Here is a 42,587-nt window from a genome sequence, read left to right as displayed (position 1 = left end):
GAGCGGCCGCGGGCGCAGCAGCTGGGGCAGGGGCTGCCGCCGGAGCAGGAGCCTCGGCGGCCGGGGCGGGCGCTGCGGCGGGAGCTGGCGTCTCGACGGGCGCAGGAGCAGCCGGTGCACCCGAACCGATGCGGGCGAGCACGGCGCCGACGGCGACGGTCTCGTCTTCACCGACGACGATCTCTTGCAGGGTGCCGGCGACGGGCGAGGGGATCTCGGTGTCGACCTTGTCGGTCGAGATCTCGAGAAGCGGCTCGTCGACGGCGACGTCGTCGCCGACCTGCTTGAGCCAGCGGGTCACGGTGCCTTCGGTGACGCTCTCGCCGAGCTCGGGCAGCACGACGTCCTTCGCGTCGCCCGAGGCGGCGGCGGGGGCATCGGCGGCCTGTGCAGGCGCGGTCTCGGCCTGGGCGGGCTCGCTGGCCGGCGCGGGCGCCTCAGCGGCGGGCGCGGGCTCGGGCTGCGGCTCTTCGGCGGCGGGCGCGTCGCCCGAGGGGGCACCCGATCCATCACCGATCTTCGCGAGGATCGCGCCGACCTCGACGGTCTCGTCTTCACTCACGAGGATCTCCTCGATCACGCCGCTCACCGGAGACGGGATCTCGGTGTCGACCTTGTCGGTCGAGATCTCGAGCAGGCCCTCATCGGCCTCAACCGTGTCACCGACGTTCTTGAGCCAACGGGTGACCGTACCCTCGGTGACGCTCTCGCCGAGCGCGGGGAGGACCACGGATGTGCTCATGACTGTGTCTCCTTCAAAAAGTCCGATGTCGTTCTAGCTTAGTGACCCGCGCACGGGGCGGGTGTCAGAGGGCGTGCAGGGGCTTGCCGGCGAGGGCGAGGAAGGCTTCTCCGAGCGCCTCGCTCTGCGTCGGGTGCGCGTGGATGAGCGGCGCGAGGTCTTCGGGGTGCGCCTCCCATCCCACCGCGAGCTGCCCCTCGGTGATGAGTTCGCCGACGCGGTCGCCGATGAGGTGCACGCCCACGACGGGTCCGTTCTCGACGCGCACCACCTTCACGAGCCCCGCCGTGCCGAGGATCTCGCTCTTGCCGTTCCCGGCGAGGTTGTAGTCGTAGGCGACCACGCGGTCGCCGTGCACCTCGCGTGCCTGCGCTTCGGTGAGGCCCACCGAGGCGACCTCGGGGCTCGAGTAGGTGACGCGGGGAATGGATGCCTCGGGCACTGCCACCGGCGAGAGGCCGGCGATCTGCTCGGCCACGAAGATGCCCTGCTGGAAGCTGCGGTGTGCGAGCTGCAGGCCCGGCACGATGTCGCCGACGGCCCACACGTGGGCGGCCGTGGTCTGCAGTCGGTCGTCGACCGTCACGAAGCCGCGATCGATCGTGACACCGGCCTCGGCGCAGCCGAGTCCGTCGGTCGCGGGGCCGCGCCCGACCGCGACGAGCAGGTAGTCGGCCTCGAGCACGGTGCCGTCTTCGAGAGTGAGTGCGACACCGGCATCCGTCTGCGCGACGCTCTGGTAGCGCACGCCGAGCTTCTGCACGATGCCGCGCTTGCGGAAGGCGCGCTCGAGCCCCTTGCTGAGGGCGATGTCTTCGTTCGGAACGAGGTGATCGAGGGCTTCGACGATCGTGACGTCGGCGCCGAACGAGCACCAGACGCTCGCGAACTCGACGCCGATCACCCCGCCGCCCAGCACGATCACCCGCTCCGGCACGACGTCGAGCGCGAGGGCGCCTTCGCTCGTGAGCACGCGGCCGCCGATGTCGAGGCCCGGCAGGCTGCGGCTGTACGAACCCGTCGCGAGCACCACATCGGCGCTGCGGTACACGTCGTCGCCGACGGCGACGCCGTGATCGGGCAGCAGACGGCCTTCGCCGTTGATGACCGTGATCCCGCGCGCTTTCAGAAGCCCCTGCAGTCCCGCGTACTTCTTCGCGACGATGCCCTCGCGGTAGGCGGTGACGGCGGCGGGGTCGATGCCCTCGAACGTCGCCGTCACACCGACACCGCCGGCGCTGCGCACGTGATCGGCCACCTCGGCGGCGTGCAGGAGCGCCTTGGTCGGAATGCACCCGCGGTGCAGGCACGTGCCGCCTACCTTGTCTTTCTCGATCAGCGCGACGGTTTTGCCGAGTTCCGAGGCGCGGATCGCCGCGGCGTATCCGCCGCTGCCGCCGCCGAGCACCACCACATCGAACGTGTGCTCGGTCATCGCGCCGCCTCCTCGAGAAGGGCGACGAGCGATCGCACGGTCGCCGCCGTCGGGCCCTTGTCGGTCGCGCCGAACGGCGCCTTCGCGGTGCCGCTGCCGGCGATGTCGAGGTGCACCCACGGGATGCGCGGTGCGTCGGGGTCGTCTGAGACCTGGCCGACGAAGCGCTGCAGGAACAGCCCGGCGAACAGCGACCCGCCCGACGTGTCGCCGATCTTGGCGTTCTGCAGGTCGGCGATGGGGGAGTCGAGCTCGTCCTCCATGTGCGCGGGGAGAGGCAGATGCCATGCAAGTTCGTCGGCGCGGTCGGCGGCGGCGAGGTAGCGGGCGACGGCCTCGTCGTCACCCATGACGCCGGTGTGCCGGTGGCCGAGGGCGACGATGATCGCACCCGTCAGGGTCGCGACGTCGACGATGAGATCGGGGTGCGTGCGGCTCGCCGCCACGAGGCCGTCGGCGAGCACGACGCGCCCCTCGGCATCCGTGTTGAGCACTTCGACGCTCTGACCGTCGGCGATGCGCACGACGTCGCCCGGGCGGAGGGCCCGGCCCGAGGGCATGTTGTCGGCGACGCACAGCCAGCCCGACACGCGGACGGGCAGGGCGAGCTCCGCGGCGGCGCGCACCACGGCGAGCACGGTCGCGGCCCCCGCCATGTCGAACTTCATGCCGACCATTCCCGCCGGCGGCTTCAGCGACAGCCCGCCGGTGTCGAACGTGATGCCCTTGCCTACGAGCGCGATGTGCTGCGTGGCGCCCGCCGGGTGGTAGTCGAGATGGATGAGGCGCGGCGGCCGATCCGAGCCCTGACCGATGCCGAGGATGCCGCCGTAGCCCTGCGCTTCGAGTTCGGTCTCGTCGAGCACCGTCACCTCGACGGGCAGGTCGGCGATCGCCTCGACCGCGGCATCGGCGAGATCCTGCGGACCGAGCCACTGCGCGGGGGTGTTCACGAGATCTTTCACGAGCGCCGCGGCGGATGCCACGGAGCGGGCGCGCGCGATCGAGGCATCCGTCGACGACGGCGCACCGTGCAGGGTCACCTGCTCGGCACGGGCGGGCGAGGAGGCCTTCTTGTAGTCGTCGAACCGGTAGCCGCCGAGCAGCACGCCCTCGGCCGCGGCGGGCCACAGCGCCTCGTCGAGGCCGGGGGCGCCGATAGCGAGCCGGGCGAAACCGGTCGTGGCGCGCAGTACCGCGCCGACGGCATCACGCACGCCGGCGGCGGTGGGCGTCGTGCCGGTGCCGACGACGATCACGGGGAGCGCCGTGACCTCGGGCACGCCGACGCGCGTCGTGCCACCGGGTGCCCCGGTGAAGCCGGTGCCGGCGAGTGCCGCGGCCAGTCCCGGCCAGTCGGCGAGCAGTTCGTCGTGCTCGTCGAGCGGCGGCAACGCCAGCACGACGGCATCGGCATCTGCGCCGGAAAGCGGGGTGGAAGAAGTGGACAGCTCAGGGAACGCCATGCTCCCATCCTAGGTTTGCGCCTCAGACGGCCGCCCGAGCACCCGCAGCCGCGTCGGCCCGTGTTCGCTGTCAGCGGGACAGCGCCGCACCCGGTGCGACGGCTCGTACAGTGGAAGCATGCCTCTGAGTGGTCCCCTCTATGAGCGTGTCGCGTCGGCGCCTCCCGTGCCGGCGGGCCTTCCGATGGTCATCGCGCTGACCGGGTTCACCGATGCCGGGAGCGCCGTGACCCGCATGATCGAGCTGTTCCGCGACGATCTCGAGCCCTCGCCGGTCGTCGCCTTCTCCGCCGACGTGCTCCTCGACTACCGCGCGCGCCGCCCGATCATCACTTTCGACGGCGACCACTTGTCCGACTACCGCCCGCCGCGGCTCGAGCTCTCACTCGCGCACGACGCGCTCGGGCAGCCGTTCGTGCTGCTCGCCGGCTACGAGCCCGATTTCGCGTGGGACGCCTTCGCCGAGACCGTCGTCGGCCTCGCCGAGGGTCTGCAGGTGTCGGGCATCACGTGGGTCCACGCCATCCCCATGCCCGTCCCGCACACGCGGCCGATCGGGACGACGGTCAGCGGCACCCGCACCGACCTGACGCAGGCGCACTCGGTCTGGAAACCGCACACCCAGGTGCCGGCGACGATGGGCCACCTGCTCGAACTGCGGCTCGCCGAGGCCGGTCAGCCGGTCGCCGGGTTCGTACTGCTCGTGCCGCACTACCTCGCCGACACCGAGTACCCCGCCGCGGCGATCGCGGGCCTCGACACGCTCTCGGTCGCGACGGGTCTCGTCTTCGACGCCGACGAGATCCGCGACGAGAATCGCGACTACCTCGCGAAGGTCGACGATCAGGTCGAGGGGAACCCCGAGCTGACGACGATGCTGCACAGCCTCGAAGAACGCTACGACTCCTATATGGCGGGGTCGACCCTCGCGCAGCCGATCATCCACACGGGCGACCTGCCGAGTGCCGACGAGCTCGCGGCCGAGCTGGAGCGCTTCCTCGCCGATCGCCGAGAAGGCGACGACAAGCGCGGACGTCGCTGACACGGCGCGGAATGCGTGGACGCTCCGCGGCGTTGCAGAGAGGGAAGGCGGCATCCCCCATTCATCCGTTGCGCAAGTTCGCCGTCTGGGGTATGCGACAATAGGACCAGCGACCCGTTGTCTCGACGGCGTGAACTCCCTGACGGGGTGACGCGCCGGACTTGACAAGGGTCTTACTAGTGTCCGAAACCCCCGGCGCAACCGTCGGTGAAAGGCGAGACGTGACTTCCGGCACGAAGACCACCCGTACACGCAAGGCAGACGACACCGAGGCGACCGAGCAGGTCGCCGAGAGCACAGCGGCGAAGGCCCCGGCAGCGAAGGCGGCCGCAGCGAAGAAGCCGGCGGCGGCGAAGCCCGCAGCGGCGAAGAAGCCCGCGGCCAAGAAACCGGTCGCGAAGAAGGCCGCCACCAAGGCATCCGCCGACGAGCCCGACGACGACGTCGAGATCGACGACGAAGAGATCGAGGTCGACGCGGAAGACACCGCCGACGACTCCGACGACGCGGCGCCCGGGAAAGACAAGAAGGATGCCTCGGACGACGACTCCGACGACGACGAAGAGGGTACGACCAAGCCCGCCTTCACCGAGCCGCTGCCCACCGGCGCCATCGTCATCTCGTCGAGCGACGACGACGAGGTGCCCGTCTACTCGACGCAGATCACCGGCGCGACCGCCGACCCCGTCAAGGACTACCTGAAGCAGATCGGCAAGGTGCCGCTGCTGAACGCGGCCGAAGAGGTCGAGCTCGCGATGCGCATCGAGGCGGGTCTGTTCGCCGAAGAGAAGCTGTCGCACATGACCGCCGCCGAGAAGTCGAACCAGCTGGGTCTCGACCTGCAGTGGGTCGCCCGCGACGGTCAGCGCGCCAAGAGCCACCTGCTCGGCGCCAACCTCCGCCTCGTGGTCTCGCTCGCCAAGCGTTACACCGGCCGCGGCATGCAGTTCCTCGACCTCATTCAGGAGGGGAACCTGGGCCTCATCCGTGCCGTCGAGAAGTTCGACTACACGAAGGGCTTCAAGTTCTCGACCTACGCGACGTGGTGGATCCGCCAGGCGATCACCCGTGCCATGGCCGACCAGGCGCGCACCATCCGCATTCCGGTGCACATGGTCGAGGTCATCAACAAGCTCGCCCGTGTGCAGCGGCAGATGCTGCAGGACCTCGGTCGCGAACCCACTCCCGAGGAGCTCTCGCGCGAGCTCGACATGACCCCCGAGAAGGTCATCGAGGTGCAGAAGTACGGCCGTGAGCCGATCTCGCTGCACACCCCGCTCGGCGAAGACGGCGACAGCGAGTTCGGTGACCTCATCGAAGACACCGAAGCGGTCGTGCCGGCCGACGCGGTGGGCTTCACGATGCTGCAGCGTCAGCTCGAGTCGCTGCTCGACTCGCTCTCGGAGCGCGAGGCGGGCGTGATCCGCATGCGCTTCGGCCTCGGCGACGGCCAGCCGAAGACCCTCGACCAGATCGGCGACACGTTCGGGGTGACGCGCGAGCGCATCCGTCAGATCGAGTCGAAGACGATGGCCAAGCTCCGGCACCCGTCGCGGTCGCAGTCGGTGCGGGACTACCTCGAATGAACGAGGCCCCCAACGACGGCAAGGTGCTGTCGGTCACGACCGACGCGGGCACGTTCAAGCGCATCCCGATCCGCACGCGGGTCGTCATGCCGGGCGACGATCTCGACGCGTTCGTGACCGAATACGCTGGGGGCGTCGTGCAGCCCGGTGACACCCTGTTCGTGACCGAGAAGATCGTCGCGATCACGCAGGGGCGCTCGTATGCGCTCGACGAGATCGAGCCGCGGGCGCTGGCGCGGCTGCTCTCGAAGTACGTCGTCAAGACGCCGTACGGCATCGGTCTCGGCATGCCCGAGACGATGGAGATGGCCCTCCGCGAATGCGGCACGCCTCGCATCCTCTTCGCCGCCGCCGTGAGCGCGGTCACGAAGCTGTTCGGGCGCCGCGGCGATTTCTATCGCATCGCCGGTGACAAGGCGCGCTCGATCGACGGGCCGACCGACGGAACCATCCCGCCCTATGACCGTGCCGTCGTGCTCGGGCCCACCGAACCCGATGCGGTCGCGGCGCGCCTGAAGGCGCTCCTCGGTACCCCCGATGCGGTCGCGGTCGTCGACATCAACGACATCGGCGGCAACATCCTCGGCTCGACGCTCGACCGGGCGGGGGAGCAGCAGCTCGTGCGCATCCTCTCCGACAACCCGCTCGGTCAGGGTCGTCAGGCGACGCCGATGGGCATCATCCGCCGCGCCTGAGCCTGCGCGCGGCGCGCCGTCACCGGTTCGCCGTCACCAGCCCATCGCGGCGCGGTAACGGGGCAGGTGTCCGTGGCGGATGCCGCTCGCGGTCGGCTTGTTCTCGAACACGCCCGCGCCCCAGTTGCCTTCGACCAGCACGGGGCCGGTGGGCGTGACCACGATGTCCCAGCCGACGTAGCGCACCTCGGGAATGACGAGGGCGACCTCGGTGATGAGCGAGCGCACGGCATCCATCATCGGCAGGCGGTACTCGGCGATGGGGTAGCCGGTCTCGGGGTGTGTCTCGAAGAGGGCACCCGAGGTGTTGTAGCCCATACCCATCGCGCGTCCGTCTTCGTGTAGCGCGGTATAGAAGCCGCCGAACGACGCCTGGTCGCTGACCTGCCCGCGCCCGAACTTCTGGGCCATGTTGATGATCGCCACGGTACCGTCGTCACGGACGAAGGTGGTGACGCGCGTCGTGTTCGCCGTGCCCGGGGCGATCGCCTCGAGATCGGCGTGCTGCACGATGCGCTCTTCGATGAGCACCTCGCCCTTCGCCAGCAGCTCGGCGTGGAACGCAGACCAGTCGGTGACGTCGGACGCGTCGTGGCGGCGCACGCCGGCGCCCGACTTGCTGACCGGCACCTTGGCGATGAACACCGGATGCCGCTGCGCGAAGGCCTCGAGCTCACCGGCGTTGCCCGCCTCGAGCGCGAGCCACTCGCGACCGAGAAAGCGGTCGAAGTCGCGGTTGAAGTCGATCTTGTCGTGGAACCGGTGCACCTGCGCCGGATCGTCGTACCGGTTCGAGAATTCGAGAGCGAGCGGGCTCGTCACCCACGTGGCGCGCTCCGCGCGAGTGAGGATCGCGAAGTCGAACTCGATGTAGTCGTTGAACCCGACGCGGTGGCGGGCAGCCGACCACAGCATGTCGGCGAGCACCAGCGGATAGCTCTTGCCGTGCGTGTGAGCGGTGGCGCGCGCGCGCTCCGTCACCGACGCGTAGTCGAATCCGCGCGCGCGTTCGAACAGCACACTGATCCGATGCAGGGGCGACAGACCGCGCGAAGCCATGACGAAATCCTCCGAAGGGCGGATGGGGAACTGCGTCAGTCTACGCGGCCGTCCATGCCGACCTGCGGCGGACGGTGCGCGTCGCGGTCAGCGCGCGTCGGCGAGACGCGCGGTCTCGTCGTGCCACGACGTGGCGATCGCGCGCAGCTTCTCTTCGTACTTGCGGCCGTGGTGGGCACAGAAGAGCAGTTCGCTGCCGTTGACCTCGGCTGCGATGTAGGCCTGCGCTCCGCAGGCGTCGCATCGGTCGGTCGCGGTCAGGCGGTACTCGAGGACGGCGGGCTCGGCGGTCGTGGACATGCTCATTTCGGTTCCTCCTCGAGACATGTGGGCGGTGCGGTGTCATGACATACAACCACGTGGTGGCTGGGCCCATGCCGCGATCCGGTCACATTTCGCTGTGCGCGTACCGTGCCCGCGCCCGGGAATACACCGGTCGGGTGACGGTCGCGTGTCCGGCGCCGCGGGGTCGGATGCCCGGCATACGCTTGGAGATTGTGACCGCTGAGTATTCCGCCCATCACCTCCAGGTGCTCGAAGGGCTCGAGGCCGTCCGCAAGCGCCCGGGCATGTACATCGGCTCCACCGATTCGCGCGGCCTCATGCACTGCGTGTGGGAGATCATCGACAACGCCGTCGACGAGGCGCTCGGCGGCTACGGGTCGCGCATCGAGGTGATCCTGCACGCCGACGGCAGCGTCGAGGTGCGCGACCGCGCCCGTGGCATCCCCGTCGACGTCGAACCGCGCACGGGTCTCACGGGCGTCGAGGTCGTGTTCACGAAGCTGCACGCGGGTGGCAAGTTCGGTGGCGGTTCGTACGCGGCCTCGGGCGGCCTGCACGGCGTCGGCGCCTCGGTCGTCAACGCACTGAGCGAGCGCCTCGACGTCGAGGTCGACCGCGGCGGCAAAACGTACGCGATGTCGTTCCATCGCGGTGAGCCGGGCCTGTTCGCCGGGCCGGGCGCCGACGCGCCGTTCACCCCGTTCGAGCGCGCTTCTGAGCTGCGCGTCGTCGGCAAGGCCGCGAGAGGCGTCACCGGCACGCGCATCCGGTACTGGGCAGACCGGCAGATCTTCACGAAAGACGCCACGTTCAACCTCGGCGAGCTCGAACAGCGCGCGCGCCAGACGGCCTTCCTCGTGCCGGGCTTGCAGATCGACATCGTCGACGAGCGCCCTTCCGCGGTCGCGGAGGCTGACGCGGAGTCCGGCGCGGAGGCGGGCACCGAGCCGGGCGCCGGCCCTCGGATCACCACGTTCCGGTACGACGGCGGCATCTCCGAATTCGTCGAATTCCTGGCCCCCGACGCGCCCATCACCGACACCTGGCGGCTCACCGGCTCGGGCACCTTCACCGAGACGGTCCCGGTGCTCCAGCCCGGCGGCGCCATGGTGCCCACCGACGTGGAGCGCACGTGCGAGGTCGACGTCGCGGTGCGCTGGGGTACAGGGTACGAGACTGTGATGCGGTCGTTCGTCAACATCATCGCGACCCCGAAGGGCGGCACGCACCAGGCCGGCTTCGAACAGGGTCTGATGAAGGTCATCCGCAGTCAGGTCGAGCAGAACGCGCGCCGCCTGAAGGTGGGCAACGACAAGCTCGAGAAGGACGACATCCTCGCGGGCCTCACCGCCGTGCTGACGGTGCGTCTTCCCGAACCGCAGTTCGAGGGGCAGACGAAGGAGATCCTTGGCACGCCCGCCGTGCGCGCCATTGTCGCGAACGTCGTCGCGAAGGAACTCACCGAGCGGTTCGCGTCGACCAAGCGCGACGACAAGGCCCAGACGGCGCTCGTGCTCGACAAGGTCGTGTCGGAGATGAAGGCGCGCATCTCGGCGCGCACCCACAAAGAGACCCAGCGACGCAAGAACGCGCTCGAGTCGTCGTCGCTGCCGGCCAAGCTCGCCGATTGCCGCACGAGCGACGTCTCGCAGTCCGAACTGTTCATCGTCGAGGGCGATTCGGCCCTCGGCACGGCCAAGCACGCCCGCAACAGCGAGTACCAGGCGCTGCTGCCCATCCGCGGCAAGATCCTCAACGTGCAGAAGGCGTCGATCAGCGACATGCTCGGCAACGCCGAGTGCGCCGCCATCATCCAGACGATCGGCGCGGGTTCCGGCCGCTCGTTCGATCTCGACGCCGCCCGCTACGGCAAGATCATCCTGATGAGTGACGCCGACGTCGACGGCGCGCACATCCGCACGCTGCTGCTGACGCTGTTCTTCCGCTACATGCGTCCGCTCATCGAGGCGGGCCGCGTCTATGCCGCAGTCCCGCCGCTGCACCGCGTGATCATCGTCAACCCCGGCTCGAAGCCGAACGAGACGGTCTACACCTACTCCGAGCAGGAACTGCACGTGTTGCTCGCGAAGGTGCAGAAGAGCGGGCGGCGCTGGCAGGAGCCGGTGCAGCGCTACAAGGGGCTCGGCGAGATGGATGCCGACCAGTTGGCGACCACGACGATGGACCGTGCCGGGCGCACCCTCCGCCGCGTGACCGTGAGGGATGCCGAGGCGGTGTCGGGCGTGTTCGAACTGCTCATGGGCAGCGACGTCGCTCCTCGCCGCGACTTCATCGTGTCGTCGAGTGATCGCCTCGATCGTGAGGCGATCGACGCCTGAGACGCGCGGGGCCCGAAACCGAGCTGGGGGGATCGGTTTCGGGCCATCGCCGCGGCATCCGCGCGTCAGTCGTGATGACGATGGCGGCAAAGCCGGCCCTCGTCCCCGAAATCACAGACGACACAGCAGACACTCAGTGAGAAACCGACTGGGGACCGGTCTCTCGGCACTTACAAGGGTATGGGCGCGCGAAAGGTCGACGGCGCAACGAAAGGCTAGATCGTTTGCGACTTTCGTCTACTCTCTGTGTGCTGCGTGATCCGCTTTCAGGACTCCAGGGGGAGTGAGGCCGAGACGACCCAGCCCCGCGGCTCACGTTCGGCCGAGAACGAGCCGCCGAAGACGCGGAAGCGCTCCTGCAGTCGCATGATGCCGTAGCCCGAGGTCGGGAGGCCCGCGGTGCGAGCCGGCGGGGAGTCGTCGGAGAATTCGAGATGTGCCCATCCGCGTTCCACGGTGAGCGAGATGTGCACGTTGCGGGCGCCGGTGGCGTGCTTGAGCACGTTGGTGGCACTCTCGCGCATGACGCGCGTCAGTGCCACGAGCGACGTGCTCGGCAGGCGCAGGTCTGTCGCGACATCCGATGTGACGGTGATGCCGGCGTCGTTCAGTTCCCGGGTGACCGCCGCCAGGGTGCCGGGGATCCCGTCAGGAGAGGGAATGCGTTCGGGCGAGAGAGCCTCTTCGCCGCGCACCATTCCGAGCACGCGGCGGATGTCGGTGAGGGCCTGCACCGCGGCCTCTCTGATCGCCGTCTGCGACTTCGAGCGGGTCTGCGTGTCGTCGGTGCGCTCGAGCACCGCCGCATGCAGTGCGACGATCGTGATCTCGTGCGCCACGATGTCGTGCAGCTCGTCGGCGATGAGGTCGCGCTCGTGCCGAAGTTGCTCGGCGACCTCGCGTTCCGTCGCCTCGAGCTGGGTGGTCAACATCTGTGCCTTCGTGTACTGATTCCTGATGGCGAGCCCGATCAACAGGCTGGCCACGCCGAGGAACGCGATGATCACCGCGCCCAACGGTTGAACTCCGGAGCCGGGTCTGAGGACGATGGCGATGAGCCAGGTCGTCCACGAGATCGCGTATACCGCGGTGAGCGCTGCGCTGCAGGTGAATGCGGCAAGACCGAGGATCGCCGCGCCCAGAAGCACGGAATCGACGACTCCGGTGATGCCCGCCGCGATGGCGGCGACACTCAGCACGATCGTGGCGACCGGGGGCCGCCACGCGAACAGCGCGATCGACACCGTGATCGAGGTGGTGACGATCGCCGATTCGACTCCCGTCGTACCGTCGTTGGTCGCTCGCACGATCGAGTCGAGCAACAGCGCAACGGCGACGAACGCGATCAGCAATCCACGAGTCATGGACGGCAGCGGATAGTACGCCCAGAAGGGCATCCGCAGGTATTCGAGCGCACGCGCTCGGAGAACAGTCACCCCGCGATTATCTCGCGGCTCATCAGAGTCACTTCCAAAGTCCCATGAAGCGTCCAAGCCAATCCCACATTTCCATCACCTCCACAAGGTCTCGAATCGATTCTTCAAACAGACGTCACCGCGCACGAGAGACCATTGGCTACACCGTTTGCGACTTTCGTCTAGGCCTGTCCGGCGGGATCTCCCCGCCGGCGCAAGGGGCGAGGGTCGTGCTCCGTAAGATGGCGATGTGACTGAAGCCATCCGGGTGATCATCGTGGACGACGAGTCGCTGGTGCGCGCCGCACTGCGCGTGTTCCTGGAGTCTTCGGACGGATTCGAACTCGTCGGCGAGGCCGACAACGGCGCCGATGCGATCACGCTCGTGCGCGCGACGCAGCCCGACGTCGTCCTGATGGACGTGCAGATGCCGATCATGGACGGCATCGAGGCGACGCAGCGCCTCACCCGGGAGTTCCCCGGACTGAAGATCGTGGCGCTGACCACGTTCTCGACGGAGCGGGTCATCGTCCCGATGCTGAGCGCAGGGGCATCCGGCTTCCTCGTCAAAGACACCTCGCCGGACCGCATTCTCGACGCCGCGCGGCTCGCTCACGAGGGCGGCTACGTGCTGTCGCCGCGCGTCGCGAAAGAACTCGTCACCTCGGTGCAGTCCGGGGCCGCGTCGGCGACGCGCGAACTCGGGCGCGACGAAGAACTCACCGAGCGTGAGCTCGAGGTGGTGACCCTGCTCGCCCAGGGCATGTCGAACGCCGAGATCGCGGCGGCGATGTTCGTCTCAGAGGCGACCGTCAAGTCGCACCTCGGCCGCATCACGGCCAAGTGGGGCGTGCGCGACCGCATCCAGGTGCTCATCCGCGCCACCCAGCTGGGGCTCGTGACGCTCGTCTGACGCGCAGATCGGCCCGGTGGGGGCCAGGGAGGCCACAAGGCCCCGGTCGGACCCCGTCAGTCGACGACCGTGCCCACGGCGGCCACAACGGCCTCCAGGGGCTGTCCAGAGGCATCCCGCTTCGCGCCCGGCGCAGGCAGCTGCCGTACCGCGCCGTCGGCGGCGAGAGCGCGCGGTTCGACGCCCACCCACGCGAGGGTGAGCGTGTCTTCGCCCTTGACGAAGCGCTGCGCCCGCACGCCGCCCGTGGCGCGCCCCTTCGCGGGGAACTCGTCGAACGACGAGACCTTGGCGCTGCCGGCGTCGGTGCCGGCGATGGCCTGCGACGAGCCCGCGACGGTCACGACGACCGTGCGCTCGTCGCCCGCGACGGGGGCGAATGCGATGACCTCGGCGCCGGGCGACAGTCGGATGCCGGCCATGCCGCCCGCGGCGCGTCCCTGCGGGCGCACGGCGTCGGCGCCGAAACGCAGCAGCTGCGCATCGGAGGTGACGAAGACGAGCTCGACGTCGTCGGGGGCAAGCCCCGCACCGATGACACGGTCGCCGGGCTTGAGCGCGATGATCTCGGCCTCGTGCTTGCCGGGGGCGAGCTCAGACGTCGCGACGCGCTTGACGGTGCCCTGCGCGGTGCCGAGCGCGATGATCTCGCCCGTCACAGGAACGATGGCGACGACGTGCTCGCCGGACGCGAGACCGAGGTACTGGTCGGCGCGGGTGCCCGCCGCCGGCTGCACCGCGTTCGCCGGCACGGAGGGCAGATCGACGGGGGAGAAGCGCACGAGCCGCCCGGCCGTGGTCACCGCGCCCAGGTCGCCGCGGGTCGTCGCGTCGACGGCGGAGCGGATGCCGTCGTGCTTCGAGCGGCGTGTGGGGGTGACCACTCCCGTGGCCTCGCCCTCGCCCTGCGGTGCCAGCTCGGCCCGAACGAGGCGGCCGGTCGCCGAGAGGAACACCCGGCAGGGGGCGTCGGCGATCTGCAGATCGGCGGGGGCTGCGGCGCGCGAGCGCGGCGTGACGGGTCCGCCGTTCAGCAGCAGTGTGCGTCGCGGGGTGCCGAACGTGTCGGCGGCGGCGTCGAGCTCGCGGGCGACCTGCGCGCGCAGCATGGTGTCGCTGCCGAGGAGAGCCTCGAGGTCGGCGATCTCTTTCTTCAGGGTGTCACGCTCCGACTCGAGCTCGATGCGCGAGAACCGCGTGAGGCGGCGCAGACGCAGTTCGAGGATGTACTCCGCCTGCGGCTGCGACAGGTCGAAGACGCTCATCAGCTTCGTGCGGGCCTCGTCGCCGTCGTCGGAGGCGCGGATGACCTGAATGACCTCGTCGATGTCGAGGATCGCGATGAGAAGGCCCTCGACGAGGTGCAGGCGCTCCTGCTTGCGGGCGAGGCGATAGCGGCTGCGCCGCGTCACGACCTGGATGCGGTGATCGAGGTAGACCTGCAGCAGCGGCTTGAGCCCGAGGGTCTGCGGCTGGCCGCCGACCAGGGCGACGTTGTTGATGCCGAAGGAGTCTTCGAGGGGTGTGAGCCGGTAGAGCTGCTCCAGCACGGCGTTCGGGTCGAAGCCCGTCTTGATGCCGATGACGAGGCGCAGCCCGTGGTTGCGGTCGGTCAGGTCGTTGAGGTCGGCGATGCCGGTGAGCTTCTTCGCATTCACGGCATCCTTGATCTTCTCGATCACCCGCTCGGCACCCACCATGTAGGGAAGCTCGGTCACGACGAGTCCGGTGCGGCGCGGCCCGAGCGACTCGACCGACACCTTCGCCCGGGTGCGGAACGTGCCACGGCCCGTCTCGTAGGCCTCGCGGATGCCGTCGAGGCCGACGATGATGCCGCCGCCGGGCAGGTCGGGCCCGGGCACGAACTGCATGAGGTCTGCCGTGGTCGCCTCGGGGTTGTCGAGGAGGTGGATCGCCGCGGCCACCACCTCGATGAGGTTGTGCGGCGCCATGTTCGTCGCCATGCCCACCGCGATGCCGGTCGTGCCGTTGACGAGCAGGTTCGGGAAGGCGGCCGGCAGCACCTCGGGCTGCTGGAACTGACCGTCGTAGTTCGGGATGAAATCGACGACGTCTTCGTCGAGGTTCTCGGTGAGCGCGAGCGCCGCGGGCGCGAGGCGGGCTTCGGTGTACCGCGCGGCGGCAGGCCCGTCGTCGAGCGAGCCGAAGTTACCGTGCCCGTCGACGAGCGGCACGCGCAGCGCGAAGGGCTGGGCCAGCCGCACGAGGGCGTCGTAGATCGCCGAGTCACCGTGCGGGTGCAGCTTTCCCATGACTTCGCCGACGACGCGGGCGCTCTTGACGTGCCCGCGGTCGGGCCGGAGCCCCATGTCGGCCATCTGGTACAGGATGCGCCGCTGCACCGGCTTCAGCCCGTCGCGCGCGTCGGGCAGCGCCCGCGAGTAGATCACCGAGTACGCGTATTCGAGGAAGGAGTCCTGCATCTCCGCCGAGACGTCGACGTCTTCGATGCGGCCGTGACCTTCGGGAACGGACTCGGTGCGCGCAGCTGCCATGGAGATTCGGGTGCCCTCGCTGGTGGAGATCGGACGGGACGAGGCCGTGTGCGCCGTGTGCGAGACTGGCCCCGATGCCTCTCAGCCTACCCGTCGACCCGCCGACGGCCCGGCGCCTCACCGGCGTCGTGCCGCAGATCATGCGCTCGCTCGAAGGCGACCCGGGGTGGTTCCCCGCGGCGCGTTCGGCGATCGTCGTGGTGGTCGACGGCCTTGGCCGCGGAAACCTCACCGCGCGCTCCGGGCACGCGCGGTTCCTCACCGCGCACCTGGGCAAGAAGGATGCCGCGCGCACCGTCTTCCCGGCGACGACGGCCACCGCTCTGACGAGCCTGCTCACCGGCGTCGACGCGGGGGAGCACGGCATCGTCGGGTACCGGGGCCGCGTTCCGGGTACGCTCCGGGCCCCGAACCAGCTGAAGGGCTGGGAGACCGACGGTCTCGACCCGCTCACCTGGCAGCGGGCCGTGCCGCTCTTCGAGCGGCGGGCCGAAGCCGGCCGGCCCTCGTTCGTGGTCTCGAAGGGCGCCTATCGCGACACCGGCTTCACCCGCGCGATCCAGCGCGGTGCGACCTTCGCCGCGGCGGCGAGCCCCGAAGAGAGGATCGACGTCGCGGCATCCCTCGCCGCCGACCACGCCGGGGCGCTCGTGTACGTGTACCTGCCGGAGCTCGACACGATCGGCCACGCCCAGGGGTGGGAGAGCGACGCGTGGATCGCGGGCCTCGAACGGGTGGATGCCTCGGTGCGCCGCCTCGCGGAGCGCTCCGATCCCGGCACCGGGATCGTCGTGACGGCCGACCACGGCATGGTCGACGTGCCGGCCCACCGTCAGGTGCTGCTCGGCGACGGCGACGCGCTGCTCGACGAGGTCGATCTCGTCGCCGGCGAGCCGCGGCTGCTGCAGCTCTACACGGATCGTGGCGAGGCCGCGGCCCTCCGCATCGCCGAGCGCTGGCGCGCTGCTGAGGGGGAGCGGTCGTGGGTGATAACGCGAGGCGAAGCGGTCTCCGCGGGACTGTACGGGCCGCGGGTGGATGCCGACGTGCTGCCCCGGATCGGCGACCTGCTGGTCGCGGCGCGCGCCGCGATCGCCTATTACGACGATCGCCTCGCCGACAAGAAGGCGCAGCGGATGGTCGGCCAGCACGGCTCGCTCACCGATCAGGAGCGGATCGTGCCGCTCATCCGGCTCGGCGCCTTCGCGTCGACGTCTGCAGGCTGAGCCGGTCAGGAACCGTCTTCGGTGCGTGCGCCGAAGACGATCTCGTCCCACGAGGGCATCGAGGTGCGACCCTTGCGGCGTGACGCCTCGGAGATCACGGTGTCTTCGAGGTTCTCGTCGTCGTCGGCCGGCGCGCTGTCGTCGTAGCCGGGCTCGAGCGCGTCGAAGAGCGCCGCGGCTCCCGTCGGTGCCGTCGCCACCGGAGCGGTCGGCTGGTCGGTCGGCATCGGCTCGCGCAGCCCGCGGCGGCGTCGCAGCGCCTCGAGCAGGTCGGCGGTCTCGGCCGAGGTGACCGACTGGTCGGGCGCGCGCTTGATCGCCGCCTCCTGCACGGCGGCGGTCACCGTCGGACGGATGTCGCGGCTCACGATCTCGGCGTCGGGCTCGAGACGCCGCGGCCCGAACGCGCCGGAGTCGAAGCGCGACGAGTCTTTGAGCGGGTTGGCGTCGAGAGCGCGAAGACGCGGGATGAGGCCCTCGGGGAGCGATCCCTGGCGCGAAAGCTGCGTGGCATCCGTGTTCTGCGGCGCCAGCGTCGAACGCCGCGGGTCGAAGCTCCACCGCGCGTCGTGATCGACCTCGCCGGCCGTGAACTCGAGCTTGACGATCCAGCCCGATTCTTCGCGCCAGCTCGTCCAGCGCTCGCCCGTCGCTCCCGCGTCGGCGAGCTTGGCGCGGACCGCCGCGCCGAACGTGGGCTGGGCGTCGTCACCGAGTTCACCGGCGATGAGCACCGGCACCGACAGGGCCTGGTCGACGATGTGCTCGCGCTCGGCGAGCACGGGACGCTCGTAGCGCTGCACGTCTTCGAGGCGCGCGCCGAGGAGTTCCGCGACCTCGGCGGCGGAGAGCCCCGAGCGGATGTGCGCCTGGATGTCGCGCGGGCTCGGCCGCGGTGCGCGCGGCTCGGCGTCGCGCTGCACACGACGCAGTTGCGAGCGGAGGGTCTCATCGACCTCCAGGGCGAATCGTTCGCCCGTCTCGGTCGCGACGACGAGAACGCCCTCTTCGATTCCGATGACTTTGAGCTGCTCCATGCGAGACGCGCCTCCAGATCCCTGCGAAGGCACCGCACTGCGGCGCCGCGACCATGCTGACACGGCGGTGCGCCCAGGTCGGGAATATCGCGGGCGCGCCGCGAGTTCCTCTCGTCGCACCCGCCGGAAGACGGGCTACGGATGACCGGCATTTGCGAAAAGCGAGCGGGTCATGCAAACTATCGCCGCCCCGGGCCATGCGGCCCATGCCCACGAGGTGGGGCGTGCCCGTCAGATCCTGGAAGTGAGAGCATGGCGACCGATTACGACGCCCCCCGCAAGACCGACGACGACAGCGAGTCGATCGAGGCCCTGAAGGAGCGCGTGCCCGACAAGCTCTCCGGTGCGGTCGGCGACGAAGACGCCGACAACCCTTCCGGGTTCGAACTGCCCGGTGCCGACCTCTCCGACCTCGAGCTCGACGTCGTCGTGCTGCCCCCGCAGGAAGACGAGTTCACCTGCGTCGAGTGCTTCCTCGTCAAGCACCGCACCCAGATCGACCACGAGACCTCGATCGGCGCCATCTGCGTCGAGTGCGCGGCCTGACAGCCCTCTTGGCGGCGCGCGGCGGGCTCAGGCCCGCTGCGACCGCCTGATCGCCGCGATCACGCGGTCGGGAGTGCGGGTCGAGAAGATCCACTCGTCGACCGGGTCGCGCTGGTCGATCACGCGCACCCGCACGATGCCGTCGATGCCGGGGCGCAGCAGGTGCCACGCCGTGCGCGGCAGACCGGGGCCGCGCACTTCGCGCGCCTCGTCGCCGACCGCGCCCGAGGCCTCGCCGAGCATGCGCACCGGAATGTGCGCGCGCCCGACGCGCAGCTCGCCGCCCCGGACCTCGATGACCGGGGCCGCGAGCACGAGCGAGCCGACGAGGGCCGCCCCGACGGCGAGCCCGGCGAGGAGCGCCACCGTGGAATCGAGGGGCACGAACACGAGCGACACCATGGGGGCGGCCACCGCCGCGCTCAGCAGCGTCCACAACGACGGGCTGAGGCGCTCGCGATACACCGCCGCGGCGGCGCTGCGACCTGTCGCGGTCTGCGGGCGGGCGGGGTCTGCGTTCATCTGGGCGTGCATTAGCCTCGTGGGGTGATCGAATCCGTGGACGTTCCCATTATCGCCGCGCAGGTTCCCGCCTATGCGCACCCCGGCGATGCGGGGGCCGATCTCGTCTCGACCGAGGCGCTGCGCCTCGAGCCCGGCCAGCGTGCCCTCGTCGGCACGGGGGTGCGTATCGCGCTCCCCGACGGCTACGTGGCCTTCGTCGTGCCGCGCAGCGGCCTCGCGGCCCGGCACGGCATCACGATCGTCAACTCTCCCGGCACCGTCGACGCGGGCTACCGCGGCGAGATCAAGGTGTCGCTGCTGAACACGGATGCCTCGCAGGCCTACGATGTCGCGGTCGGTGACCGCATCGCGCAGCTGATCATCATGCCCGTCCCGCGCGTGCGATTCGTCGCCGTGGACGAACTGCCGGATTCGGCGCGCGGAGAAGGCGGCTTCGGGTCGACCGGCTACCAGACAGGAGCGAACTCATGAGCGACGAGCTGCAGACCAAGTCGGCGCCCGACGACCGCGCCGCGGCCGGCCCCTTCGACGAGTCGGAGGCGAACCCGGTGCGGCCCTACATCGACCTCGGCGGCATCAAGGTGCTCCCACGCGAGGGCCTCAACCTGCGCCTCGAGGTCGAGGAGCAGACCGGGCGCATCGTCGCGGTCGGCCTCGACTACGCCGATTCGACACTGCAGGTGCAGCCCTTCGCGGCGCCCCGGACGACGGGGCTGTGGGAGGAGACGCGCGAGCAGATCCGCCAGCAGATCCGCCAGCAGGGCGGCCGCGTAGAAGAGCGCGAGGGCCCGCTCGGCCCCGAGCTGCTCGCCGAGGTTCCCGTGGCGGCCGGACCCGACGCGACGCCGGGCAAGCGCCTGGCGCGCTTCGTCGGCGTCGACGGGCCGCGCTGGTTCCTCCGCGGCGTGATCGGCGGGGCGGCCACCGGCGACGTCGAGGCCGCGGCCAAGGTCGAAGACCTCTTCCGCTCGCTCGTCGTCGTGCGCGGCGGCACCCCGATGCCCCCGCGCGACCTCATCCCGTTGAAGATGCCCGCGGCGCCCGGCACGGCATGAGCGACCAGAACGACCCGATCGGCGCCGACGAGACCGACGGCGCCGCCCGAGGCGACACCACGCCGCCTTCGACGACCCCGCCCTCGGCGTCGGAGCTTCTCGCTCAGGCGCTCGGCGGTGCCGCGCGGCGCGCGGGGATGGACCCGGCGCACGAAACCCACACCGGTCACGTCGTGTGGCGGGCGATGGGGGGCTGGCGCGGCGTGCTCGAGTCAGTGCTTCCCGGCCTCGCCTTCGTGCTGCTGTTCACGCTCACCCGCGACCTCATGCTCTCGCTCGTCGTCTCGGTGGGCCTCGCCGCGGTGTTCACGATCGTCCGGCTCGTGCAGCGCTCCACGATCAGCGCGGCGCTCGGCGGTCTCGTCGCGACGGCGGCGGCCGCGGCTCTCGCCCTGTGGACCGGGCGCGCGCAAGACAACTTCGTGCCGGGCCTCATCACGAACGCCGCGTACGGCACCGCTTTTCTCATCTCGGCCCTCGTCGGATGGTCGCTCATCGGCTTGGCGGTCGGGTTCCTCATGAACGAGGGCACCGCGTGGCGGACGGATGCCAGAAAGCGGCGCGTCTTCTTCTGGCTGGCGATCGCGTGGGCGGCCCTCTTCTTCGTGCGGCTCGCGGTGCAGTTGCCGCTCTATCTGGCCGGCACGGACGAGGCCACCACGACGCTCGGCACGCTCAAACTCGTCATGGGACTGCCGCTGTTCGCGCCTCTCGTGGCGGTCACCTGGTTGGCGGTGCGTGCCGTGTACCCGCCCGCGTCGAAGGCGGGGGAGCCCGCGGGCTCGTGATAGATTTATCTTGATATCAAGATAAATTCCCCCGCCGTCGCGGACGACGCCGGTAAGGGCGACCTCACTAGCCGCGCGCGACGGAGGCGGGGAAGATGGAGTGAGCGGCCGCCGCGAGACGTGCGCGCCCGTGCCCCCGAAGAAGGAGTAGAGACGTGTCCACAGTTGACAGCTTCGGAGCCAAGAGCACCCTGACAGTCGGCGGCACCGACTACGAGATCTATCGCGTCGACACGGTCGCCGGCTACGAGAAGCTCCCGTTCAGCCTCAAGGTGCTGCTCGAGAACCTGCTGCGCACCGAAGACGGTGCGAACGTGACCAAGAGCCAGATCGAGGCGCTCGGTTCGTGGGATCCCGACGCCGAGCCCGACACCGAGATCCAGTTCACGCCCGCGCGCGTGGTCATGCAGGACTTCACCGGTGTGCCCTGCATCGTCGACCTCGCCACGATGCGCGAGGCGGTCACCGCCCTCGGAGGCGACCCCGACAAGATCAACCCGCTCTCGCCCGCCGAGATGGTCATCGACCACTCCGTCATCGCCGACCTCTTCGGCAGCGAGAACGCCCTCGAGCGCAACGTCGAGATCGAGTACGAGCGCAACGGTGAGCGCTACCAGTTCCTGCGCTGGGGCCAGACCGCTTTCCAGGACTTCAAGGTCGTCCCCCCGGGCACCGGCATCGTCCACCAGGTGAACATCGAGCACCTGGCGAAGGTCATCTACGACCGCACCGGCCGCGACGGCGTACTGCGCGCCTACCCAGACACCTGTGTCGGCACCGATTCGCACACCACGATGGTCAACGGCCTGGGCGTGCTCGGCTGGGGCGTCGGCGGCATCGAGGCCGAGGCGGCCATGCTCGGCCAGCCCGTGTCGATGCTCATCCCGCGCGTCGTCGGCTTCAAGCTCACGGGCGAGATCCCCGCCGGCGTCACGGCCACCGACGTCGTCCTCACGATCACCGACATGCTGCGCAAGCACGGCGTCGTCGGCAAGTTCGTCGAGTTCTACGGCGAGGGCGTGGCATCCGTGCCGCTCGCCAACCGCGCCACGATCGGCAACATGAGCCCGGAGTTCGGCTCGACGGCCGCGATGTTCCCCATCGACGACGTCACGCTCGACTACCTGCGCCTCACCGGTCGCGACGAGCAGACGGTCGCACTCGTCGAGGCGTACGCCAAGGAGCAGAAGCTCTGGCACGACTCCGACAACGAGCCCGTGTTCAGCGAGTACATGGAGCTCGACCTCGGCACGGTCGTGCCCTCCATCGCCGGACCGAAGCGTCCGCAGGACCGCATCCTCCTCTCCGAGGCGAAGACCCAGTTCGAGAAGGACATCGTCAACTACGCGACGCCCGCCATCTCGCACTCGATCGTCGACCTCGAGGGCGACGGGACGTTCCCCGCCTCCGACCCGGGCCCCGTGCCCGGCGATGAGCAGCCCGAGACGGGCGAGGTCATCATCTCGAGCGGCGGTCCGGCTGCGGCATCCAACCCCGTCAAGGTCACGACGCCCGATGGCACCGCGTACCTCCTCGACAACGGCGCGGTCACCCTCGCGGCGATCACGTCCTGCACCAACACGTCGAACCCGTCGGTCATGATCGCCGCGGGCCTGCTCGCCCGCAAGGCGCGGAACAAGGGCCTGAAGCAGAAGCCGTGGGTCAAGACGACGCTCGGCCCCGGCTCGAAGGTCGTGACGGACTACTACGAGAAGTCGGGTCTCGACAAAGACCTCGAGGGCCTCGGTTTCTACACCGTCGGCTACGGCTGCACGATCTGCATCGGCAACTCGGGTCCGCTGATCGAAGAGGTCTCGGCCGCGATCAACGAGAACGACCTCGCCGTGACGGCGGTGCTCTCGGGCAACCGCAACTTCGAGGGCCGCATCAGCCCCGACGTCAAGATGAACTACCTGGCATCCCCGCCGCTGGTCGTCGCCTACGCTCTCGCCGGGTCGATGAACTTCGACTTCGAGACCGACCCGCTCGGCAAGGACCAGGACGGCAACGACGTGTTCCTGAAGGACATCTGGCCCGCGCCGGAAGAGGTCCAGCAGGTCATCGACTCGTCGATCTCCCGCGACCAGTTCATCACCCAGTACGCGACCGTGTTCGACGGTGACGAGCGCTGGAAGAGCCTGCCCACCCCCGAGGGGCCCATCTTCGAGTGGGATGCCGACTCGACCTACGTGCGCAAGGCGCCCTACTTCGACGGCATGTCGATGGATCTCACCCCCGTGAGCGACATCCACGGTGCGCGCGTCATGGCCACCCTGGGCGACTCGGTCACGACCGACCACATCTCGCCGGCGGGCAACATCAAGGCGGGCACCCCGGCCGCGCAGTACCTCACGGAGCACGGCGTCGCGCAGAAGGACTTCAACTCCTACGGCTCGCGCCGCGGCAACCACGAGGTCATGATCCGCGGCACGTTCGCGAACATCCGTCTGAAGAACGAGCTCGTCGCGGCGGTCAACGACGGCCAGATCATCGAGGGCGGGTACACGCGCGACTTCACGCAGGCCGGCGGTCCGCAGTCGTACATCTTCGACGCGAGCCAGAACTACCAGGCGCAGGGCACCCCGCTCGTGGTCTTCGGCGGCAAGGAGTACGGCTCGGGCTCGTCGCGCGACTGGGCGGCCAAGGGCACGTCGCTCCTCGGCGTCAAGGCCGTCATCACCGAGAGCTTCGAGCGCATCCACCGCTCGAACCTCATCGGAATGGGCGTCGTCCCGCTGCAGTTCCCCGAGGGCCAGTCCTGGAAGAGCCTCGGCCTCGACGGCACCGAGATCGTCTCGATCGAGGGTCTCGAGGAGCTCAACAACGGCACCACCCCGAAGACGGTGAAGGTCACCGCCGCCCCGAGCGAGTTCTCGCCCGAGGGCAAGGAGACGGTCGTCTTCGACGCGAAGGTCCGAATCGACACACCCGGTGAGGCCGACTACTACCGCAACGGCGGCATCCTGCAGTACGTGCTGCGCTCGCTCGTCTGAGCCCGGCGCATAACGCCCCGGCATCGGTCCCCGCAAGGGGTCACCGAAGCCGGGGCGTTCGCCGTTGTGCGACGTAGACTCGAGGGATGAGTCTGCTCGCCTCGATCACCGGTCCCCGTGACCTCGACGCGCTCACTCCGGACCAGCTGGAACAGCTCGCCCAGGAGGTGCGCGAGTTCCTCATCCAGAACGTCGCCCGCACGGGAGGGCACCTCGGCCCGAACCTCGGCGTCGTCGAGCTGACGATCGCCCTTCACCGGGTGTTCGACTCACCGAACGACCCGTTCGTGTTCGACACCGGGCACCAGTCGTACGTGCACAAGCTGCTCACCGGCCGGCAGGACTTCAGCCGCCTGCGGTCGCGCGGGGGGCTCGCCGGCTACCCGCAGCGCTCCGAGAGCGTGCACGACGTGGTCGAGTCGTCGCACGCGTCGAGTTCGCTCAGCTGGGCCGACGGCATCTCGCGCGCCCTGAACCGCACCGGTCGCACCGACCGGCATGTCGTCGCCGTCGTCGGCGACGGTGCGCTCACGGGCGGCATGACGTGGGAGGCGCTCAACAACATCTCTGACGACAACGAGCGCAACCTCGTGATCGTCGTCAACGACAACGGGCGCTCGTATGCGCCGACGATCGGCGGCATGGCGCGCTATCTCAACCGCGTGCGCACGACCGACGGCTACGAGAACCTGCGCCGCGGGTCGGATTCGTTCTTCCGCAAACTGGGCCCCGCCGGCCGCGCCGTGTACCGCGGGGTGCGCGGCGGCACGCACGGGTTCCTCTCGCGCTTCTCGAACAACGCAGCGCTGTACTCGAATCTCGACATCAAATACCTGGGCCCGATCGACGGTCACGACTTGCCCGTGCTCGAAGAGACGCTGCGGCTCGCGAAGGCGTACCGCGCCCCCGTCATCGTGCACGTCATCACCGAGAAGGGGCAGGGCTACGAGCCCGCCCGCAACGACGAGGCCGACCAGTTCCACGCGGTCGGCAAGATCGACCCGGCCACGGGCGAACCTCTGGGCGCCAGCGACGGGCAGGCGTGGACCGATGTCTTCTCCGAGGCGCTCGTCGAGGCGGGGGAGCAGCGCGACGACATCATCGCCGTCACGGCGGCGATGCTCCGCCCCACCGGCCTGCAGCCGTTCGCGCAGCGGTTCCCCGAGCGCGTGTACGACGTCGGCATCGCCGAGCAGCACGCCGTGGCATCCGCCGCCGGCCTCGCCTTCGGCGGGCTGCACCCGGTCGTCGCGATCTACGCCACGTTCATGAACCGCGCGTTCGACCAGGTGATGATGGATGTCGCGCTGCACAAAGCCGGCGTCACCTTCGTGCTCGACCGTTCCGGCGTCACCGGCCCCGACGGCCCCAGCCACCACGGCGTGTGGGACCTCGCGATGCTGCAGCTGGTGCCCGGCATCCGCATCGCCGCACCGCGCGACGAGGCGCGGTTGCGCGAAGAGTTCGCCGAGGCGATCGCCGTGGACGACGCCCCGACCGTCGTGCGCTTCCCGAAGGGCAACGTCGCCGCCGACCAGCCCGCGATCGAGCGACTCTCAGACGGGGTCGACGTGCTGTGGCGGCACGGCGAAGAAGACGTTCTGCTCGTCGGCATCGGACCGATGACTCGGCTCGCGGTCGAGGTCGCCGAGCGCCTGCGCGCGCAGGGGATCGGCGCGACGGTCATCGACCCGCGCTGGGTCGTGCCCGTGCAGCCCTCGGTGGTGCGCCTCGCTGCCGCGCACCGGCTGGTCATCACCATCGAAGACGGCATCCGCGTCGGCGGCGTCGGTACGCGCGTGCGCCAGGTGCTGCGCGAGGCGGGCGTCGACACGGCCGTCGACGAGCTCGGCCTGCCCGACGAGTTCTTGAACCACGCGACCCGCGAGCAGATCCTCGACGACGCGGGCCTGAACGCGGCGAAAATCGCGCAAGACGTCGTCGCCCAGGTGCTCGGCACCCGCATCCCGGTGGCCCGTCCCTCGACCGACACCGGCGCGATCTGGGCCATCGGCACGCCCGACGGCGAAACGCAGGATCGCTGACGCCTCGCGCCGCGCGCGCCGGGTGAGTCGTGAAAGCATGGAGGGATGACCTCCACCGCCAACCTCACCCGTGACGAGACGGCGGCCCGCGCCGCCGGCATCCAGCTGCAGACGGTCGATGTCGAGATCGACCTGCGGGGAGCGCGGGCAGCGGATGCCACGACCTTCCCGACCTCGTCGACGCTCGTGTTCGGGGCATCCGTCGAGGCGACGTGGATCGACTTCCTCGGCGCCTCGGTAGACGAGGTGATCGTCAACGGCGCCCCGCAGCCGGTGGAGTGGGACGGCGCCCGCGTGCGGGTGCGCGGACTCGCGGCGCACAACCTGGTGACGGTCCGCGGCACGGGTCGTTACAGCACGTCGGGCGAGGGGCTGCACCGCTTCAGTGACCCGGTAGACGACGCGGTGTACCTCTACACCCAGTACGAGCCGGCCGACAGCCGACGCGTCTACCCGGTGTTCGAGCAGCCCGACATGAAGGCGCGGTGGCGGTTCGTCGTGATCGCGCCGGACGGTTGGCAGGTGCTCTCGAACGGCGCCGAGGCGGCGCGTGAGCCGGTCGAGGGCGGGGTGCGCGTGGCGTTCGCCGAGACGTTGCCGCTGTCGAGCTACATCACGGCGGTCGCTGCGGGCCCGTACCACCGGGTCGAAGGGGTGTGGCACGGCCCCGCCGGCCCGGTGCCGCTCGGCGTGCTCTGCCGTGCTTCGCTCGCGCCGCACCTCGTCGACTCGGGCGATGCCGACGAGGTCCTCGGCATCACTCAGCGCGGGCTGGACTTCTTCTCCGACGCCTTCGGTCTCGTCTACCCGTGGGGAAAGTATGACCAGATCTTCGTGCCCGAGTACAACCTCGGCGCGATGGAGAACCCCGGGCTCGTCACGTTCACCGAGCGCTACGTGTTCCGCGGCGCCGCGACGGTCGCGCAGCACGAGGGGCGCGCGAACACGATCCTGCACGAGATGGCGCACATGTGGTTCGGTGACCTCGCGACGATGCGCTGGTGGGACGACCTGTGGCTGAAAGAGTCGTTCGCCGACTTCTCCGGCGCGCACGCGGCCGTCGTCGCGGGAGGGTTCCCCGACGCCTGGGTCACATTTGCGAGCCGGCGGAAGGGCTGGGCGTACGTGCAAGACCAGCTGCCGACGACGCACCCGATTGTCGCCGACATCCCCGACCTCGAAGCCGCGAAGCTCAACTTCGACGGCATCACCTACGCGAAGGGCGCCTCGGTGCTCAAGCAGCTCGTCGCGTTCGTGGGGGAAGACGCGTTCTTCCGCGGGGCGCGCCGCTACTTCGCCGATCACGCCTACGGCAACACGACGCTCGACGATCTGCTGACCGCTCTCGAGACCGAGTCGGGGCGCGACCTGCGCGCGTGGAGCGAGGCCTGGATGCAGACGACCGGCATGTCGCAGATCTCGGTCGAGCGTGAGGGAGACGGCGCGCTCACAGTGGTGCAGACCGACCCCCGCCCGCACCGGCTCGCCGTCGGACTCTACGCGTTCGAGGGCGACCGTCTCATGCAGCGCGGGAGCGTCGACGTCGACATCGCCGCCGAGCGCACGCCGGTGCCCGCGCTGTCGGGGGAGTCGTCCGTCGATCTCGTCCTGCCGAACGACGGCGACCGGACGTACGCGAAGGTGCGGCTCGACGCGCGGTCGACGGATGCCGCGGCGCGCGGCCTCTCGACGATCGACGACGCCCTGGCGCGCGCCGTGATCTGGGCGGCGCTGTGGGATGCCACGCGGGACGGCGAGCTGCCCGTGGCGCGCTACCTCGAGATCGTGGCACAGCACGCACCGCGCGAGGGCAATGCGGCTCTCCTCGCCGACGCCCTCGCGCACGCGCAGTTCGCGATCGGTCACTACGCCGCCGCTGCCGAGCGCGACCGGTTGGCGGCGGACTGGCTCGAGACCGCGTGGACGGCACTGTGGGCGGCGCCGGCGGGGTCCGACGCGCAGCTCGCCTGGGCGCGGGCGGTGGGCGCGGCGGCATCCCGCAGCGATCGGCGCGCCGCCGAACTGACGGCGATCCTCTGGGGTGAGGCCGAGGCCCCGAGCGGGCTGGCGCTCGACCCCGAGCTGCGCTGGGACTGGCTCGCCGCGCTCTCGGCGACCGGGCATGTCGACCTCGCCGCGGCAGACGCCGAGCTCGCACGCGACGGCTCGTCGCAGGGGCGCACGGCGTATCGCGCGGTGCTCGCGGCGCGACCGGACGCCGCCGTGCGGGCGGACGCCTGGCACGCCGCGTGGGACGACGGGAGCCTCACCAACGACCACCTCGACGCGACGATCGCGGGTGTGCGTGCGGGCGGGCGACGAGACCTCGTCGAGGAGTTCGACGCGGACTACTTCGCGCGCATCCGCCCCGCGTGGTCCGCACGCAGCATCGAGATCGCACGCCGCCTCGTGATCGGTCTGTTCCCGGCATCCGACACGCTCGACCCGGTCGATGCGTGGCTGGACGCGAACGCGGATGCCCCGGGAGCGCTCCGCCGCCTCGTGATCGAGCAGCGCGACGGGCTCGCCCGCGACCTGCGGGTGCGGGCTGCTCAGCCCTCGCTCTGACGCGCCCGGTTGCTCATTCGCCGGCTCTTCTCGCTCCGGCAGGGATGACGACCGCGAACGAGAAGAGACCCCACGGGAAGGCGGCGACGGTCCACCCGACGAAGGCGAAGAGCATCGACCAGAGGCCTGCGGCCACGGCTCCGCGGGCGAACTCCACCCCGCTGAAGGCCATGGGCTCGGTGGCCGTGCGCGGTGAGCGCGCGGTCACGGGCGCACCTCGCCGACGAGCGCGAGAAGCTCGGCGAGGGGCCGACGCACGAGCGGCATGCGGGCCAGAGGCAGCGCGAGCTTGAGGATCGACAGCCCTCGGTCGAGCAGCCGGCGGGTGCGGGCCTGGCCCGGCGAATCGTCGTAGACCCAGTACAGCGCGAGCAGCAGGTGGCCGAGGAAGAGGGCGGGCGGCAGAGCCTCGGCGACCCCGTCGGGAAGGCCGGTGCGTGCTCCGTCGACCGCCTCGGCGAAGAGGCCCTCGGTGATGTCGCGCGCCGGCGTGGACTCCGCCGACAGGGGATTGATGCCTGAGCGGGGTGCGAGGGCCGCCGAGACGAACTCAGCCGCGTGGGCGTGATAGTCGGTCAGCTGGTCGAGGCCGGTCGTGTAGACGATCCGCAGCCGCTCGATCAGGTCGGTCGACTGCGAGAGCAGCGGCGCCGCGGCATCCCGGTGCCGCTCCTGCACGTCGAGGTAGAGATCCTGCACGAGGTCGGCCTTCGACGCGAAGTGATAGTTCGTCGTGCCGACCGACACGCCCGCCTCGGTCGCGATCAGGCGGATCGTCGTGGCGTCGTACCCGCGTTCGCGGAACGACCGCAGGGCAAGGTCACGCAAGAGCCCCCGCGTTCTCTCGCTCTTGGTTGTCGTGCCCTCGCGCGCCGCAGAACTGAACATGTTCAAACGCTAGCACGGTGCGGCCGCACGCCGCCGGCGCGGCTACACGGAGCGGAGCGCCGTGACCGCGCCCGCCCACGCACTCGTGTCGGCGGCCTCGTCGCCGGTGCGGCCGACGATCGCCTCGGAGAGGAGGTACCCGTCGGTCAGCGCATCGCCGGTGATGACGACCGAAAGCAGCTCGATGCCGCACGCGGCGCGCACACGGTCGGCGCAGGCGTCGACGACGGATGCCGAGAGGTCGGCGTTCACGGGCAGCTGCGTTCCCTCGTCGCCGCGCACGAGGTCGCGGAGCGCCGCGCCGACGAGGTTTCCGGTGCGTTCGGTAACGTGCACGACCTCGAGCTCGAAGACGCGCAGATCGGCGCCCGTGACGAACGGGCGCCAGTCGAACGATGCGTGCACGAGGTGCTGCCGACCGCTGCCGGCCGTGAGCTGCCGCGCCGGCAGATCGGTCGAGCGCACGCGCGTGTCGACGCGGCGGTACCACGCGAGCACGGGAAAGACGGCGTGCGTGCCGGGAGCGAGCACGACGACCTCGCCGGCCTCGCTGCCGCGGCTCGCGCGCCGCCGCACGATCGGCCGGCCGTTCCGCGTGCGGATCGCGGCCTCGCCCTCGTCGATCGTCACCATGAGCAGCTTGAACAGGGCCGGCACGACGAGCAGCACGGTGAGCACGGCGCCGCCGGTCTTGATGAGCGAGTTCATCCCGCTCGTGCCGAACATCGACGTGAAGGTCTCGATCACACCCCCAGGATGCCTGGTGTGCAGGCATCCCTCGCCCGCTTCGCGCCCTCGCGCACACGATGTTCACGCGATCGTCGCATGCCGTTCCGGTGAGACCCGCACACGCATCGAGACCCCGCACCGGGGTGCGGGGTCTCGATGTGCAGAAGCGGTCTCGCCGCCTTCGATATCAGTCGGCGATGCCCCTGATCACCGGGTGGTGGAAGGTGTCGCCGAACGCGCGCTCCGAGGCACCCTCACGGTCGAGGTAGGGCGACGCGCCGCCGTCGATGAAGGGCCAGCCCGCGCCGAGGATGAGGCACAGGTCGATGTCCTCGACCTCGGGCACGACGCCCTCGTCGAGCATCAACTTGATCTCGGTGGCCAGGCCGTCCTGCACGCGGCGCAGGATCGTGTCGGCCGACGCCGGGGACGACCCGACGTGCCCCTTCAGCACCTTCTGTGCATCCTTGGTGAAGCCGGTGACCCGGCCGCCCTTGTCTTTCTCGACGACCTGCGGTAGCTCCGCGAGGGCGTGGAAGTTCTCGTTCGCGTAGAAGCGGTCGGGGAACGCGTGCACCATCGTGTCCTGCACGTGCGCGGCGACCTTCCAACCGACCAGGTCGATCAACTGGAACGGACCCATCGGCAGGCCGAGCGGAGCGAACGCCTTCTCGACGTCCGCGACGGGCGTGCCCTCGTAGACGGCGCGGGCGGCCTCGCCCATGACCTTCGCGAGCAGGCGGTTCACCACGAACCCGGGGGCATCGGCGGTGAGCACGGCGTTCTTGCCGAGGCCACGCGCGACGACGAACGCGGTCGACAGCGCGGCATCCGAGGTCTCGGGCGTCTTCACGATCTCGATCAGCGGCATGACCGCGACCGGGTTGAAGAAGTGGAAGCCGACGAGACGCTCGGGGTGGGCGAGCTTCGACCCGATCTCCTCAACCGACAGCGACGAGGTGTTGGTCGCGAGGATCGCGTCCTCGGCGATGATGGGCTCGATCTCGGCGAAGACCTGCTGCTTGACACCGACCTCTTCGAAGACGGCCTCGATGACGAAGTCGCAGTCGGCGTAGCGGCTCTTGTCGGTCGTGCCCGTCACGAGGGCGCGCAGCTGGTTCGCGGTGTCGCCGTCGAGGCGACCCTTCGCCTCGAGCTTGCCGATCTCGTCGTGGATGTAGGCGACGCCCTTATCAACGCGCGCCTGGTCGAGGTCGGTGATCAGCACGGGCACCTTGAGCTTGCGCACGAACAGCAGCGCGAACTGGCTGGCCATGAGGCCCGCACCGATGATGCCGACCTTCGTGACCTTCTTGGCGAGGGCCTTGTCGGGCGCGCCGACGGGGCGCTTCGCGCGCTTCTGCACCAGGTCGAACGCATACATGGATGCCGCGAACTGGTCGCCGGTCACGAGGTCGGCGAGCGCCTCGTCTTCGCGGGCGAAACCCTCCTCCTTCGTGCCCGAGCGCGCCTTGTCGAGCAGGTCGAGCGCGACGTAGGGGGAGCGGGGCACCGTGCCGATCTTCGACTCGAGCATGCCGCGCGCCATCTTGACGGCGACGGGCCACTTGACCGTGCGCTCGATCTTGCCGGGCTGGTTCTTGCGCTCGACCTTGATCGCGCCGGTCAGCACGCCGTCGGCCCACGCGAGCGAGCGCTCCAGGTAGGTCGCGGCGGGGAAGATCGCGTCGAAGATGCCGTAGTCGTAGGCCTGCTGCGGCTTCAGCATGCGGTTCTGCTTGAGCGGGTTCGAGATCACGACCTCGAGCGCGTTCTCGATGCCGATGAGGTTCGGCAGCAGGTAGGCGCCGCCCCAGCCCGGGATGATGCCCAGGAACACTTCGGGGAGCGCGATCGCGGCCGCCGAGGCATCCACCGTGCGGTAGTCGGAGTTCAGCGCGATCTCGAGCCCGCCGCCGAGCGCGAGCCCGTTGACGAACGCGAACGAGGGCACGCCGAGCGCGCCGAGCTTGCCGAACACCTTGTGACCGAGCTGGGCCACGAGCTTGGCGTTGGCCTTCGAGCCGACCTTCGTGATGTCGGACAGGTCGGCGCCGGCCGCGAGGATGTACTGCTTGCCCGTCACGCCCACGGCGTCGATCTCGCCGGCGGCCGCGCGGGCCTTCAGCGCGTCGAGGGTCTCGCCGAGGGCGGTCATGGTCGCCGGGCCCAGCGTGTTCGGCCGCGTGTGGTCGCGTCCGTTGTCGAGCGTGATGAGCGCGAGCACCTTGCCCGAGGCGAGGCGGATGTCGCGGACGCGCGCGTGCGTGATGACCTCGCCGTCCGTCAGTGCGGTGAGAGGGGAGAAGTCGATCTCGTCGTAATTTGTCATGTCGCGTGTCCTCAGCGCTTCTTGCCGTTGTAGTGCGGGTTCTCCCAGATGACCGAACCGCCCTGCCCGAGGCCCACGCACATCGCGGTGAGGCCGTAGCGGACGTCGGGGCGCTCGGCGAACTGCGCCGCAAGCTGGATCATGAGACGCACACCGGATGCCGCGAGCGGGTGCCCGAGCGCGATCGCGCCGCCCCACTGGTTGACGCGGGGGTCGTCGTCGGCGATGCCGAAGTGGTCGAGGAGCGACAGCACCTGCACCGCGAACGCCTCGTTCAGCTCGAACAGGCCGATGTCGTCGATCCTGAGTCCGGCCTTCTTCAGGGCCTTCTCGGTCGAGGGGATCGGACCGATGCCCATGATCTCGGGCTGGACCCCCGCGAACGCGAACGAGACCATGCGCATCTTCGGCTTCAGGCCCAGCTCCTTCACGGCTCCGCCGCCCGCGAGTAGCGACATCGTCGCGCCGTCAGTGAGGGGCGAGGAGGTTCCGGCGGTCACGCGGCCGTGCGGACGAAACGGGGTCTTGAGGCTCGCGAGGTCTTCCATCGTGGTCTCGGGGCGACGGCCCTCGTCTTCGGTGGCGAGGCCCCAGCCGCCCTCGGCGTCTTTGATCGCCACGGTGACGAGGTCGGGCTGGAACTTGCCGGCCTCGTACGCGGCCTGCGCCTTGTGCTGGCTGAGCATGCCGAAGCGGTCGGAACGCTCCTTGGTCAGCTGCGGGAAGCGGTCGAAGATGCGCTCGGCGGTGACGCCCATGTTGAGCGCACCCGGGTCGACCATGCGCTCCGAGACGAACCGCGGGTTCGGGTCGGCGTTGCCGCCGATGGGGTAGTGGCCCATGTGCTCGACGCCGCCGGCGAGGGCGACCTCGTACATGCCGGCGCCGATGGATGCCCCCATCATCGCCACGCTCGTCATCGCGCCCGCGCACATGCGGTCGATCGCGAAGCCGGGCACGGTCTGCGGCAGGCCTGCGAGGATCGCCACCGAGCGGCCGAGCGTGAGTCCCTGCTCACCAGTCTGGCTCGTCGCGGCGATCGCGACGTCGTCGACGCGGTCGGCGGGAACGTCGGGGTTTCGTTCCATCAGGCCGATCGTCGCCTTGACGGCGAGGTCATCCGATCGGGTGTTCCAGTACATGCCCTTCTCGCCGGCGCGCCCGAAAGGGGTTCGCATGCCGTCGACGAAGTAGACGTCCGAGAGCTCGGCCACACTGCCTCCAAAGTTTGGGATTGAGTACAGCCTAACGTGACACTCAGTCCCGCGGAATCGGTTGGTTCGATTCTACGAGGCGTCCACCGATGCGTCGTCGGCGGCGTGCACGGAATCGACAAAGGCCGCCGCGATCACGGGGCCCACGAGCTCGATCTGCCAGGGCCGCGCGCCGTGGCTTGCGAGCACCTCGCCGACCGAGTCCGCGTCGACCTCGTCGGGCGGGGTCCACGCGACGCGCCGCAGCGTGTCGGGCGTCAGCAGGTTCTCGGTGGGCATGCGCAGGTCGACGGCGAGCTGCTCGACGGCGGGCCGCGCGGCTTTCAGACGCGCATCGGCGGCCGGATTTCGGTCGGCCCAGGCCCGGATCGGAGGCATCCCGTCACCCGGCACGCGCTCGGCGGGAAGCGCGGTCTCGCCGCGCCCCGCCTCGATCGCGGCCCACCACCGGTCGAGCTGGGTGCGACTCGCGCGCCCCGTGAAGTCTTTGACGCGCGAGAGTTCCTGCTTGCTCGCCGGGTCGGCGAGCACGGCGGCGATGAGCGAACGATCGGGCACGAGGCGACCGGGTGAGGTGTCTTGGTCGCGCGCGTAGTCTTCGCGCGCCTGCCACAACGAGCGCGCGACCGCGAGCGAACGTCGACCACGCACCGTGTGCAATCCGCTGAGGCGGCGCCACGGTTCTTCACGGGGTGGCTTGTCGGGGCGTGTGCGCACGGCTTCGAACTCTTGCGCCGCGATCTCGGTCTTGTCCTGCTCGGCGAGTTCGAGGACGAGCGCGTCGTAGACGTCGACCAGGTGCATCACATCAAGCGCGGCGTATTCGAGCCACGGCTGCGGCAGCGGTCGCGTCGACCAGTCCGAGGCCGAGTGCGCCTTCGCGAGAGTGATGCCCAGAGTGTCTTCGACGACGGCGCCGAGCCCCACGCGCTCGTGGCCGAGCAGGCGCGCGGCGAGCTCGGTGTCGAAGATCGACGGCGGGTCGAGGTGCAGTTCGCGCAGCGACGGCAGATCTTGGCTCGCCGCGTGCAGAATCCACTCCTCGCCGCCGATCGCGCGCTGCAGCGCCGTCATGTCGCCGATCGCCGGCGGGTCGAAGAGGAACGCGCCGGCCCCGCGGCGGAAGACCTGCACCAGGTAGGCGCGCTGCGAATAGCGAAAGCCCGAAGCGCGCTCGACATCGACGGCGACCGGCCCTGTGCCGGCCGCCAGCAGCGCGGATGCCTCGCCGAGCCCTGCGGCGTCGGCGATCACGTCATATTCAGCCACGCGTCATCCTCTGTGCTCCGAACACGGCGATCCCTTCCGATCCCGGCGGAAGGCCCGCCAGCATGCACACCAATTCTGCCCATGCATCGAGGTGCGCGGCGATGTCGCCCGACGGCGACCACGACGCGCGCAGTTCGATCTGCGCCCCGTCGCCCTCGTCGGCGAGCCCGCCGAAGCCGCGCGAGAGCGTCTTGGTGGCGGTGCCGGATGCCGAGTGGTAGGCGGCTCCGCGAGCCTCGAGCGCGTCGAGGAGCCACGACCACGCGACCTCGGCGAGGAGTGGATCGGTGCCGATCTCGGGTTCGAGGGGCGCCTGCGCGAAACAGACGATGCGCCACGCGCCGTCCCACGCGTCGGGCTCGGCGGGATCGTGCAGCAGCACGAAGCGGCCGGTGCCGAGCTCCGAGTCGACACCGTCGACATCGGGCCGCACATCGCCGGCGACGGCGAAGGCGTCGGGCGCCAGCGTGGCGGGGGCGGGGATCTCGCGCACGGCGAAATCGGATCGGAACGACTGCGCGCGAAGCGCATCGGCGACGCCGGCGAACGTCGGCGATCCGGCCGGGGGACGGGGCTCATCCACGCGATCAGACTAGAATGCAGGGACGATGAAGGCATCCAGGCGCGCCGTCGCCCTCGACTCACGATTCGGTTCCGCGGCGGCCCTGCGGGCCGTGATCGTTGCGCTGGCCACGGCCCTTTTCGGTGTCTGCGTCGCCCTCGCCGTCGTCACCGTGCGCATCGCCCGCCGGGTGGTCATGCCCGCCGCGCGGGCCGCCGACACGCGCATCCTGAACGTGGATGTCGCCGCGCAGACGATCACGCTCACGCGCACCCCCGACACGGTGCTGCCGGGGCGGTACGGGCTGTTCACGACCGGTGCCGCCGAGTATCTGAAGATCGGCTCGGTGCTCTCGAGCGACAGCGGCAGCGTGAAACGCAAGCTGCTGACCGAGGTGGAGGGTGACATGCACCTGGCTGCCGAGGCGGCGTTCAGCGGATGGTATTTCCAGCGCCCCGAAGAGCTGCACCTGCCGTTCACCGAAGAGCACGTGCACGCCGCCGTGGGCAGCTGCCCCGCCTGGTTGTTCCCCGCCGCGTCGGCCGAGAGCGCCGAGACGTGGGTCATCCAGATCCACGGCCGCGGCACGACACGTGCCGAGTGCCTGCGCGCGGTGCCCGTCTTCCACGCGCTCGGCATCGCGTCGCTGGTCGTCTCGTATCGCAACGACGGCGAGGCGCCCCGCACCCGCACCGGCAGTTATGCCCTCGGCGCGACCGAGTGGCGCGACGTCGATGCCGCGATCGCGTGGGCGCGTCGGCGCGGCGCGCAGCGCATCATTCTCATGGGCTGGTCGATGGGCGGGGCGATCGCGCTGCAGGCCGCGCTCGGCTCGGCGCACCGTGAGCGCATCGCGGGGCTGATCCTCGACTCTCCCGTCGTCGACTGGCGCACCGTCCTCACCTATCAGGGGCGCGCGCTCGGTCTGCCGGCGCCCGTGACGGGCCTTGCGATCGAGACGCTGCGGGCCGACTGGACGGCGCCCGCGACGCGCTCCGAAGGCGGCATCCCGTTCGACCGTCTCGACATCGTCGCCCGCGCGGGCGAGCTGCGCCACCCGATCCTGTTGCTGCACAGCGACGACGACGGCTTCGTGCCGTCGAGTGCGTCGCACGCGCTGGCCGAGGCCCGCCCCGACCTCGTCGAGCTGCAGACCTTCTCGACGGCGCGCCACACCAAGTTGTGGAACTACGACCAGGAGCGCTGGACCGAGGCCATCGGCGACTGGGTGCGCCGACACGGACTCGTCACGGAAGAGGTGGCGTCGTGAGTGCTTCGGGCCTCGTGCACCTGACCGAGCGCAGCCCGCAGGTGTCGGGCGCCGAGATGGTCGCCGCCCTCGTTCCGCCGCCGCAGTTCGACGACGCGACCTTCGAGACCTATCGCGCCGACCCCGCCTACCCGTCCCAGCAAGAGGCGAAAGACCGTCTCATCGTGTTCAGCGGCGGCGGAGCGCCCGCCGAGCGCGGTGGTCTGTTCCGTCGCGCCAAGAAGGCGCCCGAGATGAAGCCGGGCGTGTACCTCGACGGCGGGTTCGGTGTCGGCAAGACGCACCTGCTGGCATCCATTTACCACGCCATGCCCGCGCGGCGGAAGTATTTCGGGTCGTTCATCGAGTACACGGCGCTCGTCGGCGCGCTCGGGTATCAGAAGACGGTCGAGCTCTTCCGCGGGGCCGACCTGCTCTGCATCGACGAGTTCGAGCTCGACGATCCCGGCGACACGATGGTGATGACGCGGCTGATCGGCGAGCTGGTCCCCACCGGCACGAAGCTTGCCGCCACCTCGAACACGCCGCCGAACGCGCTCGGTGAGGGCCGCTTCGCAGCGCAGGACTTCTTGCGCGAGATCCATGCGATGGCGTCGAGCTTCGAGACCATCCGCATCGACGGCACCGACTACCGGCAGCGCGCCCTCGACGGGCACGCGCAGGTGCTCGACGACGCCGCCTACGCGCAGGTGCTGACGGATGCCTCCGCCGCAGGCACCGCGTCGGACGACGACTTCGCGGGGCTCGTGCGGCACCTGGCATCCGTGCACCCCTCGCGCTACATCCGGTTGATCGACGGGATCGACACGATCGGCATCCGCGATGTCGCCGAGCTCGACGACCAGTCCGCGGCGCTGCGCTTCGTCGCCTTCGTCGATCGTGCCTACGACGCGCAGATCCCGGTTCGCGCCACGGGGGAGCCCCTCGACCGCGTGTTCGCCCCCGAGATGCTCACCGGCGGCTACCGCAAGAAGTACCTGCGCGCGATCTCGCGCCTGAACGCGCTGACGCATTCCTGACGGCCGCCGAGCGCGCCGGAGCGCGCCTCGAAACGTGATGTTCACACCACAGGGGCGTCTGTAACCCGCGCGAAACACGACACGCATGCCGCAGGAAACCGCGTGTGGTCACACTGGGGGTGCCTCAACCGCTGCGACCCGAAACGCTGCAGGGGAGGGGCCCGAGTTACACAACCCCTGAGTGAGGATCTTCATGGACAGCGGAAACCTCGCGTGGTCTGTCACGGCGACAGCCCTCGTACTTTTCATGACGCCGGGTGTGGCGTTCTTCTACGGCGGCCTGGTGAAGGCCAAGAGCGTCGTCAGCATGATGATGATGAGCTTCGGAGCGATGGGCCTGGTCGGCGTGCTCTGGATCCTCTACGGCTCGAACATGACGGTCATCGCCGAGGGTGAGAACCAGTTCCTCTCCGGCAACCCGTTCAGCGACTTCGGTCTCGCCGGCACCTCGAGCGACGGCCTCGTCGTCTCGGCCTACGGCGCGACCTTCGCGATCATCACCGTCGCGCTCATCTCGGGCGCGATCGCCGACCGTGCCAAGTTCGGCTCGTGGATGATCTTCGCCGGTATCTGGGCGACCGTCGTCTACTTCCCGGTGGCCGCGTGGGTGTGGGGCGGTGGCTGGGCCTACAACCTGGGCTCGAACCTCGGGCTCGACGTCAGCGTCATCGACTACGCCGGTGGTACCGCCGTGCACATCAACGCCGGTGCGGCGGCCCTGGCGCTCGCCCTCGTGCTCGGCAAGCGTGTCGGCTTCCAGAAGGGCATCCACAAGCCGCACAACGTGCCGCTCGTGATGCTCGGCGCCGCGATCCTGTGGTTCGGCTGGTTCGGCTTCAACGCTGGCGCTGAGGGCACGTTCTCGCTGCTCGGTACCGCTGACTCGAAGGTCGGCCTGATCGTGATCAACACGCTCGGCGCGACCGCCGCCGCCATCATCGGCTGGATCGTCGTCGAGAAGCTCAAGGACGGCAAGCCCACCGCCGTCGGTGCCGCCTCGGGCGCCGTCGCCGGCCTCGTCGCCATCACCCCCTCGTGCGCCGCGCTCGCTCCCGGATGGGCGCTGCTGCTCGGTGTGATCGCCGGCGCGGTCTGCGCCTTCGCGGTGGAGCTGAAGTGGAAGCTCGGCTACGACGACTCGCTCGACGTGGTCGGCGTGCACCTCGTGGGTGGCATCATCGGCACGCTCTACATCGGGTTCTTCGCGACCGACACCGGCCTCTTCACCGGCGGCACGGGTGCGCAGCTGCTCGTGCAGTTCATCGCCGCCTTCGGTGTGCTGATCTACTCGTTCGTCGTCGCCTACCTGCTGGGCCTGCTCATCGAGAAGACGATCGGCTTCCGCGTGAAGAACGAAGACGAGATCGCCGGTATCGACACGGTCGTGCACGGCGAAGAGGGTTACGCCCTCGCAGACTGACCGCACCATCACACAGCGCGCTGTCTGACAGCGCAGAAGGGCGCCGGATCCGATCCGGCGCCCTTCTTCTGCGCTCCCGTGAACCGTCGCCGAGCGGTCGAGGGCAGTCGCGGGCGGTTCGGTAGGGTGAGCCCATGGCGGCGCGCGACAGCTATCTCACCGGGTTCATCAAAGGGCTCATCAACGTCTTCACCGGCGGGGCCGGGGTCGTCGACGACCAGTTGAAGGATGCCGCGCGCCGCGACGAACGCGAGCGCCGCGACGCCGGGTCGCTGAGCGCCACGCGGCGCGCCGAGGCCACCGTCGCGGCGACTGCACGCGCCCAGAGCGGCCACACCGCGACGATCGAGATCGATCCGCCGGCACGGTCGGCCCTGCGCATCTCGTACGCCCCCGAGCGCGATGGAGACCCCGACGCCGGCGAGATCGTCTGGACGTGGGTTCCGTACGCCGAGCACGACGGGCGCGGCAAAGACCGTCCGGTGCTCGTGATCGCACGGCAGAGCGACGAGCGGGTCTACGCCGTGCGCCTCACGAGCAAGGCGCACGACGGAGACCGCGACTTCGTGTCGATCGGCACGGGCCCCTGGGATGGCCAGGGACGGCCGTCGTGGATCGACATCGAGCAGCTGTACAGCGTGCACGCCGAGGGCATGCGCCGCGAGGCATCCGCCCTCGACCGCGCACGGTTCACCCGCGTCGCCCAGGCGCTGCATGGCCGCTACGGGTGGGACATCGAGCTCTAGACGTTTGTGTCGCCCAGGACGCTGTCACTTCGTCTGGGCGAAGAGTGGTGCGAAGACGATGATCGCTGCACCTGCGAGAGCGACGACCGTCCCGACATAGTCCCAGAGAGTCGGGGTGAAGCCGTCGACGACGACGCCCCACGCGAGCGACCCTGCGACGAAGACACCGCCGTACGCAGCGAGCACGCGACCGAAGTGTGGATCGGGCTGCAGTGCCGCGACGAAGCCGTAGGCGCCGAGCGCGACGACGCCGAGGAGCGCAAACCACCACCCGCGATTCTCGCGCACCGACTGCCAGATGAGCCACGCACCGCCGATTTCGGCGAGGGCTGCGAGGGCGAACAGCAGGATGATCCGAAGTGTCGTCACGCCGTCAGTCTGTCAGGCGACACGAGGCGGAGTCGGCAGGATCTACCGGATCGGTTTACTGCAAATGGTGGGCGATACCAGACTCGAACTGATGACCTCTTCCGTGTGAAGGAAGCGCGCTACCAACTGCGCCAATCGCCCGTGACCCGGGGAGTGATCCGCGGGCCGAGAACCGATGTTACCGGATGCCGGGGCCCGGGAACGAATCGTCGGCGAGACACGCGCGGGGTGCGCTCGGTTTTGCGAAGTGCGTGGAGTGCACTAAAGTCGATCAAGTGCCTGAGGGAGTCGGAAACGACAACCACGGGAAAACGCGGATGTAGCGCAGTTGGTAGCGCACAACCTTGCCAAGGTTGGGGTCGCGAGTTCGAGTCTCGTCATCCGCTCAAGTGCAGGGGTCTCTTTTTGAGGAGATCACGGCACGTGGGGTCAATCCACACGGTGGCGTGGCCGAGCGGCTAGGCACCGGCCTGCAAAGCCGTTTACACGGGTTCGAATCCCGTCGCCACCTCACCTCATAACTGAACAGCCTTTATAGGCGCGATTGGCGCAGCGGTAGCGCGCTTCCCTGACACGGAAGAGGTCACTGGTTCGATCCCAGTATCGCGCACACAAGAAAACCCCTGAGAAATCAGGGGTTTTTCTCGCATGGGGAGCGAAGCGCTAGCCTTCGGGGAATATACGGGGAACATCGCTTCGGGTGTGCGCGAGGTGAACGGCCGGGTGCGCCTTTCTCCGACGTTTTCCCGCGCGATGGTCTCGAGCACCACAGGTTGTGAGCACCCGGTCCGCTGAGGCATCGCCGGCGCCACTGCCTGCGTGTGACACGACGAGAACGATGCGATCGCGATTCAGTGCCTTCTCCGCTTCTTGCGAGGATGCCGCGGGTTCGTGCCCTTTGCGCGCGGCGGTAGTGGCGCGCTCGACGCTTCGATCGGTCGCAGCTTCAGGACCTCAAGGTCGAGCTCCGCGCTCGGGCTGGCCAAGCGGTCGTCGAAGAGCACGTCGACCAGAATGCCCGTGGCTTGGTCATAGACAAGGGCAGTCCCGCGGTGAAGCCCGAGCTGATACTTCTTGGCCTGAAGGTACCGCCGGAGCGATGACGTGGATGTGTCGGGATCAGATCCCGCAGTACGAGTCGCCCAAACGAACAACCAGCCTTCGCGTTGGTCAGAGCCGAGCGCGATTGTTCGCGACCGCTCCTGCTCGGGAGTGCTGGACGAGCGCCGGAGCTGGCCGGGAATCCTCGCCATCACGTCTTGCGTGGCAGCATTCGCAGACAACAGAGTTGCCCCTGTACTCAACCAGGCGGTATCGCCGCGCGTCTGGAGCTCATCTGCCAGCAGATCAACGGTGCCAACGCTCGGATCCTCTCGCTGCGCCGTGAGCTTGACCTGTGGGACGACCCGGGCCTGGTCAGAGGCATCGAGTCGCGCCTCGCGACGATGCAGGAATCTCTGAAGGGACTGAACACGCAGCTGGAGCAACTCGCCAATGAGCGCGCCTCGGCAGACAATATGGCCGTGATCACCCTCACCGGTGCGACCTCACGGGGGACGCTGGCCTCGTGGTCGCTTCCGGGAGCGCCGGGCGGTGTGACTCTCGAACAGCTCGCCGGCATGAGTGAGACCGACATCGCCACCCTCCTCGCCGCACACCCCGAACTGACCGACAAGCTCCTCACCGCGCAGACCCCCGAGCAAACCGCAGCGTGGTGGCAGAGCCTGACCCTCGATCAGCAGCACGCCCTCGTCCTCGGCGGATCCACGCTCATCGGCGCACTCGACGGGCTCCCGCCAGCAATCCGTGTCGCCGCGAATCGCATCAACGCGGCGAACCAACTGCCAGACCTGGAACGACGTCAGCTCACCGCTGACTTCAACCACCTTGCGACCGTCAATACAAACTTCGTCGACCCACACTTGGTTAACTACCTCCGACGCGTAGCCGACGGAGACGTGCAGCTCTACCTCTGGCGCCCTGAGAAGGGCGCGACCATTGAGATGGCTGGAGACCCACGCACCGCGAAGTCCGTAATGTTCGTGGTGCCCGGCACGAACGCGAGCATCAGCAAGTTCACCAGCGACAACCCGATGACAGGATTCGCGAACTGGCAAGTCGAAAGATCTGTGCCGCCAGGATCTGTGCTTGCATTCACCGTGCTCACCGGACCGATGCCATATCTGACGCCTGACCCAGTCGACTTCTGGTCGAATGGGCCGCAGAACAACGCATTCGCCACCGCCCGCGCGCCAGAGTACGCAGCATTCCAGAAGGGCCTGACCGCCTCACTACCCGATCTTCCAACGGTCAGCTAAGAGCACTCGTACGCTTCCGCGGTCGGATCCACCGCCGAGTCCCTCGGCGCCGCCCCTACGGTTCGCGGGTCTGTCCGTTCCTTTGTGTATGGGGCTTCGGCTTAGTTGATTCCTAGGCGGTCGCCGTAGGTGATGGACAGGGTATTCAGGATAGCTTTCCAGCCGGCGATCTGCC

At 69.4% G+C, this 42,587-nt stretch carries 35 protein-coding genes and 4 tRNA genes; 21 read left to right on the top strand and 18 right to left on the bottom strand.

Annotated features, from left to right (window positions below; translation table 11 throughout):
* The 3 genes from G3N18_RS07170 to G3N18_RS07160 all read right to left on the bottom strand — a co-directional run.
* The coding region (locus G3N18_RS07170) for a biotin/lipoyl-containing protein (RefSeq protein ID WP_338038356.1) at positions 1-742 on the bottom strand (742 nt) is incomplete at its 3' end.
* Between the two features lie 64 nt (positions 743-806).
* On the bottom strand, positions 807-2,177 hold the full coding sequence (gene lpdA, locus G3N18_RS07165) for a dihydrolipoyl dehydrogenase (RefSeq protein ID WP_196383618.1): 1,371 nt from the start codon (positions 2,175-2,177) through the stop codon (positions 807-809).
* Positions 2,174-3,643 (bottom strand): leucyl aminopeptidase, encoded by a 1,470-nt coding sequence (locus G3N18_RS07160; protein WP_196383617.1) that lies wholly within the window; start codon positions 3,641-3,643, stop codon positions 2,174-2,176. The genes lpdA and G3N18_RS07160 overlap by 4 nt, the downstream gene beginning before the upstream one ends.
* A 118-nt stretch (positions 3,644-3,761) precedes the next feature.
* Between G3N18_RS07160 and G3N18_RS07155 the strand changes: the two genes are divergently transcribed.
* From G3N18_RS07155 to G3N18_RS07140, 3 genes are all read left to right on the top strand, one after another.
* Positions 3,762-4,685 carry a proteasome assembly chaperone family protein gene (locus tag G3N18_RS07155; RefSeq protein WP_196383616.1) on the top strand — a complete coding sequence of 308 codons (924 nt, stop codon included), beginning with the start codon at positions 3,762-3,764 and terminating at the stop codon, positions 4,683-4,685.
* Positions 4,686-4,906: 221 nt separating this feature from the next.
* Positions 4,907-6,271, top strand: a complete 1,365-nt coding sequence (locus tag G3N18_RS07145; RefSeq protein ID WP_338038355.1) for an RNA polymerase sigma factor — start codon at positions 4,907-4,909, stop codon at positions 6,269-6,271.
* Entirely contained in the window at positions 6,268-6,966 is a 699-nt protein-coding gene (locus G3N18_RS07140) for a coenzyme F420-0:L-glutamate ligase (protein ID WP_196383614.1), read from the top strand. The genes G3N18_RS07145 and G3N18_RS07140 overlap by 4 nt, the downstream gene beginning before the upstream one ends.
* A gap of 33 nt (positions 6,967-6,999) precedes the next feature.
* Here the strand turns inward: G3N18_RS07140 and G3N18_RS07135 are convergent, their stop codons facing one another.
* Positions 7,000-8,025 (bottom strand): sugar-transfer associated ATP-grasp domain-containing protein, encoded by a 1,026-nt coding sequence (locus G3N18_RS07135; RefSeq protein WP_196383613.1) that lies wholly within the window; start codon positions 8,023-8,025, stop codon positions 7,000-7,002.
* Positions 8,026-8,112: 87 nt separating this feature from the next.
* On the bottom strand, positions 8,113-8,331 hold the full coding sequence (locus tag G3N18_RS07130; RefSeq protein WP_196383612.1) for a DUF7455 domain-containing protein: 219 nt from the start codon (positions 8,329-8,331) through the stop codon (positions 8,113-8,115).
* Positions 8,332-8,522: 191 nt separating this feature from the next.
* On the opposite strand from G3N18_RS07130, the gene G3N18_RS07125 reads away from it, so the two are divergent.
* Complete coding sequence (locus G3N18_RS07125; protein WP_196383611.1) at positions 8,523-10,649, top strand: DNA gyrase subunit B; 2,127 nt, start codon at positions 8,523-8,525, stop codon at positions 10,647-10,649.
* 266 nt (positions 10,650-10,915) lie between these two features.
* Here G3N18_RS07125 and G3N18_RS07120 read toward each other — a convergent pair whose 3' ends face one another.
* Positions 10,916-12,085, bottom strand: coding sequence for a sensor histidine kinase (locus tag G3N18_RS07120; RefSeq protein WP_338038354.1), 1,170 nt, complete (start codon positions 12,083-12,085; stop codon positions 10,916-10,918).
* 229 nt (positions 12,086-12,314) lie between these two features.
* Here G3N18_RS07120 and G3N18_RS07115 point away from each other — a divergent pair, with 229 nt between their 5' ends.
* Positions 12,315-12,977: a response regulator transcription factor gene (locus G3N18_RS07115; RefSeq protein ID WP_196383610.1), complete on the top strand. Its 663-nt coding sequence runs from the start codon at positions 12,315-12,317 to the stop codon at positions 12,975-12,977.
* Positions 12,978-13,033: 56 nt separating this feature from the next.
* On the opposite strand, the gene G3N18_RS07110 is transcribed toward G3N18_RS07115, so the two are convergent.
* Entirely contained in the window at positions 13,034-15,493 is a 2,460-nt protein-coding gene (locus tag G3N18_RS07110) for a DNA gyrase/topoisomerase IV subunit A (RefSeq protein WP_196383609.1), read from the bottom strand.
* 74 nt (positions 15,494-15,567) lie between these two features.
* On the opposite strand from G3N18_RS07110, the gene G3N18_RS07105 reads away from it, so the two are divergent.
* Positions 15,568-16,719, top strand: coding sequence for an alkaline phosphatase family protein (locus tag G3N18_RS07105; protein ID WP_196383608.1), 1,152 nt, complete (start codon positions 15,568-15,570; stop codon positions 16,717-16,719).
* A gap of 5 nt (positions 16,720-16,724) precedes the next feature.
* Here G3N18_RS07105 and sepH read toward each other — a convergent pair whose 3' ends face one another.
* Positions 16,725-17,756: a septation protein SepH gene (sepH, locus tag G3N18_RS07100; protein WP_196383607.1), complete on the bottom strand. Its 1,032-nt coding sequence runs from the start codon at positions 17,754-17,756 to the stop codon at positions 16,725-16,727.
* 252 nt (positions 17,757-18,008) lie between these two features.
* Here sepH and G3N18_RS07095 point away from each other — a divergent pair, with 252 nt between their 5' ends.
* Entirely contained in the window at positions 18,009-18,302 is a 294-nt protein-coding gene (locus G3N18_RS07095; RefSeq protein WP_141379686.1) for a DUF4193 domain-containing protein, read from the top strand.
* Positions 18,303-18,329: 27 nt separating this feature from the next.
* Here the strand turns inward: G3N18_RS07095 and G3N18_RS07090 are convergent, their stop codons facing one another.
* The gene (locus G3N18_RS07090) at positions 18,330-18,824 is read right to left on the bottom strand and encodes a DUF3093 domain-containing protein (RefSeq protein ID WP_196383606.1); all 495 of its coding nucleotides are present in this window, start codon (positions 18,822-18,824) and stop codon (positions 18,330-18,332) included.
* A 24-nt stretch (positions 18,825-18,848) separates the two neighbouring features.
* On the opposite strand from G3N18_RS07090, the gene dut reads away from it, so the two are divergent.
* From dut to pepN, 6 genes are all read left to right on the top strand, one after another.
* On the top strand, positions 18,849-19,298 hold the full coding sequence (dut, locus tag G3N18_RS07085; protein ID WP_196383605.1) for a dUTP diphosphatase: 450 nt from the start codon (positions 18,849-18,851) through the stop codon (positions 19,296-19,298).
* Positions 19,295-19,882 carry a DUF3710 domain-containing protein gene (locus G3N18_RS07080; RefSeq protein ID WP_196383604.1) on the top strand — a complete coding sequence of 196 codons (588 nt, stop codon included), beginning with the start codon at positions 19,295-19,297 and terminating at the stop codon, positions 19,880-19,882. Before dut ends, G3N18_RS07080 begins: the two co-directional genes overlap by 4 nt.
* Positions 19,879-20,670, top strand: coding sequence for a DUF3159 domain-containing protein (locus G3N18_RS07075; RefSeq protein WP_196383603.1), 792 nt, complete (start codon positions 19,879-19,881; stop codon positions 20,668-20,670). The genes G3N18_RS07080 and G3N18_RS07075 overlap by 4 nt, the downstream gene beginning before the upstream one ends.
* Before the next feature lie 155 nt (positions 20,671-20,825).
* A complete protein-coding gene (locus tag G3N18_RS07070; RefSeq protein ID WP_196383602.1) occupies positions 20,826-23,663 on the top strand; it encodes an aconitate hydratase AcnA in 2,838 nt (945 codons plus the stop codon).
* Positions 23,664-23,749: 86 nt separating this feature from the next.
* Positions 23,750-25,708: a 1-deoxy-D-xylulose-5-phosphate synthase gene (gene dxs / locus G3N18_RS07065; protein WP_196383601.1), complete on the top strand. Its 1,959-nt coding sequence runs from the start codon at positions 23,750-23,752 to the stop codon at positions 25,706-25,708.
* Positions 25,709-25,753: 45 nt separating this feature from the next.
* Complete coding sequence (gene pepN, locus G3N18_RS07060; protein WP_196383600.1) at positions 25,754-28,276, top strand: aminopeptidase N; 2,523 nt, start codon at positions 25,754-25,756, stop codon at positions 28,274-28,276.
* Positions 28,277-28,289: 13 nt separating this feature from the next.
* Here pepN and G3N18_RS07055 read toward each other — a convergent pair whose 3' ends face one another.
* From G3N18_RS07055 to G3N18_RS07025, 7 genes are all read right to left on the bottom strand, one after another.
* Complete coding sequence (locus G3N18_RS07055; RefSeq protein WP_196383599.1) at positions 28,290-28,484, bottom strand: hypothetical protein; 195 nt, start codon at positions 28,482-28,484, stop codon at positions 28,290-28,292.
* On the bottom strand, positions 28,481-29,164 hold the full coding sequence (locus G3N18_RS07050) for a TetR/AcrR family transcriptional regulator (RefSeq protein ID WP_196383598.1): 684 nt from the start codon (positions 29,162-29,164) through the stop codon (positions 28,481-28,483). The genes G3N18_RS07055 and G3N18_RS07050 overlap by 4 nt, the downstream gene beginning before the upstream one ends.
* A gap of 42 nt (positions 29,165-29,206) precedes the next feature.
* The gene (locus G3N18_RS07045) at positions 29,207-29,911 is read right to left on the bottom strand and encodes an SPFH domain-containing protein (RefSeq protein ID WP_196383597.1); all 705 of its coding nucleotides are present in this window, start codon (positions 29,909-29,911) and stop codon (positions 29,207-29,209) included.
* Positions 29,912-30,080: 169 nt separating this feature from the next.
* Complete coding sequence (locus G3N18_RS07040; RefSeq protein WP_196383596.1) at positions 30,081-32,225, bottom strand: 3-hydroxyacyl-CoA dehydrogenase NAD-binding domain-containing protein; 2,145 nt, start codon at positions 32,223-32,225, stop codon at positions 30,081-30,083.
* An 11-nt stretch (positions 32,226-32,236) separates the two neighbouring features.
* The gene (locus tag G3N18_RS07035; protein WP_196383595.1) at positions 32,237-33,439 is read right to left on the bottom strand and encodes an acetyl-CoA C-acyltransferase; all 1,203 of its coding nucleotides are present in this window, start codon (positions 33,437-33,439) and stop codon (positions 32,237-32,239) included.
* A gap of 72 nt (positions 33,440-33,511) precedes the next feature.
* Positions 33,512-34,708 (bottom strand): HRDC domain-containing protein, encoded by a 1,197-nt coding sequence (locus G3N18_RS07030; protein WP_196383594.1) that lies wholly within the window; start codon positions 34,706-34,708, stop codon positions 33,512-33,514.
* Entirely contained in the window at positions 34,701-35,291 is a 591-nt protein-coding gene (locus G3N18_RS07025; RefSeq protein WP_196383593.1) for a DUF3000 domain-containing protein, read from the bottom strand. Before G3N18_RS07025 ends, G3N18_RS07030 begins: the two co-directional genes overlap by 8 nt.
* Positions 35,292-35,316: 25 nt before the next feature.
* Between G3N18_RS07025 and G3N18_RS07020 the strand changes: the two genes are divergently transcribed.
* The 4 genes from G3N18_RS07020 (at position 35,317) to G3N18_RS07005 (ending at position 39,725) form a co-directional block, all read left to right on the top strand.
* On the top strand, positions 35,317-36,540 hold the full coding sequence (locus G3N18_RS07020; RefSeq protein ID WP_196383592.1) for an alpha/beta hydrolase family protein: 1,224 nt from the start codon (positions 35,317-35,319) through the stop codon (positions 36,538-36,540).
* A gap of 56 nt (positions 36,541-36,596) precedes the next feature.
* Positions 36,597-37,559, top strand: coding sequence for a cell division protein ZapE (gene zapE, locus G3N18_RS07015; protein WP_196383619.1), 963 nt, complete (start codon positions 36,597-36,599; stop codon positions 37,557-37,559).
* Positions 37,560-37,752: 193 nt separating this feature from the next.
* Positions 37,753-38,979: an ammonium transporter gene (locus G3N18_RS07010; RefSeq protein WP_196383591.1), complete on the top strand. Its 1,227-nt coding sequence runs from the start codon at positions 37,753-37,755 to the stop codon at positions 38,977-38,979.
* 134 nt (positions 38,980-39,113) lie between these two features.
* The gene (locus tag G3N18_RS07005) at positions 39,114-39,725 is read left to right on the top strand and encodes a type II toxin-antitoxin system PemK/MazF family toxin (protein WP_196383590.1); all 612 of its coding nucleotides are present in this window, start codon (positions 39,114-39,116) and stop codon (positions 39,723-39,725) included.
* Between the two features lie 24 nt (positions 39,726-39,749).
* On the opposite strand, the gene G3N18_RS07000 is transcribed toward G3N18_RS07005, so the two are convergent.
* A complete protein-coding gene (locus G3N18_RS07000) occupies positions 39,750-40,094 on the bottom strand; it encodes a YnfA family protein (RefSeq protein WP_196383589.1) in 345 nt (114 codons plus the stop codon).
* A gap of 65 nt (positions 40,095-40,159) precedes the next feature.
* Positions 40,160-40,235 (bottom strand) — tRNA-Val (locus tag G3N18_RS06995).
* A gap of 172 nt (positions 40,236-40,407) precedes the next feature.
* Between G3N18_RS06995 and G3N18_RS06990 the strand changes: the two genes are divergently transcribed.
* The 4 genes from G3N18_RS06990 (at position 40,408) to G3N18_RS06975 (ending at position 42,412) form a co-directional block, all read left to right on the top strand.
* Positions 40,408-40,480: transfer RNA gene (locus tag G3N18_RS06990), tRNA-Gly, on the top strand.
* A 54-nt stretch (positions 40,481-40,534) separates the two neighbouring features.
* Positions 40,535-40,605, top strand: a tRNA-Cys gene (locus tag G3N18_RS06985).
* A 27-nt stretch (positions 40,606-40,632) separates the two neighbouring features.
* Positions 40,633-40,704: transfer RNA gene (locus G3N18_RS06980), tRNA-Val, on the top strand.
* 649 nt (positions 40,705-41,353) lie between these two features.
* The gene (locus tag G3N18_RS06975) at positions 41,354-42,412 is read left to right on the top strand and encodes a hypothetical protein (RefSeq protein WP_196383588.1); all 1,059 of its coding nucleotides are present in this window, start codon (positions 41,354-41,356) and stop codon (positions 42,410-42,412) included.
* The last annotated feature ends 175 nt before the right edge of the window (positions 42,413-42,587 follow it).

Source organism: Microbacterium paulum (assembly GCF_015707995.1).
Classification (GTDB): Bacteria; Actinomycetota; Actinomycetes; order Actinomycetales; family Microbacteriaceae; genus Microbacterium; species Microbacterium paulum.
Note: the sequence above shows the minus strand (reverse complement) of the source record. Positions and strands in the feature narration are given on the sequence as shown.

Bases quoted from the DNA above. Each gene is read 5' to 3' on its own strand.
- zapE (WP_196383619.1), top strand. From the start codon at position 36,597: ATGGTCGCCGCCCTCGTTCCGCCGCCGCAGTTCGACGACGCGACCTTC.
- G3N18_RS07075 (WP_196383603.1), top strand. From the start codon at position 19,879: ATGAGCGACCAGAACGACCCGATCGGCGCCGACGAGACCGACGGCGCC.
- G3N18_RS07040 (WP_196383596.1), bottom strand. From the start codon at position 32,225: ATGACAAATTACGACGAGATCGACTTCTCCCCTCTCACCGCACTGACG.
- G3N18_RS07080 (WP_196383604.1), top strand. From the start codon at position 19,295: ATGAGCGACGAGCTGCAGACCAAGTCGGCGCCCGACGACCGCGCCGCG.
- lpdA (WP_196383618.1), bottom strand. From the start codon at position 2,177: ATGACCGAGCACACGTTCGATGTGGTGGTGCTCGGCGGCGGCAGCGGC.
- G3N18_RS07090 (WP_196383606.1), bottom strand. From the start codon at position 18,824: ATGAACGCAGACCCCGCCCGCCCGCAGACCGCGACAGGTCGCAGCGCC.
- G3N18_RS07135 (WP_196383613.1), bottom strand. From the start codon at position 8,025: ATGGCTTCGCGCGGTCTGTCGCCCCTGCATCGGATCAGTGTGCTGTTC.
- G3N18_RS07105 (WP_196383608.1), top strand. From the start codon at position 15,568: ATGCCTCTCAGCCTACCCGTCGACCCGCCGACGGCCCGGCGCCTCACC.
- G3N18_RS07095 (WP_141379686.1), top strand. From the start codon at position 18,009: ATGGCGACCGATTACGACGCCCCCCGCAAGACCGACGACGACAGCGAG.
- dxs (WP_196383601.1), top strand. From the start codon at position 23,750: ATGAGTCTGCTCGCCTCGATCACCGGTCCCCGTGACCTCGACGCGCTC.
- G3N18_RS07005 (WP_196383590.1), top strand. From the start codon at position 39,114: ATGGCGGCGCGCGACAGCTATCTCACCGGGTTCATCAAAGGGCTCATC.
- G3N18_RS07010 (WP_196383591.1), top strand. From the start codon at position 37,753: ATGGACAGCGGAAACCTCGCGTGGTCTGTCACGGCGACAGCCCTCGTA.
- G3N18_RS07110 (WP_196383609.1), bottom strand. From the start codon at position 15,493: ATGGCAGCTGCGCGCACCGAGTCCGTTCCCGAAGGTCACGGCCGCATC.
- G3N18_RS07130 (WP_196383612.1), bottom strand. From the start codon at position 8,331: ATGAGCATGTCCACGACCGCCGAGCCCGCCGTCCTCGAGTACCGCCTG.
- G3N18_RS07050 (WP_196383598.1), bottom strand. From the start codon at position 29,164: ATGTTCAGTTCTGCGGCGCGCGAGGGCACGACAACCAAGAGCGAGAGA.
- sepH (WP_196383607.1), bottom strand. From the start codon at position 17,756: ATGGAGCAGCTCAAAGTCATCGGAATCGAAGAGGGCGTTCTCGTCGTC.
- G3N18_RS07140 (WP_196383614.1), top strand. From the start codon at position 6,268: ATGAACGAGGCCCCCAACGACGGCAAGGTGCTGTCGGTCACGACCGAC.
- G3N18_RS07155 (WP_196383616.1), top strand. From the start codon at position 3,762: ATGCCTCTGAGTGGTCCCCTCTATGAGCGTGTCGCGTCGGCGCCTCCC.
- pepN (WP_196383600.1), top strand. From the start codon at position 25,754: ATGACCTCCACCGCCAACCTCACCCGTGACGAGACGGCGGCCCGCGCC.
- G3N18_RS07020 (WP_196383592.1), top strand. From the start codon at position 35,317: ATGAAGGCATCCAGGCGCGCCGTCGCCCTCGACTCACGATTCGGTTCC.
- G3N18_RS07160 (WP_196383617.1), bottom strand. From the start codon at position 3,643: ATGGCGTTCCCTGAGCTGTCCACTTCTTCCACCCCGCTTTCCGGCGCA.